A 55,762-nucleotide genomic window follows, 5' to 3' on the forward strand; every position below is an offset into this window, starting at 1 on the left:
GGTGCGCGGGCGTGGGCGCGCTGGCGGGCTTTGAGGAGGCCACGCCCATCTGGGCGTACATCCTCGGGGTTCTCGCGGTCGGCACGCTCCTGCGCTCCGGGTTCCAGCTGCTGACCATCGGCCGCCCCGCGGCCCGTCTGCTGGCCCGGGCCGCGACCGCCCCCGTACCCGTCGTCCGGCGGTACGCCATGCTGCACGACCCGTACGGCGGCGCTCCCGTCCTGGTCGTCTTCCCCACGCACGGCGGGCCGGACGACCGGCCCGAGGGCCTGCTGGTCCTCGCCTCGCCCGGGACGCCGAAGCGCCCCTGGCTCGGGCTGCCGTCGGCGCCCACCGGCTCCGTGGAGCTGCGCGGCTGGCTCGACCGGGCGGACAACGGCCTGCCGATCGTCGTCCCGTGGATCGAGGGGCGGCCGCTCTGGCCGGCGGAGCCGTACCGGGAGGCGGGCGGCTCGGAGTTCGCGGAGCAGTTGGAGCGGCTGGCGCCGCCTCAGGAGGAGGAAGAGGCCTCGCCGCTCTGACCCTCCTTGTGGGCCCGCCAGCGGTCCATGGTCCCCAGCATCTCCGTCTGGAGGAACGCGAAGAACTCGGCGGTCTCGGCGGTGCGCGTGCCCGCCGCCGTGTCCGCGCCGAGCGTCTCCGTGCCGTCCCGGAGGACCTTCTCCCAGCGGGTCAGGACCTGGTCGCGGCGGGTGAAGGTCTCGTACCAGAGCTCGTTGTGGAGGACGTACCGGTCGCGGCGGGTGCCCGGGTCGCGCTCGCGGCTGACCATGCTGACCTGGCTCAGGTAGCGGATGGCGCCGGAGACGGCCGCCGGGCTGATCCGGAGCTGTTCGGCGAGCTCGGCCGAGGTCATGGAGGCCGTCTCGGAGGCGAGGAGCGCCGCGAAGACCCGGGAGGCCATGCGCTGCATGCCGGCCTCCGTCAGCTCGGCGGCGAAGCGCTCCACGAAGCGGGAGACCGCGTCCTCGTCGCGGGGGACCGCGTCGCCGTCGCCGGAGACCACGCCCCGGTCGCCGGAGACCACGCCCCGGTCGCGGGAGACCGCGTCCTCGTTGCCCTCGGTGGTGGTCATGCCCGTCATCGTCTCCCTCGCTCGCCCCGACCCCTCGACTTTATACGCTTCCTTAACTTCACAAGTTTGTGAAAGTACCGTACGTTCAGAAGCATGACGAAGGCAATCAGCGTCGCCGGACTCCACAAGACCTTCGGGCGGACGCACGCGCTGGACGACCTCGACCTCACCGTCGAGACCGGTGAGGTCCACGGCTTCCTCGGCCCCAACGGCGCCGGGAAGTCCACCACCATCCGTGTCCTCCTCGGCCTGCTGCGCCCCGACTCCGGCGCCGCCACGGTCCTCGGCAGGGACCCCTGGAAGGACGCCGTCGAGCTGCACCGCCGCATCGCGTACGTCCCCGGCGACGTCACGCTCTGGCGCAACCTCTCCGGCGGCGAGGTCATCGACCTGTTCGGCCGGCTGCGCGGCGGCGGCCTCGACAGGGCCCGGCGCGCCGAGCTGATCGAGCGGTTCGAGCTCGACCCCACCAAGAAGGGCCGCACCTACTCCAAGGGCAACCGTCAGAAGGTCGCCCTGGTCGCCGCCTTCGCCTCCGACGTCGACCTGCTCGTCCTCGACGAGCCGACCAGCGGCCTCGACCCGCTGATGGAGGAGGTCTTCCAGAGCTGCGTCACCGAGGCGCGGGAGCGCGGCCGGACGGTGCTCCTCTCCTCGCACATCCTCAGCGAGGTCGAGACCCTCTGCGACCGGGTCAGCATCGTCCGCAAGGGCCGGACCGTCGAGACCGGTTCGCTCGCGGAGCTGCGCCACCTGACCCGTACCAGCGTCACCGCCGAACTCGCCGCGCCGCCCAACGGGCTCGCCCACCTCCCCGGCGTCCACGGCCTGTCCGTGCGGGGCCACCGGGTCGCGCTCCAGGTCGACACCGACAAGCTCGACGCCGTCCTGCGGTCCCTGACCGGGTCGGGCGTACGGAGCCTGACCAGCACCCCGCCCACCCTGGAGGAGCTCTTCCTCCGCCACTACGCAGAGGAAGCGGTCACGTCATGAGCGCCGTCCTCACCGGCACCGGGACCCTCACCCGGCTCGCCCTGCGCCGCGACCGGATCATGATCCCGGTCTGGGCCCTCGTCACCGGCGGCCTGGTCGCGAGCGGCGTCGGTTCCCTGGAGGGGCTGTACGGCACGGCCGCCGAACGCGCCGAGGTCGCCGCCTCCATGACCGCCAACAGCTCGATGCGCTCGCTCTACGGGCCGGTCTTCGGCGACTCCCTCGGCGGGCTCGTCGCCTGGCGGTTCGGCACCTTCGCCGCCGTCCTCGCCGCCGTGGCGAGCCTGATGGTCGTCATCCGGCACACCCGCGAGGAGGAGGAGACGGGCCGTCAGGAGATGCTCTCCGCCGGGGCGGTGGGCCGCCGGGCCCCCCTCACCTCCGCCCTCCTCGCCGCGCTCGCCCTCAATACCACCGTCGCCCTCATCGTCACGGCGGGCCTCGCCGGACAGGGCGCGGCCGGTGCCCTCGCCCTCGGTCTGGCCGTCGGCGGCACCGGCATGGTCTTCGCGGCCGTCGCCGCCGTCGCCGCCCAGCTGACGGAGAGCGCCCGCCTCGCCAGGGGCCTGACGGCGGCCGCCCTCGGCCTCGCCTTCGCCCTGCGGGCGGCGGGCGACGCCGGTACGCCCTCCGGGGGCTCCGCCCTGACCTGGCTCTCCCCCGTCGGCTGGGCCGAGAACGTCCGCGCCTTCGCCGGCGAGCGCTGGTGGGTGCTGCTCCTGATCCTCACGGCCGCGCTGCTCCTGACGGCGGTGGCGTACGTGCTGACCGGCCGCCGGGACGTCGGCGCGAGCTTCCTCGCGACCCGGCCCGGCCCGGCGGAGGGACGGCTGGCGTCGGCGGGGGCGCTCGCGTGGCGGCTCCAGCGCGGCTCGCTCCTCGGCTGGTCGCTCGGCTTCCTGCTCGGCGGGCTCGTCTTCGGCGGGATGGTCGAGGGCGCGGCCGACATCGTCGGAGACAACGAGCAGGCCCGCGAGATCTTCGAGCGGATGGGCGGGCAGAGCGGGCTGTCGAACGCCTTCCTCGCCACCATGGTCTCCCTCTTCGGGATGCTCGCGGCGCTGTTTGCGGTCGGGTCGGTGCTGCGGGCGCACGGCGAGGAGACCGCCGGCCGGGCCGAACCGCTCCTCGCGAACGCCCTCGGCCGGCTCCGCTGGGCCACGGGCCACCTGCTGATCGCCTTCGGCGGCTCCGCCCTGATCCTGGCCCTCGCCGGGCTGGGACTCGCCCTCTCCTACGGGCGGGACCTCGGCCCGGTCCTGGGCGCCTCGCTCGTCCAGCTCCCGGCGGTGTGGACCCTCGCCGGCCTCGCGGTCCTCCTCTGGGGCGCCGCCCCGAGGGCCGCGACCGCCGCGTGGGGCGCGGCCGGACTCTGCCTGGCCCTCGGCTGGATCGGCCCGGCGCTCGACCTGCCGCAGGCGGCCCTGGACCTCTCCCCCTTCGGCCACTTGCCGAAGCTCCCCGGCCAGGAGATGGCCTGGACCCCGGTCCTGGCCCTGACCGCCCTGGCGGCGGCCCTGGTCACGGCCGGCCTGGCAGGACTGCGCCGCCGCGACCTGACGACGAGCTGACCGCCGTACGGGCCTGACGACGAGCTGACCGCCGCACGAGGCCTGGCGACGAGCTGACCGCCGCACGAGGCCTGGCGACGAGCTGACCGCTGTACAAGGCCAGGACGAGGTGCCCGCCGGACGAGGCCCGGACGAGCCGACCGCCGTACGGGGCCCATCGGACGACCGGTGGGCCCCGTCCGTGTCTCACACCTCCACCAGCAGCTCCTCGAAGCCCCGGATCACGTACCCCGGCTTCCACACCGGCTCCGCCGCGAGCCGCAGGCCCGGTGCCTGGCGCAGCAACTCTCCGAAGACCGCCTCCAGTTCGAGGCGGGCGAGCGGGGCGCCGAGGCAGTAGTGGATGCCCGCGCCGAAGGTGATGTGCGGGTTGTCGGCGCGGGTGAGGTCGAGCTCGTCGGCCGTCGGGCCGAAGCGGGCCGGGTCGCGGTTGGCGGAGCCGAAGAGGAGGGCGACCTCGGAGCCGCGCGGGATGACCTGGCCGCCGACCTCGATGTCGTCGAGGACCCAGCGCTCGAACATCTGGAGCGGGGTGTCGTACCGCAGAAGTTCTTCCACAGCTGTGGACAACTTTTCGGGATCCGGACGGACGCCCTTCCGGAGGAGCGTCCACCAGCCGTTGACCGTGGTGTTCACGGTGGCCTCGTGGCCCGCGTTCAGGAGCAGCACACAGGTGGAGATCATCTCCTGCTCGGTGAGCTCCTCCACCCCGATGAGCGCCGAGATCAGGTCGTCCCCCGGGCTCTTCCGGCGCCGCGCGATCAGCTCCCGCAGGTAGTCCGAGAACTCGATCGAGGCCGCGACCGCCCGCCGGGCCGTCTCCTCCGAGGGGTTCAGCTCGAACATCCCGCAGATCGCCGCCGACCAGGGCCGCAGCCGCCCCCGCTCCTCGTCCTCCTCCGGGATGCCCAGCATCTCGGCGATCACCGCGACCGGGAGGGGTTCGGCGACCGAGGAGAGCAGGTCGCCGCCGCCCCGCGCGACCAGCTCCCCGACGAGCCCGGCGGCGAGCCGCCGCACCGTCGGCGCCAGGCTCTCCACCGTCCTCGGCGTGAACGCCTTCGACACGAGCCGCCGGATCCGGCTGTGGTCGGCCGCCTCCAGATCGAGCAGCCCGTGGTCGTTGAGCGTGTGGAAGGGCTCGTACGCGGCGGCCGGCGCCTCCCGCCCGAACTCCTCGTGGGTGAACCGGTGCGTGTACGTCCGGCCCAGCCGCCGGTCCCTCAGCAGCGCCGACACGTCCTCGTGGTGCGGGATCAGCCACTGCCGGGTGGGACCGTGCCAGTGCGCCCGGCCGGCGGCTCGCAGCCGGGCGTAGGCGGGGTACGGATCGGCGACGAACTCCGGGGACCAGGGGTCGTACTCAGCGTCAACGTCAACAGCGTCCATGACCGGACGCTACCCCCGAACAGGACCTCAGCCGCCGACGCGCACCAGGCCCGCCTCGTACGCGAAGACCGCCGCCTGCGTCCGGTCGCGCAGCCCCAGCTTCACCAGGATCCGGCTCACATGCGTCTTGATCGTGGACTCGGCGACGACGAGGTGCCCGGCGATCTCGACGTTCGACAGGCCCTGCGCGATCAGCACGAGCACCTCCGTCTCCCGCTCCGTCAGCTCCCCGATCCGCGCCATGGCCGGCGGGCGCGGGGAGCTGCCCGGCGCCTTCGCGAACTCGGTGATCAGCCGCTTGGTGACGGTCGGCGCGAGCAGCGCCTCGCCCGCCGCGACCACCCGCACGCCCTCCGCGAGCTGCCGGGCCGAGGCGTCCTTGAGCAGGAAGCCGGAGGCCCCGGCGCGCAGCGCCTGGTACACGTACTCGTCGAGGTCGAAGGTGGTCAGGACGAGGACCTTGGCGTCCGCGTCGGCGGCGACGATCTCCCTGGTGGCCTCGATGCCGTTCAGCTCCGGCATGCGGATGTCCATGAGGACGACGTCCGGGCGGAGGGCGGCGACCTGGGAGATCGCCTCCCGGCCGTTGACGGCCTCGCCCACGACCTCGATGTCGGGCATCGCGCCGAGCAGCACGGAGAAACCCTCGCGGACCATCATCTGGTCGTCGACGATCAGCACCTTGATGCTCATTCCCCGACCTCCTCACGGACCTCTTCCCGGGCCTCTTTACGGGCCTCTTCCCGGGCCTCTTCACGGCTCACGGGGATGAAGGCCGCCACCTCGTAGCCGCCTTCGGCGGTCACCTCGGCCGTCATCTCCCCGCCCAGCATCGCCACCCGCTCCCGCATGCCCGTGATCCCGTGCCCGGCCCCCGGCGAGGGCTTCACGAGACCGCGCGCGGGGCCGTTGGCGACGCGCAGACCGAGGCCGCCGAGGACGTACGAGACCTCGACCTTCGCCGCCGCGCCCGGCGCGTGCCGCAGCACGTTCGACAGGGCCTCCTGGACGATCCGGTACGCGGAGAGCTCCACGCCCTGCGGCAGCTCCCGCACCGCGCCGGTCACCGTCTTCTCGACGTCGAGCCCGGCCTCGGTGACGTTGCGGACCAGGGAGTCGAGGTCGCCGAGGGTCGGCTGCGGGGCGTCGGGGGCCTCGTAGTCCTCGGCGCGGACGACCCCGAGGATGCGGCGCAGCTCGGTGAGCGCGGCGACCGCGTTCTCGCGGATGGTGAGGAAGGCCTGCTCCAGCTCCGGCGGCGGGTTCTCGACCCGGTAGGGGGCGGCCTCCGCCTGGATGGCGACCACCGACATGTGGTGGGCGACGACGTCGTGGAGCTCGCGGGCGATGGTGGTGCGCTCCTCCAGGACGGTCCGCTTGGAGCGCTCCTCGGCGGTGACCGTCTTGTGGGCGGTGACCTCGCGGTCGGCCTGCCGACGGACCTGGATCATGGAGACGGTGAGCAGGGCGAGGGCCGCGACGAACAGCAGCGGGACCGAGTCGGAGCTGCGCCCCATGCCGAGGAACATCTCGGCGAAGAGGCAGTAGCCGGCCGTCACCAGCCACATCCACACGGCGGTACGGGGCCGGGTGCGGGCGGCGACCACGGCGAGGACCACCAGATGGGCCGCGAAGCAGGCCGGCGGCCAGGGCCAGCCGTCCCCGAAGCCGGCGCTGAACCCGATGAAGGGGGCCGCGCCGAGCGAGGCCCAGAAGGCGAGGACCGGCCGGACCAGGGTGAGCAGCACGATCGCGGCCGGCACGCAGGTGGCCACGAGCGCCGCCGCGCCGAAGGTGTAGTAGATCCGGTCGTACCCCAGGGCGAAGACGATCACGGAGCAGAACGCGACGAAGGCGTGCGGGAGCAACCCCGCGAAGACCCGTATCCGCTTCGGCAGGAAGCGGGTCGGCCCGCTCTCCACGTCCATGCGCGGCAGCGGGCGGTAGGCGAAGGCGTCGTGGAAGAGCTCTTGGCGCAGCCCGCCGAAGGCCACCTGCACCAGGTGGAGCTCGGGGCTGCGGCTCGTATCGGAGGTCCGTGTCTCGGTCACGCATGCCACGGTACGGGCGGCGGGGGACCCGGTCGTCCCGCTCGATGCGGATCCTTCCGGGTCCCCCTTGAGGACTAGAGCAGGCCTCAGGAGACGCTGTTGAACTTGGTTCCCTCGCCGAAGTACAGCAACGTCGCCTGACGGCTGAAGGGCGCGGTGGTGGAGCCCGTCGAGCGGTAGGCGTACGTGCCGCCCGCCCCGTACGCGATCAGGTCGGGGCGCCCGTCGTTGTCGAGGTCGCCGGCGCCGACGAGCTGGGAGAAGGCTCCCCAGCCGCCGCCGATCCGCACGCGGGTGGCGAAGCCGCCGGCACCGTTGCCCTGGTAGAGCCAGAGGACGCCGTAGGTGTCGCGGGCGACCAGGTCCCCGGGGGCCGTACCGGCGATGTTCCCGACGGCGGCGACGTGGTTGTATATCTGCCAGCCCCCGCCGACCCGGACCCGGGGCGCGAACGGCTTCGCGTAGTCGCCGGTGCCCTTGTAGAACCACAGGACGCCCGCGCTGTCCGTGGCCACCAGGTCGGGACGGTTGTCGCGGTCGAGGTCCGAGCCTCCGGTGATCTTGTTGTAGATCTGCCAGCCGGTGCCGACCTGCCGGCGGGGGGCGAACGTGCCGTCGCCCTTGGCCAGGTAGAGCCACTGCACGCCGGAGCCGTCGACCGCGATCAGATCGCCGTGGGCGGCACCGCCGACGTTGCCGACGGCCTCGATCTGCTTGTACACGCCCCAGCCCGAGCCGATGCGGGTGCGCTTGGCGACATTGACCTGGCCGTGGTCCGGGCGGTCCCGCAGGTCGTCGCGCCACAGCACGCCGGAGGAGTCCCGGGCGAGGACGTCGGTGGAGCCGTTGCTGTTGAAGTCGTGCGGGTTGTCCGCGCGGACGAGGTTCATGAACCAGCCCTGGTAGACGGGCTCGCCGCCGTCGAGGGGCGTCACCTCGGCCTCCACGGCGTACTTGCCGTTCGGCGCGTCCTCGTCCCCGGCCGGGTTCTCGATGACGCCGTTCCAGGCGAAGGAGAAGTAGGCGCCCGAGGTGGGCTCGGTGAGGCGCTTCGTGAACTCCTTGCCGGTGGCGATGTGCGTGAGCGTGACGTCCACGGTGGCGTAGGCGTGCGACAGCGTCCAGCCGAGGGTCACCTCGCCGCCGGCCTTGTCGAGTTCCGCCACTTCGGGGACGTGCACCTGCTCGATCGTGAACGGAATCACCACCGTGCCGGTGTCCGCCACCTTGGTGACCGTCGGGGTGCCGTCCTCCGCCGCCGCGACGCGGAACAGGCCGTCGCCGTCGGCGTCCCGGCTGCCGCGCAGCGTCGCGCTGCCGTCGGCCGAGGACGCCGCGGACGACGCCTTGACGCCGAGCTCGCGGATCTCACCGCTGGTCAGGGAGACGGCCCGGGCGGGCGTCTCGGCGTTGCCGTAGACGAGCCACTCGCCCATGAGCGTGCTGTACCACTCGTCGAGGTGGGGGCCGAGGACGGTCCGCTTCTCCACGCCCGTCGTGCGGTCGACGGACGTGATGTAGTCGCCGGTACCGGCCTCGTAGCCGAACCAGGCCACATGCGAGGCGGAGAAGTGCAGGCCGCCGTAACCGAACCCGGACTCGGGCGCGGCGTACGTCGCGGTGGCCGTCCCGGCCGCGACGTCGATCATGGCCCGGCCGCCGGTCCGCGCGTCCTCCGGTCCGGTCTCGTACCCGACGAGGACCTGGCCGTCGTGGCTCTTGGAGCCGAAGTAGTCGGTGGCGTCCCCCGACAGACCGGTGATCTTGCGGGTGGTCGTCGTGGCGCCGTCCTTGGTCACGACGTGCAGTTCGGCCCTGCCGACTTCGTTCATGATCTGCGCGAGCACGCTCGTCGGGCTCAGCACGGCCACGTAGGTGCCGTTCAGCGCGCCGAGGTCGATGTCGACGCCCGGGGCGGTGGGGGCGGCCATGTTCCGCAGGGTGATCGAACGCATGTCGGGCGCCCAGCCGGCGTCGCCGAGGACGACCACGTCGCCGGCCCCGATGCTCCAGCCCTTGGGGTCTCGGAGCGAGGTCGCGGCGCCGCCGTCGTACGGCGTCCACATCAGCTTCCGGGTGGTGTCCGGGGCGAAGTAGTAGGTGAGGAAGCCTGAGGCGCCCACGCCTCCGAAGTTGCTTCCCTCCGGATAGACGGGAAGAGCGGTGGCGGCCTCGTCGGCCGGGGCGGCCGGGGCGGTGGCCGCGAAGGCGGCCGGGGCGGTGGCCGCGAAGGCGGCCGGGGCGGTGGCCAGCGTGCCCGCACCCAGGGCCGTGACGGCGAGAACGGCGGTGACGGCCGAGGCGAGGCGGATGCCGGTGAAGCGGGACTGCAAGGTGAACCCCCACGAGAAGATCGGACACGGGAGTGCCGTGCCCGATCAGACTCGCGATCGCGTCAAACAGTTGTACGGAGATTCGGTGAAACGTTCGACGTCGGAGACGGTCACCAGGCCAGCTGGGCGATCTCCTCCGCGACCACCGCGCACGCGTCCGCCGCCGGGTCGATCAGCGGGAAGTGGCCGACGCCTTCGAGGAGCGTGAGGCCGACCTCCTCGCCGGCCTTCGCCGCCGCCTCCGCGTACGACTCGGAGACGGTGTGCGGGACGACGATGTCCTCGCGGCCCTGGACGACCGTCGTCGCGATGCCGGTCGGGAGGAGCAGCGCCGGGTCCGCGGAGGCCGCCCGCAGCGCGTACCCGTCCTCGCCGCCGAGGAGTTCGGTCACCGCGCCGCCGCACACCCCGAGCTCCACCGCCCGCCCGAAGTGGGCGATCGGGGCGAGGGCGACGACCCCGCGGAGCGCGGGCGGGGCGGGCAGCCGCCACGGGGAGTCCGCAGGCAGCACGTGCCGGGCGGCGGCCCACAGCGCGAGGTGGCCGCCCGCCGAGTGGCCGGTGAGCACGATCCGGCCGGTGTCGGCCTGCGGCAGGTGCGCGGCGGCCAGCTCCGGTACGGCGTCGAGCGCGGCGGCCACGTCGTCGAAGGTCTCCGGCCAGCGCCCGGCCACCGGGTTCGTACCGCCCTGACGGGGGATGTCGCTGCCGCGCCGGTACTCGACGCTGGCCACGGCGAAGCCGCGGCGGGCCAGGAAGTCCACGAACGGGGTCAGGTGCTGCCGGTCGTACGGTGCGCGCCAGGCGCCGCCGTGCAGGGCGACGACGAGCGGGGCCCGGGTGCGGCCGTCACGCGGGGCGTAGAAGTCGACCACCTGGTCCGGGTGGTCGCCGTACGCGGCGGAGGCGTCCGGGGGGACGGCCGGGTGCGAGAAGGCCGACGCCTCTTCGGCGGCATCGCGCGCGGCGGGGTCCGGCATGCTGTTCCAACCTCTCGGATACGCGGCCGAATTGGCCTGACCTGCGGGGACGGTACCAGCACCGGAGCCCCCGCAGATCAGGCGATCATCGGACGGTACGGCTTCAGCCGGAGAGGTCGGTCAGCACGTCCGCGAGGACCCGCGCCGCCCGCTCCGCGTCCGCGAAGCCGACGTACAGCGGCGTGAAGCCGAACCGCAGCACGTCCGGGCGGCGCAGGTCGCCGACGACACCGCGCCGGATCAGCTCCGCCATCACGGCCGGGGCCTCGGCGCAGCGCAGCGCGACCTGGCTGCCGCGCTCGCCGTGCGCCCCGGGCGTCACCGGCTCGACGCGGCCCTCGGGCACGTACGCCCGCACGCACTCCAGGAAGAAGTCCGTCAGCGCGAGGGACTTGGCGCGCACGTCCTCGATCGCGACCCCGTCCCAGACGTCGAGCGCCGCTTCGAGGGCCAGCATGGAGAGGATGTCGGGCGTCCCGACCCGGCCCCGCAGGGCGCCCGCGGCCGCCTCGTACCCGGGGGTCATCGCGAACGGGTCCGTGTGCGAGTTCCAGCCGGGCAGCGGTGAGTCGAAGGCCGCCTGGTGGCGCTCGGCGACGTACAGGTACGCGGGCGAACCGGGGCCGCCGTTCAGGTACTTGTAGGTGCAGCCGACGGCCAGGTCGACCCCGTGGGCGTCCAGGCCGACGGGCAGGGCGCCCGCGCTGTGGCACAGGTCCCAGACGGCGAGCGCGCCCGCCGCGTGGAGCGCGGCGGTGAGGCCCGGCAGGTCCTGGAGCCGGCCCGTGCGGTAGTCGACGTGGTTGACGAGCGCGAGGGCCGTACGGTCGCTCACCGCGTCCGCCATGTCGGCCGGGTCGCACGCCACGATCTCGTGACCCGTCATACGGGCCGCCGACTCCGCGATGTACCCGTCCGTGGGAAAGGTCGTCGCGTCGACGAGTATCTCCTCCCGGTCGTCACCGTTCAGCCGGGCCGCGGCGACGACCGCCTTGAAGACGTTCACGCTCGTCGAGTCGCCGACCACGATCTGGCCGGGGGCGGCGCCGACGATCGGCGCGATCCGGTCGCCGATCCGCTCCGGCGCGGTCCACCAGCCGGACTCGTCCCAGGAGCGGATGCGCAGCTCGCCCCACTCGCGGGTGATCACGTCGGCCATGCGGGCCGGGACGTGCGCGGGGAGCGCGCCGAGCGAGTTGCCGTCGAGGTAGACGGTCCCCTCTTCGAGGGCGAACTTCTCGCGGTGCTTGCCCAGTTCGTCGGCGGCGTCGAGTTCCAGGGCCCTGCCCCTGAGGAGGTCAGACATGGCTGCGGGCCGTCCAGAGCTCCGGGAACACGTTCTTCTGGGCGCGCTTCTCCAGCCAGGCCACGCCGGCCGAGCCGCCGGTGCCGGTCTTCGAGCCCATCGCGCGCCGGGTGGCGACCAGGTGGTCGTTGCGCCAGCGCCAGACCAGTTCGGCGACGTCGCTCAGGGCCTCGCCGAGCCGGACCAGCTCGGTGTTCTGGTCGGCGTCCGCGTAGATCCCGGCCCAGACGGCCTCGACCTCGGGAGAGGGCTCGTACCGCTGCGCCAGATCGCGGCCGAGGACCGACTGCGGCACGGGCAGGCCGCGCCGGGCCAGAAGGCCGAGGACCTCGTCGTACAGGCTCGGCTCCTGGAGCGCCTTCTCCAGCTCGGCGTGGACGCGGGGCGCGCCCCGGTGCGGGACGAGCATCGACGCGGACTTCTCGCCGAGCAGGAACTCCATGCGGCGGTACATCGCCGACTGGAAGCCGGAGCCCTCGCCGAGCGCGGCCCGGTAGGCGTTGAACTGACCGGGGGTGAGCTGGGAGAGCGGCCGCCAGGAGTGGTTGAGGGCCTCCAGCTCGCGCACCGAGCGCTTGAGGGCGTCCATCGCGACCGGGACGCGGTCCTCGCGCAGGGCGCGGCTCGCGGTCTCCCACTCGTGGACGATCACCGTGAACCACAGCTCCATGACCTGGGTGGTGACCAGGAAGACCATCTCGCCCGGGTCGTCCGAGCGGAGGTGCTGGAGGTGGGTGAGGACGTCCGCCTGGACGTAGTCCTCGTACGGCGTGGTACCCGCGAAGTCGAGGTTCGGGTCGACGGCGACCGAACCGGCTCCGGAATCGGGAGAACCGGGAGAACCGGGGAAGGGTGACATTTCTGTCTCCTCGATACGAACTACCGGGTAGCGGTCTGCTCCACCGTGCACGCGTTCTTCCCTGCGGCACGGGAGCCCCGGTCCCCTCGGGACGCGTGCTTCGTCGCACACCGTCCCAAACGCATCATGACACGATCGGCCCCGTGATGTAGCTCCCGTCTTCGTCATACGGAAACGCGTTCGAACGGCAACCGTTCAAGCCCTTGATCTGCTGCATCATCGCGGGCGCGAGCCTGCCCGGACCCGGGCAGCCCATGTGCTGCCGGATGCCGATCTCGTGCCCGACCTCGTGGTTGATGATCAGATGCCGGTACTCGGCCGCCTCCCCCACGAAGGTCGGCGAGCCGAGCATCCACCGCTTGAGGTTCACCACGACGCCGTCGGCGGTCTCGCAGTTCAGCTCGCCGTGGGTGTTGAGGCCCTGCCGGGCGCAGAGGGCGTCGGCCGTGTCCGGGGTGGCGATCCGGATGACGAAGTCGGCGTTCTGCGAGACCAGCTGGAAGCGGCCCCGGCCGTGCGCCGCCCAGCTCCGCGGATGGGCCAGGATCCGCTGGATCTCGGCGGCCGCCCCGTGCGCCGACAGCTCGATGCCGTCCTCGACCTGGACCCGGTAGCGGCGCAGGGAGCCGCCGCTGCCGACCGCCGAGCCGGAGGCCTGCGCGGTGGTGAAGGTCCCGGCACCGGACTGCGGAACGGTCGTCTTCTTCGGGCTCGGTTTCGGCTTCGGCGGCGGCTTCGGCGTCGCCGGCTTCGTCGTCGGATCGGGCTTCGGCTTCGGCTTCGCCGTCGTCGGGCGGGGCGCGGGGGCGTCCGTCGTGGGTGCCCCGGTCACGGTCGTCGTCCCCGGCCCGGGGGCGGCCGAGTCGTCCGTCGCCCTGCCGTTGTAGTGGGCGAGGGCGGCGCCGCCGCCGAGCGCGACGGTCAGCAGGACGAGGGTCGGCAGCGCGAGCCGGCGCACGGGTCCACGTCTGCCTCTGCCCCGTCGGCGGCTCTGCGTTCGTCGCCGTCCTGCGGGTGCGGCACGCTTGCCCACGACAGACTTCTCCCCTGCGTCGGCCGGTGTGGGGGAAGAGGAAACGGGGCCTCGGAAACCGGCGTCTTCGGTCCTGCGGTCCCGGGGATCGTACCGGCCGCTTCGAACGCCATCGAACACGCCGAGAGGTCTGTCCGAATTTCCCCCCGTCCGGCAGAACAGGGGGAAATCGGGACGGACCGGGTCGGGCGGAGGGTCAGCCGAGCGTCTCCGCCGCGGTCTCCGAGGAGTCCCGCAGGAAGGTCGTGCAGCGCTCGTACTCCTCCTTCTCACCGATCGAGCCGGCCGCCCGGGCGAGGGCGTGCAGCGCGCGCAGGAAGCCGCGGTTCGGCTCGTGCTCCCAGGAGAATGGATGAAGATGTACCCGATATGGGGAGGGGATCACGACATGACCGAGCAGGAGTGGCTGGACAACCTCGCGGCCCAGTTGCCGGAGCGGAACCTGGAGTGGGTGTCGGAGCTTGCCAGGATCTGCTCCACGGACTGGGCGGGCGACAAGCCCCCGACAGGGGAGAGCTGCCCGCCCGACGTGGCGACTGTCCCCCTATTGACAGCGACCCCCCTTATTGACAGCGACGCGTCGACGCCGACCGACGAGCCGACGGAGTTCCAGGCTCCCTCGCAAACCGACGAGAGCTGACCCGATGACCTCTTCACCCGAGGTTCGGTCCTGATCACACCTGCCTGTCTGATGTTCGTGCAGGTCAGGGTGGAGCGGAGGCCCATGCGCCACGAGTGGGATCGAACCCGCGCCATAAGCTTGGGAATCACCCTGCACCCAGGCCTTCACGTAGCGCCTGACCTGCGAGAACGTGCTATCTGGTGATCAGCAGGAGGGGTCCGGATCGCCCTTTCGTGACCGCTGTTTACCGTCCTGACTGGCACGTAGTGGCACGCCTCGTTCAGCGCGCTGTGTTCGGGAAGCGCTCACCTCACGATGAGATACCGCGGAGCTTCGTCGCCGACACCTTCAATGCGACGGCGAAGAGGGCTGCCGCCACTAGCCATGCGCCCACGCTTTGGGCCGGGTAGAGGGCGAGAGCCCACCACGTGTGGGATGCGTGGCCACTGGCGTCGTAGGCGCGGCCGAGCATGAGGTTGAGGATGAGGAACAGTAGTCCGGCTGCTGCTGCGGTCGCCTCGTTGGCGAGTCGCCACGTGAGGAGGGCAAGGGCGAGAAGGAGGGTGATGTTGCGGGCGACGTCCAGTCCCACCATCAGCCCCGCTCCGTGTGCGAGCACTGCGGTGAGGATCACGGCGCCCTGGTCGAACCGGTGGATGGGGACCACTGCTGTGCTCTCCGCTGAGAGTAGCCGCCGTTCCAGGCAATACATGACCGCGATGACGATCACAACGGGGGTGAAGTAAGCGACGCGTGCGCCGGCCATGCCGCCGGTGAGACTCGGAACGGGAACCTCGCTTGTCCCCACCGTTCCGCTTACCAACACGAGAAGGACGAGAGCCAGGGGCATGGTCCACCAGCGGCGCACGACGATCACATATCGCTTCATGAGATGTCCTGGGGGCAGCGCCCTCCGCCTACCGCGGTCTTGTTAAACCAGTCGAGCTGAGCCTTGGCAGGATGACGACGGACCTCTTGGAGTGCGGCCCAGTCGGTATCGAGCATCGCCTGATGCATGGCCTGTTCGTCCACACCGATCACCAGGGCGGCCCAAGCAGATGCAACAGCGCTGGGTTGGCGGCAATCGGACCCGCCTGCGAGCGCGGCTGTGCCGACTACTGCCGACTGGGCTAGACCCACTGCGTACTGTCCAGGGTCGGGCTGGGAGTGGGCCGGTGGGAGCGACCAGTACAGCGGCCATGTACCCGGCTTGAGTGGGACCGTGTCCGAGGCGATGCGCAGCTCTTGGGGCGAAGCGACGCCGGCAGCCTTGAGCCGGGAAAGGGGGACCGACGCATCCCGGCGCAGTTGTTCGGCGTACTGCTTGTATTCCGGCGGCACGCACACCCTTGGGGCGGCTCCCGCGCAGGTCATGGCGAAGCTTCGGGGGCTCGTCGGGCGTTGGTAGCCCCAGTCGGCGACCAGGATGCGACCGGTGGCGAACGTGATCGCCAGCACGAGGACACATGCGGCTATGCCCCAGGCGCGCCGGTGCATATGGACGAAGAGCCAGAGGGCAAGGGCCGCTCCGGCGACGACGGCCCACGGCACGGTGTACACGGCGGACGTGCGGACGTCGGTGACGGTCGACGTCCCGTCAATGAAGCCGCCGAGGTGGCGGACCCATGGGTTGGCCAAGGTGTGCGGTATGGAGAGCCAGGCCCAGCAGCCGATTCCGGCGATGGGTGCCGCGATGCTCCTCGGCAACACCATTCCCAGGCACCAACCAATGATCAGCCAACCGAGGGGAAGTACGACCAGATGCGCTACGGCGAGCCACCCGGCATCACTCGGCCACACACCCACCGCCCGGCGGGCCATCACGAGCGCCCCAACAATGAGGACGAGGTGCAGGAACAATACGGGCGTGGCGGCCCGGAAAATCTGTTGAGTCAGGGGCCGTGCGCTGACGGTTCGTACAGCGCCCAGTAGACGATGACGGCCCGCTTCCCATGCGGCGGCCCCGGCCACTGCCGGGGCAATGATCGCCATGCCGTAGGCCGCGAGCTCCCCGGACTCCACCCCGTATTCCGACGGCGCGGTATACGTGACGTCGTCGATGTACAGACCGGCGTAGAACATGGCGGGCAGAGCCAGCCACAGTGCGGCCGAAGGACGGAGGTTTGCCCAGATGATCACTCGGTCGCCTCCAATAGCGAGGCGTAGGCGCTCTCCAGGCGTCGACCCGGGGCGCAGCCGGGTTGGGCTTGCGCGGCGAATTCCTCGACTGCTCCCCTGAACCTTGACTGGCCCGACTCCAGGACGACGACCTCGTCGAATGCCTCATCGAGGTCGCCGATGTCATGAGTGGAGACGATCACGTTGACGGTGCCGCGCAGCGAGATCAGCAAATCCAGGAAACGGCGCCGTTGGTGTGGGTCGAGCCCGACAGTTGGTTCGTCGAGAAGCAACAATTCCGCTTCATGGACGAGTGCTTGAGCAATCGCGATCCGCTGTTGCTGTCCACCAGACAGAGTCTTGACCTTGTTGTTCATCTTGTCTGTGAGGCCGACCCTCTCGATCGCCTCTGGTGCTGCGCGCCAGGCGGCACCCTCTCTCATGCCCTTGAGCCAACCCACATACGCCACGTGCTCCCTGCACGTCAGTCCCGGGAGGAATCCGGGGCGCTGCGGCAACCAGGACACCTTGCGCCGGTAGGTCTGCACATGCCGACGGCTTGCCGGATCGAGCCGTCCGTACCGGACGAATCCCGTCTGAGGTTGCAAGGCGCTGGCGCCGAGAGAAAGCAGAGTGCTCTTGCCTGCGCCATTGGGCCCGAGGAGGACGGTATGTCCGGGGGGAAAATCCAGGTTGATCCGGTCGAGGACGGGACTTGATGCGCGGGGATAACGAAAAGTGCACGACTCGTAATGCAGGGGCATGGATGATACCTCGGCCGGGAATGGGTGCCTTCGGCCTCACGCGCACAGGGCACATGAGGCCGAGAGGCTGGATCGCTAGTACGTGACGGTAATCGCCTTGACCGTCAGTGTGAGGTTCACGCCACCCTCGTTCACGGCGAAGTAGTAATCCCCGGACCCGTGATCGGACCAGGTGCCGGTCGAGGTGGCGGTCGTGCCATTGAAACAGTTCGTGAACACCGCTGTTGCATAGGCCGGGTCGGGCCCAAAAGTGTCCTTGCGGAGCCGGACGTTGGCGCTCTTCCAGGTTCCGCTGTAGCAGTCGGTGAACTTGATCGTCGTAGTGCCGCCGGTGTCGGTCCAGCGCCGGGACTCGTAGCCGGGCATGACTCCCGTCAGGTAGCCAGTCCAGCTCGATGCCTGAGCGGGCGGAGTGAGGATGCCAAGCACGGCGGCGGCACCAAGACCAACGGTACCTATTCGACGGCCTGATTCACGCAAGGCAGTGAGGCGTGTAGATCTCACAGGTTTCCCCCCTTGGGAAGTTGACAATAGCGGGTGCAACCGTAGGTGAGGTAGTGGTGTTCGATGCGCGATCAGTGGCGTTTAGGCCGCTAGTTCGTCACATCAACATGCGGGATGGCTAATATTCCTCCAGGTCTCGCGTTAAGGCGCGGTCATGGGGACGTGGACCTTGGCAAAAGTAGTGATGCCGTCACGATGGGATAATTCGACGCCCAGGGGCGGTAGCGGCGTCGTCGCGCGCCGTGTAGCAGACGGGCGCGACGAAGCGGATGTTGAGGCCGAAGCGGACACCGGTCCCCGTGTTGGAGGCCGAGTTGCGGACGAGGCAACGTCCATCAAGCAGCCGTCGCCGGCACGACGTGTCGGCAGGGACTGGGCGTAGTCCGTGTCGATGCCACCGACGCTAGGGCGCGACCCCTGGCAGCTCCGGCGTCCGGCTCGGTGTCGTACGGCAGGTAGCCGTGCTGCTGGGATCCGGGGATCACGCGGAGGCAGCCGGTGGTCTCGTCCGTGTCGGTGAGGGCCAGCCAGGCGGCGACCGAACGATGGGGGTCGAGTTCGATCCGGTCGTTGATGCCGTCCTGGTGCCAAGGGACTTCGAAGGGCCGGCCGGGCCATTTGATCACCAGGAAGGTGTTCTCCACGGCGATGTCCGGGCTGATGGCCTGGCGGACTGCGTTGAGGAGGGCTGGCGAGCGCACGGCGTGCCGGGCCCACTCGGCGGTCAGGTGCGGGTTGCGGACGACCTCTGTGCGGGCGGCCCGGTGCGTGGCGGCCAGCTGGGCGGCGCGGGCGTGCTCCGCTGCTCGTCGGCCGGGGTGAGCCGACGCAACTGCCGTACGAAGTGGGTGGCGACCATCCAGGGCATCCGGGGGTCGTCGAAGCGCAGCGCCCGTTCGACCGGATTCGCGAGGACCCCCGGTGCCGGGTGAAGCGTTCCGTACACCCCGATGACCTCGGCCTCGGCGGCGAAGAAGGCCCGACAGCCGACCTCCGGCCGGCTCGGGGTGGGTATGGCATGCGGGAGGCACACCGGCGGATCGGTGGTCGTGATCCCCTCGGGCCAGCCGTCCCACGGTCGGTCGTCCGGCGTCCCCGTCGGGAGCGGCAGCAGCCAGAGAACGCCGTCACAGGTCCGCTCGGGCTGCCCCGAGCAAACCCGGCACAACAGCTGTTCCATGGCCGTCCGCTGGGACGCGGTCTCCACGTCGGCCTCTCCGAGGAGCACGCCCTCGACCGTGCGGTCCTCGTGGCGCTCGTCGGCGTAGGTCAGGCCGCGGGGGGTGTGCAGAAGGAGCCGTCGTTCGAGGGGACTGCCCGGGCCTGAGGCGGTGATGTTCGGTGCGAGGAAGGTGGTCATGGGTTCACCGTTCGCGTGTCGGAAGGGGTACGAGGCTGGTCGCCCTCCACCGAGTGGTGCGGGAGCGGTGCGGGGAGGCTCCGGGTCTCCTCGGCGGAGGGCCGTTCAGCGGTCGGCGGCGAGGGACGGCAGATCGACGTCCGGCGCGGCCACGGCAACCCTGCGGTCAGTGACGTCGAGGAGCTGGTCGGCGTGGGTCCACAGGGCCCAGGCCGGCCCGATCAGGCCGGCGAAGGCGAGGAACGTCAGGGTGAACCGACTGCTGCGATCCGCCCGTACGAGGGCGGGAGCGACGTGCTGGCGGTGGCGGGCCCTGCTCATGCGTCGTCACCGAGGGCGTTCTCGTGGATGTCCAGGAGGCGGCTGGTCTGCGTGTACAGCCGTTCCAGCTCGGCTGAGGTGAGGACGAGGGAGCCCTCGCGGGTCGAGCCGTCCTCGAAGTGGAACTCCACGGGCACCGAGCCCTGGCGGGCGCGCTGGTCGTAGACCGCGTCCCGGCCGGGCAGCAGCGTGGCGTGGGTGATCTGCGCCGGCACCGGATGCAGCGTGGAGCCGTCCGCGGGCGCGGACCAGGCGGGTCCGCCACCGGGCGGGCGCAGGTGGTAGGTGGTGGCGGAGTCCTCGCCGGGGAGGGTGACCACGACTCCGATACGGCCGCTGCGGGCGGTGTCGGCGGCGAGATCACCGAGCCGGGGAACGAAGGGAGCCGCCGTGCCTAACTCGGCTCCTTGCGACGGGAGATGGGGAGTGCGTCGTCCGGTCATGCTCCGAAGTTAGGGACGGCTCGGCCCCCGAATATGAGCCGGAGGAATACGACCCTTATCCGTCCAGGTGAAAGCGGTCGGACATGCGCCGCAACTTCTCGCGCGTGGCTGCCCGTTCGGCGTAGACGATGCTGCGGAGCGTCGAGCGGGCGATGGGATGGTTCCGCACGAGCTGGGGCGCGATCCGCTCGGCGGTCTCCAGCTCGCCGAGGGCCTTGTCCCGGTTGCCGTCCCACAGCCAGGCCCGCGCGATGTCCATGTGGTGATGTCCCTGACGGGAATTGGGCAGCGCTCCAACGAGCTCCGGGCTGGTGCGGCGGTTGATCTCCAGGGCCTTGCCCTGCTCGCCCATCTCCAGCGCCACGCTGATCGCGTGGATCTGCACGTTCCCGGAGGAGAACGTCAGTGAGTGCCGGTCGTAGACGGGCGCGCCGGCGTAGGCGTCCATCCGCTCGGCGGCGTCCTTCGCGTACCCGATCCGGTCCCCCGCCTCCGCCGGGCGACCGGCGCGGGCAGCCGAGACCGCCGCCCGGAGCTGGAGCGTGCCCCACGCCCGTACGGCCAGCGGCTCACCGTGCTCGTACGCCTCCTGCACCGACCCGATCGCCTTGTCCGAGAGTGTCAGGGCGTCCGCCCAGTCAGCCGTGGCCCACATGTCCCAGACCCGCATCCAGTCCGCGACCGCGGGCAGCACCGGGTCGCCGGACAGCCGGGCCGACCACGCGGCCCGCTCGCAGGCCATCGCGACCAGCTCGGGGTGGCCGAGGGAGTGGGCAGCGGTGTGGGCGAACTTGCAGCAGACCGCGTAGATCGCGTATGCCTCCTCCTGCTCGTGCCCGTCCGATGCCTCGGCCAGGGCTCGTGCCTCGCGGAACAGGTCCGGCAGGACCCGCAGGATCGCCACGTTGGAGGCGGTGTCGCGAAGCCGGTGCAGGCGCGTCACCTCGCGCCACAACTGCGGTGCCGGCCGCGGCGTCTCTTCGAAGACGGGAGTCAGGTCGTAGCGGCGCAGCTCCCGCAGGATCGACGAGGCGGCGACCTGCCACTGGTTGTCGTCCGGGGAGCTGCTGTACGGGCGCCCGATCAGGTCGTTCGGATGGACGTGCAGCTCGGCGGCGACCTGGTTGAGCAGCCCGACCCGGTCCAGCTCGATCAGGCCCCGCTCCATCTTCGAGACCCAGCCCTGCGACTTCCCCAGGGCCGTCGCCAGGTCGGCCTGCGGCATTCCCAGCCGCAGCCTCGCCCTGCGGACGCGCCGGCCGATCTCCTCGGCTTCCTCCAGCATCAGGACACCTCCCCAACCGCCGGACGTCCGTGCGGGGTGCGCCGGTCCGTCCGTACAGAGTTCGTCTCCAGCACGGTACCCAGGACGCTGCGTGCGTGTGAGGGAGTTGCCGGGCCGGCGGTCCTGGGCTGTCCTCTCTCAACCCAAGGGCCATCTTGTTCAGAAACTGAACAGGGCTTAGCCCGTTCAATTTCTGAACGGGCTGCGCTGTGTTCCCTCACGGAACGAGCCGGGTGTTCCGCGACGGAACGCTTTCGCCGTTCCGTCGCGGAACATGTCGGCTGATCAACGCCGTCGCATGTGCGGCAGTTGCTGCACGACGGACGGTGTGGCTGTCGGCTGGTGGACCGGGGTGGTGGGATGGCGTGTGGTGCTTCGGGCCATGGCTGCCTGGGCGCGGGGGCTGGGTGTGTGGCGTTGGCCGAGGCGGTGGATGCGCCAGGTCAGGGTGCGGGCGGGGTTGCGGGCGTCGTCGAGGGTGCGTTGGCCGAGGGCCTGGTCGATGAGGGTGGCCGCGTTGTGGCCGGCTGTTTCCGCGTCGGCGAGGACGGTGGTAAGGGCGTCCCAGGCGGGGTCTTGCAGGATGCGGTCGGCGTGTTCGGGGGCGGCCTGCTGGAGGTGGTAAGCGTAGCGGTGCTTGGTCTGGATGCCGGGGGTGCGGCGGGCGAGGTCGTCCAGGACGGGAACGGCGACGTGTGCGTAGGCGGTCTGGAGGTGGACGAGGGTCTTTTCGGCTGCCGCTTCCTGCTGGGCGTGCTGGTGCGTGCGGTGCCAGTGCCTCGCGAACGCCACGGCGATGAGGGCGGCGTCCAGCAGCATCGCCAGCCCCGCCCCGTCGCCCGTGGCGGTGGGGGTGCGCAGGATCGTCTGGACACTGCGGCGCAGGACTCGGGCGCTGCCGGCGTCGGCGGTGATGCGGGAGCGGGTGGCGCGCTCAAAGAGGGCGGCGGCCCGTTCGAGTTCGGTCCTCGCCGCGGCTGGTGCGGTGAGTGGCAGCAGGTCGAGGGCTCCGCCGAGTGCGACGAGTTGGCCTTGGGCGATGTGGTCGTGGCTGTGGGTGAGGTGGTCGGGGATGCGTTCGGTGGCGGCGGTGGCTTGGTGCCAGGGGTCGGCCGGCCGGGTGGCGACCGGTTCGGGTCCGGTGGCGGCGAGGCGGTGGCGGATTTTGGGTAGGGAGAGGTCGCCGGCGAGGGTGGAGCCGGAGAACCAGACCGGCTCGCCGTCCTTGTTGAGGTCGCCGGGCAGGGCGACGCTGTAGCCGAGGACGTCGCCGGACGGCCCGGTCCTGGGCCGCACGGTCACGCCGGTCGCCTCAAGGAGTGCGAAGAACTCGGTCTCGCTGGAGGCGGCGGCCACCGCGCGGCGTACGCGCATGCGCAGGATCTCGCGGGTCGTGGTGTCCTGGCCTTGGCGCTTGGCCTTGAAGTGTTCCTTGCTGGTGGGGCGTTTGGCGGCGGTGCCGTCGCCGGGGTTGAGGCGGCGGAGTCCGAGGTCGGCTTCGATCTTGCGGGCTTCGCGTTGTACGGCGCGGATGTCGTGGTCGCGGCGGGGGCGGCGGCCGTCCTGGCGTACGAGGGTGGCGGCGATGTGGATGTGGTCGTCGGCGTGGCGTACCGCCACCCAGCAGCATGCCTCCTCGTCGCCTTCGGGGGCGATGCCGGCGGCGGCCACGATACGGCGGGCGATGTCCGCCCACTGGGCGTCGGTCAGGATCGGGTCCTCGGGCGCGGCGCGGACCGGGCAGTGCCACACCATGGTCGTCGGGGCCTTGTCGCCGAGCATCTTCACGGGCTGGTCGAGCTGCGAGGCGAGCTGGTCCTCGACGTCCCTGGAGTGGCGGTGGGGGCTGCGGCCGGGGTCGGGGGCGAAGTCGTTCCAGGACGCGACCAGGTGCGGGTCGGTGTGTTCGTTGGCGCTGCCGGGGCCGTAGAGGTAGCCGATGAGGCGGCGGGTGGCGCGGGCTCCCTTGCCGAGGATGATCTTCGGGATCACCTGGTCACCGTCCCGAGATCACCTGGGCGACGGCCACGTCCACATCGCCGACCGATGCCTCGATCCGTTCCAGCAGCCGCGCCATCATTTCCGGCGCGGGCCAGACGCCGTCCTTGTTGAGGTGGCGGTTGAGCTGGTTGAGGTTGCGGCCGACTGCGGCGAGCTGCCGGTTGGCGGCCATCAGCGCTTTGACCATGGCGCGGTAGTCGGCAACCGCGGCGGTGGGGTCGTCGGAGCGGGCGGCGGCGAGCGAGGTCTCGGCGACGTATCCGCCGACCGGCATGCGGCTGAGGCGAGCGGCTGTGGCGAGGAGAGTGAACTCGTCGTGGCTGTAGCGCGGGTGGACGCGCTTCTCGCGCAGCGTGGGTTCGCGCAGACGGCGGCGCGGCGCGGGCGGTTGTGCGGCTTCTCCTCGAGTCGGCTCCCCCGGGTCGGCCGACCCCGGCGCCCCCTCGGCGCCGGAAGCCTCCGCCTCCCCCGGGGCGAAGGCCGGGTAAGGACTCCTTACCCGACAACTTGCTGCGCGGTTGTGGTCGGTGATCATCCCCGGCTGGGAGATGCGGAGTTCGTAGTTCGAGTCGTGCATGGATCGGTTCTCCGTGGGGGTGATGGTGCTGGGTGCTTGGTTGTACGCCGCCCCCCGTGTCCCCGTGCTCGGCTGCACGGGGGCACGGGATGAGATGCGCCGGAAGGGCGGGGTCGGTGCCCTTGTAGGCGTCAGGCAGTGCCGGCAGCTTCGTCGAGTCCGTCGAGTCGCCCGACCTCGGAGCCGTCCTCCTCGACGGGCTGGGCCTGCCCGGTCCGCTCGGCCTGCAGTTGGTCGCGCAGGAGTCGGGCGCGTTTTTGGCCGATCCGCAGTTCGCTGCGCAGACGCTCGGCGCTCAGCTGGTCGTCGGGCCAGTCGGCGGTCACGAGTCGGGCCCTGTCGAGGACTTCGGCGGCGGTGCGGGTGCGGTCGGCGGTCGACTTGGCGGCGGTGGGGACCCGACCGGTCGCCCGACGCGGGGCGGCTCCGGTCGACTCCGCCACCGTGGCCGACCGGGGCGGTCGGATGGCGGGGGCCGGTTCGACTCCCTCGGCCGGCCTCGTCACGGGTGCTGCGGTGACCTTCATGGGGGTCGACTCGGTCAGCTGCTCGGGGACCGATTCGGGCCGGTCAGGCGTCGACTGTGGGGCCTGTCGGCCAGCCGACTGGTCGGCTGGCCGACTGGTCGGCTGGCCGACTGGTCGGCTGGCCGACTGACCGACTGGTCAGAGGCCAATTCGGGGGAGTCGGCCGACTCGGGGTTGTGGTGCAACACCTTGGCCACGAGGTCCGACCCGAAGTAGATCGACCCCACCGGGAGCGAGGTCGCCAGCAGCACGAGGGCCCAGTTCGCGAGGTCCACGTCGGTCAGTCGGCCCCACTGGACCGAGTCGGTGTGCAGGGCCGGTACGAGGCCGTGCACGTAGTTCAGCAGGAGGCTGGCGATCGTGTAGGTCGCAAGGACCCGCAGCGCGAACGTCCGGTCGGTGCCGGTCAGCACGAGCGCGGCGACCAGCGCGAGGGCCATCAGACCGTCGACCACGATTGGGTAGAGCAGGGCGGCTGTGGAGTCGGCGCCGATGGCGCGGGCCACGTCGGACAGCGCGTTCCACGACACCCGGAAGGCCATGAGGACGACGGCCACCAGACCGAGGACGAGGATGAAGCGTCCCGCGCGGCTCACGCGACGCCCCCGAGCGGGTGCGGGTGCTCGGTGAGCGTCGTCAGGATCGTCCTTCTGTTTGAGGGTCTCGTCCTCGGCGGTCGAGGTGAGCCGCGCAATGCTGGCGCGGATGCTGCGTATGGCTGTCGGGGCGCCTGGGGCAGGGAAGTGCAAGGGGGCGGTCTCCAGGGTGGGGGAGCGGAGGTTGTGTACGGGGCTGGGTGTGGCCGCCGTGGCCTGGGCGGCTGTGGGTGGTGGGAACTCGTCCCACTCGTCCCGTCGCTGGTCAGGGCAGGTACGGGTGGGGCGGTGATGTCGAGTCGACTCGTTGCGCGTCGGTGACTCGTCCCCGCGCTGACCTGCGCGGGGACGAGTGGGACGAGTCAGGGAGGGTCAGACGCCGGGCTCGACGAGGAGAGTGGAGGCTGCCTCGGGCGGGCAGTAGCGGGTCCAGGCGTCGGTGAACTGGGCGCGGGTGAAGCCCTTGGCCTGGTGGCCGCCGGGGAAGCGGCGGTTGGCCGACTTGATGCCGTAGTCCTGGAGCAGGATCTGCAGGCCGCGCGGGGTGAGCCCGTTTGGGCTGTGCTCGGCCCAGGGCGCCTCGGGGTCGGCGTTGAGAATGTCCAGGAGGCGGCCGGTGCGAAGCGCCGGCTGGTCGCCTTCTGAGGCGAAGGCCCGGCGGATGTCGGCGAGGATGCGGATCTTCAGTCCGCCGTCTTCGTCGCGTCCGGACTCGTAGTCCGTCATGGCCGTGCACGCGGTGCGGGCCAGGACGGGCCAGTGTCCGCCCGCGAGGTCGGCGACGCTGACCAGCGGTGCCCAGGTGTCGGCGGCACGGTCCTCGACCGGCATCTTCGGTTCCAGGGCGAGTGCCTTCTCGCGTACGGAGGCGAGCCAGGCTGCCAGCCGTGTGCGGAGTTCGCGGACCGCGAGGTCGTCGCGGCCGTAGCGCCAGAAGCTGACCTTCTCGGTCTCGGCTCGACGGCGCATCCGGATGACGACCGACCGGTCCATGATCGTGTCGGGGAGGTCTCCGATGCCGGCGAGGGCGGCCATGGCGAAGGTGGGGAACTTGACCACCTCGTGGTTGGGGCCGGACACGCGCAGGGTGGGCCGGTTGCGCTGGTGGCCGGCGTTGAGCAGGCCGCGCATCTCCTCGTTCTTCTCCGCGACCTTCGCGCTGCCGAAGATCGTGTCGACCTCGTCCACGAGGAGCGTGGGCGGGTCGCCCTCGCCGATCGGCCGGAAGATCGCCGCAGCGGACGCGTTGACCGTGATCAGCGGCTCGTGGACCGCCTCGATCAGGACCTCAAGGAGCCGCGACTTCCCGCAGCGCTTGGCCGGACCGACCACCGCCAGGCGAGGCGCGTGCTGCCACACCGTCTGTAGGTGTGTCGCCGCCGCCCACAGCGTGGTCGCGGTCAGCGCTTCGTCACTCGGCATCACGACGTAGCGCCGGATTGCCTCCCGAAGCTGGTCGAGGACCTCTACGCCCTCGGGGTCCGGGGCGGGCGCGGGGATGGCCGGCTGGCCGGGTACGGCGATGGGCGGCCACTCGACGGGAAGCGATGGCGTGTTCGGGGTGTCTTCGTCCATACTGGACATCGAGCTCCTCAATCTGCGGGCCATACGGGACGGCAATCCCGGCCTTGCAGCTAGTCGTTCAGGGATGGGCGGCGTGAGGTTTGCGCTTCGAGCCCCTCGGTGTCTTCAGCACCGGGGGGCTTTTTGCATGCCGGGCCGGGATCACCCGGTCGGCGTGGGATCTCAGGGATCCGGCACATCTACTATTCTGCCATGTGCATAGCTGCTTTGCAAGTAGCAGAATGTGCTGTACTCTTTTAACTGGCCCTGCGGACTGCAGCGGCATGCTGCGACAGGAAGGAGGAATCGATGTCTGACGACGATCACCAGGAAGCGCCGGAAGGTGTCCTGCTCAAGGGCGAGGAGAATGCCGCCAAGCGGATCAAGGTCGAGCGCGACAAGCGCGGCTGGAGCACCACCACGCTCTCCGACCGGCTCAACGAGGCCGGCTATGAGATGAACCCGTCGGGGGTGTGGCGGATCGAGAACGGCAAGCGCCGCATCAACCTCGACGAGGCCATCGGCTTCGCCGAGGTCTTCGGGGTGTCCCTGTCCAACCTCGTCGGCCCGCCCGCCCTGGCCGCCGCCGGCCACGCCATGGAGCTGATCGACACCGTTGTGGCCGCCAACGCGGCCGCCCAGCGCGCCCAGCACACGTACCGCCGGGTCAACGCCGAACTCATCGCCTACCTCGACGAGCACCCGGACATCCGCGAGGAGGCCAACGCGGTGGTCAGCAACGCCATCGCCGAGAGCACCATGAAGATCAATCAGGAGGAGTTCGGCCTGCCGCCCCTGCCGTAGCCCCTTCCTCCAGGCCGCCCCGGACCGCAAACCCCGGGAAGCGGCCAGCCACACGCCCATCCCATCCCTGAACGACACCGGCCCGGCCGGGGTTGCCGCCCCACCAGCCGAGGCCAGAAGAGGACTCACCCCTTGCGCCGACCCGCAGCACCTACGGCCTCCGCACCGACTCCGCACTCGGACGCCGCTCTCCCGCGCCTCCCTCGCCGTGTCCAGCAACCCTGTTCCCGCCCAACCGGCGGCCACAGCGGCGCGGCGCGGGAGGCCGGGCTCTTTGACTGAGGACGAATGGCTGCGCCGCGTGGAAGCTCAGCTCCCTGACCGGGACGAGGAGTGGGTCGAGGACCTGCTCCGCATCTTCGGCATAGACCGGTCTTGAACGAACGAAGCCGGGCCCCCAACTGTGATGGGGGCCCGGCTTCTGTTCGTCACCTGAGCACCGGCTCGATGTCCACCGGGTCGAAGATCGGCCCGTTGGACGAGGGCTTGATGATCACAGCGCGGAAGACCTTGAGGACGGCGGCGCGCTGCTGCTCGATCGTCAGCTTCTCCCACCGCTCCCGGATGTCGACGGGGCCGGCCGCGAACGTCGCGGCCTCGGCGCGGTGCAGGGACCGCTCCCGCTGCAGTTCCGCGATCTGCTTCTCCAGGTCCTCGGTGAGCGCGATATAGCGGGCGGCTGACATGCGCTTCTCCTGCCACGCCTGCTTGAACTCGGCCATGTCCCGTTCCAGGGAGGCCAACTGCTCCTCCTTGGTCCACTCCGGCGCGCGCTCACGGACGTTCGCGAGCGCCTTGTCCGAGCTGAGGAACACGGCCTTCCTGATGAGGCGGTCGACCGGTTCGCCCGCCCTGGCCACTCCCCCGCATCCCCCGTCGTTCTTGCCGGGGCACGCGTACCTGAACTGCGATGACGTCTTCGACTTCCGGTACGACGGGAAGGCCCGCATCTTCGCGCCACACCTTCCGCACCGCGCAATGCCGGAGAGAAGGTACTTGGTGGCGTAGTCCCGTACCTCCCGGCCCTCCGACTCCCGCCGGACCTTCTCCGTAAGCAGGTACCAGTCGTCGGGGGTGATGATCGGCTCCCAGTCGCCGACGACGGGCTCACCGCGTTCGTCCAGGAACAGCTCGCCCTGATGCATCCGGTAGCCGCAGATCCGCGGGTTCATCAGCATGCGCTTGATCTTGGAGTCGTCGAAGAAGCCGCCGCTGTGCGACCTGACCCCCTTGTCCCGCCAGTCACGCGCGATCGACGCCCACCGGATGCCGCCCAGGAAGTCCTTCACCGCCTTGCGGAGGTGCTCGGCCTCTTCCGGGACCAGCGTCCTGCGGTCCTCGCGGTTCCATCCGTACGGTGCCCGGCCGCCGGGGAGCCTGCCCTGCGTCGCCAGCTCCAGGTGCTTGCGCTTCGTACGCCGTGAGGTGTCCGCCGAGGACTTGTTGGCGATGGTGACCTTGATCCGCGCGATGAACCGGCCGTTCTCCGTGGAGAGGTCGATGTCCGACGCGGAGACGGAGTCGAAGACCAGGTGGCGCTTCCCGCGCTCGGCATCCTCGTACTCGTCGATCCACGCCTCCAGTTCGCGCGGCTGGCGCGTGAAGCGGTCGATGTCCCAGGCGACGACCCCGTCGATCCGCCCGGCCTTCAGGTCTTCCAGCATCTGCCGGAACTCGGGGCGTACCGTCTTGCGCTTGTACGCGGAGAGATCGTTGTCCTCGTAGACCTTGGCGACCTCCCATCCCCGGGCGGCGCAGTGCAGTCGGCAGTCCTCCTCCTGCCGCGCGACACCCAGCCCCTCGGCCTCGTCGTCCTTGCTGATCCGGGTGTAGATGCCCACCTGTATGGCCCCGGAGGACCCCCGTCGTGCCGCCATGCGCCGGATCGTCGCATATCGACATCGGATACATCAAGCGCCGTTCTCATCTCCACTTGGGCCACGGCCGATTTTCCTCGTGGGCGTCCCGGATGCCCGTTCACGAGTGGCAGACTGCTTCCATGACGACGCACAAGAACTTGCTTGGCGGCCCCGAGCCGACGTACCTGCCGGAGAACGAAGAGGCGTACCGCCTCCTGGGCGAGGAGTCACGGCCGCCGGCCGAAGTGGTGGCGGCGGATCCCACGTTCTCGCTCGCCTGGGCCCAGCTCGCCGACGACGCCTTCGAGGCGGGGCGAGTGGTCGAGTCGTACGCGTACGCCCGTACGGGCTACCACCGCGGTCTGGACGCGCTGCGTCGGGCCGGGTGGAAGGGACATGGCCCCATCCCCTGGGACCACCAGGCCAATCGCGGGTTCCTGCGCTGCCTCGCCGCCCTCGCTCGCGCCGCCGGCGAGATCGACGAGAAGGACGAGACGGAGCGGTGCTGGCAGTTCCTCAAGGACAGCAGCGCCGAGGCGTACACCGAGCTGAAGCGGTAACGACCACCGCAGTTGAGGCGTCTGTGCCGCCGTCACTCAGGCAGCGGCGGCGGCACGGAACACACGATCACATGTAGCGCCGTTCTCCCACGGCACCGGGCCGTGGCCCTTCCAACCGCTGCGGCGCAGCGCGTCCAGGCCGCGGTGGTAGCCGGTACGGGCGTAGGCGTACGACTCGACGACCCGGCCGCCCTCGAAGGCGTCGTCGGCGAGCTGCGCCCAGGCGAGCGAGGAGGTCGGGTACTGCGCGGCGACGTCCGCCGGCGCGGTGCCGTTCGCGAGCAGCTCGCGCGGACCCGGGTCGTCGGGCAGGTGGGTGGGGGCCGGTCCCCCCAGAAGGTTCTCGTGGATGGCCATGGCCCCCAGTCTGCCCTAGGGCCTGTCCGGCGGATCAGGGCCGGGGCCGCGGCGCCTGGCACGGCACCTCGCCGCGTTGCCGAAACACCCAAATAGCTCCGCTATTAGTGCGCTCCGGCGCCTTGCGATGCACCGCACCAGACACCCCGGCCTATCCGGCCCTGATCCGCCGGACAGGCCCTAGTGAGTGCCTTGTCGATCAGGCCGGACACCCCCTAGGCGGCATCCCCCGGGTCCAGCGGCGGCGACGTCACCCCGCAGTGCACCCGGCACTCCGGATGGCACCCCGCACGCGCCGACGGGGTCCGCATCGTCGTCCACGCGATCACCGCCCCCACCACCAGGATCCCCGCGCACATCGGCATCGCACGCCGGAAGGTCTCCCCGAACTCCGCCGCGGAGAGGTACGACTCCGGGCCCATCCCGGCGAGCAGCGGCAGCGCCGCCACCGCGAGCAGCCCGGCCGCCCGCGCCGCCGCGTTGTTGATCCCGCTCGCGAGCCCCGCCCTGGACACGTCCACCGAGGCCAGGACGGTCGCGGTCAGCGGGGCGACCAGGGCCGTCATGCCGAGCCCGAGCACCAGCATGGCCGGCAGCACGTCCCGTACGTACGAGGCGTCCTCCCCGACCCGCAGCATCAGCAGCATGCCCGCGGCGCACAGCAGCGGCCCCACCGTGAGGGGGATCCGCGGGCCGATCCGCTCCCCCAGCTCCCCGGCCCTCGCCGACAGCAGCAGCATGAGCACGGTCGTCGGCAGCATGGCCGTACCGGCGCCGAGCGCCGAGTAGCCGGAGACCACCTGGAGCTGGAGCGCGGCCAGGAAGAAGAAGCCGCCGAAGGCCGCGTACACGCACAGGGTGACCAGGTTGACCGCCGTGAACATCCGGGACGCGAAGATCGACGGCGGTGCCATCGCCCGCTCCCCGCGCCGCCGCTCCACCACCACGAACCCGGCCCCGAGCACGACCCCGACCGCCCCGGCCCACCAGGCCTCGCCGATCAGCGCGTACGTCACGAGCCCCAGCGCCGCCGCGCCCAGGACCGCGCCCAGCACGTCGAAGCGGCCGTGCGCGGTCTCGTCCCGCGACTCGGGCACATGGCGCAGGGCGACGGGCACGCAGACGGCGGCGAGCGGCACGTTCAGCAGGAACACCCACCGCCAGCCCGGCCCGTCCACCAGCCAGCCGCCGACGAACGGCCCGACCGCCGCGCCCACCCCGCCGAAGCCCGACCACAGACCGACCGCCCGCGCCCGGTCGTCCTCGTGGAAACTGGCCTGGATCAACGCGAGCGAGCCGGGAGTGAGCAGCGCCCCGCCCACGCCCTGGAGGGCGCGGGCCGCGATCAGCACCCCGGCGTTCGGCGCGAGCCCGCACAGCAGCGAGGCGAGCGCGAACCACACCACCCCGATCACGAAGACCCGGCGCCGCCCGTACCGGTCGCCGAGCGCCCCGCCGAGCAGGATCAGCCCGGCGAGGGTCAGCATGTAGGCGTTGACGGTCCACTGGAGCGCGCCGAGGTCGGCGTCCAGGTCCTCGCCGATGTGCGGCAGGGCGACGTTGACGACGGTGGAGTCGAGCAGCACCATCCCGGAGCCGAGGACGGTCGTGAACACGATCCACCGTCCGGTCCCCGAGGCCATCCGCACGTCCCGCTCGCCCATGCCTGCATGGTCCCGCGAAGCCACCGCCGACGCCCGACGAGGCTCGGAGCCACCACCGACGCCCCGCCGAGGCTCGGAGCCACCGCCGACGCCCGACGGCGCCCGTCCACGCCTTCCGGCGGGGGTCAGGCCGTACGGAGCCGGGTCGCCGCCCGGATCAGCGCGTCCACGCCCCGCTCGGCCTTCTTCCGGGGGCAGCCCACGTTCAGCCGGACGAATCCGGGCGTCCCGTACACCCCGCCCGGCATGATCGCGACCTTCTCCACCGCTACCAGCTCCTCCTGGAGCCGGCTCTCCTCGATGCCCAGCGGCCGCAGGTCGATCCAGGCCAGGTAGCCCGCCTGCGGAGGCTCCCAGACGACGCCGGGCAGCCCCGCGGCCAGCCGCTCGCGGAGCAGCTCCATCGTGTCCGCCACATAGCCGCGCAGCTCGTCCAGCCAGGGCGCGCCCTGCCGGTACGCGGCGATGTGGGCGGTCAGCGAGAGGACGGCGGGCGAGGCGAGCCCCTCACCGGTCTCCATCCGCCGGACGAAGGCCTCGCGGGCGTCCGGGTCGCCGACGATCCCGTACGAGCCGGAGAGCGCGGGGAAGTTGAAGGCCTTCGTGCCGGAGGTCACCAGGGCCCAGCGGCGGCCCCGGCCCGGCTCGGCGATCCGGGTCCACGGGACGTGGCGGTGGCCGTCGGTGGTGAGGTCCGCGTGGATCTCGTCGCTGACGACGGCCGCGCCGTGGCGCTCGGCCAGCTCGGCGAAGGCGGAGAGCTCCTCCTCCGTCCACACCCGTCCGGTCGGGTTGTGCGGCGAGCAGAGCAGCAGCATCCGGCTGTCCGGCCGGGCCAGCTCCCGTTCCAGGGCGTCGAGGTCCCCGACCGGCACGCCCCGCAGCTCGCGCCCGAGCCCCGTGACGGCCTTGCGGAATCCGTCGTACGTGGGGGTGTGGACGACCACGCCGTCACCGGGCTCCGTCCACATCCGCAGCAGCTGCGAGAGCTGGTTGAGCACGGAGGGCGCGTACACCAGCGCCCCGGGGTCGATCTCGGTCGCGTACCGGCTCGCGTACCAGTGCCGGATCGCCTCCCGGAAGTCGCCGAGCCGCCAGTCCGTGTAGCCGAAGACCCCGTGGTCGACGCGGTCGCGCAGGGCGGCGAGCACCTCCGGCGGGGAGGCGAAGTCCATGTCGGAGATGGTGAAGGGGAGCAGGTCGGGGACGCCGAAGCGGTCCGATATCCCGTCCCACTGGACCGACCAGGTCCCGTGCCGGTCTATCTCACGGTCGAAGTCGTACGACGTCACGCGCGTCCTCCAGACATGACGAGGGCCCGGCGCCCCACGCCAGGGTGGAGGTGCCGGGCCCGTCGTTCCATGCTTGCTACAGCCGCTTACTTCGGCTGCTTACTTCAGCTTCGTGCCGGTCGAGCGCAGCGCCGCGCACGCCTCGGTCACGCGGACGGCCATGCCGGCCTCGGCCAGCTTGCCCCAGGTGCGCGGGTCGTAGGTGGACTTCTTGCCGACCTCGCCGTCGACCTTCAGGACACCGTCGTAGTTGCGGAACATGTGGTCCACGACCGGACGGGTGAAGGCGTACTGGGTGTCGGTGTCGAGGTTCATCTTCACGACGCCGTTCTCCAGCGCGGTGGCGATCTCCTCGGCCGTCGAGCCCGAGCCGCCGTGGAAGACGAAGTCGAACGGGTCGGCCTTGCCGAACTTCGCGGCGACGCCCGCCTGGAGGTCCTTGAGGAGCTCGGGGCGGAGCACGACGTTGCCCGGCTTGTAGACGCCGTGCACGTTGCCGAAGGACGCGGCCAGCAGGTAGCGGCCCTTCTCACCCAGGCCGAGGGCCTCGGCGGTGCGGATGGCGTCGTCGACGGTGGTGTACAGCTCGTCGTTGATCTCGTGGGTGACGCCGTCCTCCTCGCCACCGGTCGGGGTGATCTCGACCTCAAGGATGATCTTGGCGGCGGCGGCCTTCGCGAGCAGCTCCTGGCCGATGGCCAGGTTGTCGGCGAGGGTCTCGGCGGAGCCGTCCCACATGTGCGACTGGAACAGCGGGTTCACGCCACGGGCGACACGCTCGGCGGAGATGTCGAGCAGCGGACGGACGTAGCTGTCCAGCTTGTCCTTCGGGCAGTGGTCGGTGTGCAGGGCGACCGTGATGTCGTACTTCGCGGCGACGATGTGCGCGAACTCGGCCAGGGCAACGGCGCCCGTGACCATGTCCTTGTTGTACTGACCGCCCAGGAACTCGGCTCCGCCGGTCGAGATCTGGATGATGCCGTCGCTCTCGGCCTCCGCGAAGCCGCGCAGCGCAGCGTGCAGGGTCTGGGTCGAGGTCACATTGATGGCCGGGTAGGCGAACTTGCCTGCCTTCGCCCGGTCGAGCATCTCGGTGTAGACCTCGGGGGTTGCGATGGGCATTCGTCCGCTCCTTGTGATGTGCGGGGTGTGTGCGTTGCTGTCCCTGACCTGGGGGCGACGTCATCGTCGCCCCCATCCTTTCAGACTCTCGTCCGGGCTCCCACGGGCACGGCACACCAAGGGGCGGGGTGTTTCACGTGAAACACCCCGCCCCTTGGCAAAAACGCAGGTCAGGACCGCTATCGCCGGAGCCCGGGACCTAAGTCACGACTTCGCGGCGGTTACGCCAGGTCGAGATCGGCCAGCTGGTAGCCGGTGAGGTACGTCAGACCCGCTCCGGAGATGGCGTCGGCGGCACCCCGGTCCACGATCGTGGCCACGGCGACGACCTCGCCGCCCGCCTCGCGGACGGCCTCGACGGCGGTCAGCGGCGAGCCGCCGGTGGTCGAGGTGTCCTCGACCACGAGGCAGCGGCGGCCCTTCACGTCCGTCCCCTCGATGCGGCGCTGCATGCCGTGCGCCTTCTGCGCCTTCCGTACGACGAAGGCGTCGAGGCGCTGTCCGCGCGCGGCGGAGGCGTGCAGCATCGAGGTCGCGACCGGGTCGGCGCCCAGCGTCAGGCCGCCCACGCAGTCGAAGTCCAGGTCGGCGGTGAGGTCGAGCATGACCTGACCCACCATCGGCGCGGCCTCGCCGTCCAGCGTGATCCGGCGCAGGTCGATGTAGTAGTCGGCTTCCAGACCCGAGGAGAGGGTCACCTTGCCGTGCACCACGGCCTTGTCCTTGATCTGCTGGAGCAGCTCAGCGCGTACGTCAGTCATGCCCCTGAGCTTAAGGGGCGTCCGCCGACGGTCGCCTACAGCCGCCGCCAGCGCCAGACGCTCCCGACCTCCAGGGGGTCGATCGGGGTGACGAGGCGCGGGTGGGTGTTGAGGCCGTTCGGCGGGCCGGACTGCGGCTCGACGCAGACCGCGTCCTCCGGCTCGTCGTAGATCACGACCCACTCGGCGCGGCTGGTGACCTTCAGCTCCAGCTCCTCCGGCCAGGTGAGGGTGATGTCGACGCCGTCGGGCATGCCGAAGCAGTCGTCCCAGGGGCCGGGGAGGGGGGCGATCCGACGGCCGGTGGGGAGGTGGTTCTCGCCGCGCTCCTCCTGCCAGGCGGGGGTGAAGTCGAGCCGTACGTCCTCGCCGCCCTTGCCGAGGTTGCGCAGGAACCAGGGGTGCCAACCGGCCTGGGCCGGGAAGGAGTCGTCGTAGGTCTCGACCCCGAAGGTGAGGGTCAGGGAGTCCTCGGCCAGCTCGAACACCTGGGTGACCCTGCCCTTGTACGGCCAGGGGTCCCCGAGCTCGCAGGTGAAGACCGCTTCCGTCCCGGAGGTGCGGACGGTCTTCCAGGCGAGGTCCCGGACGGTGCCGTGGATGGCGTGCGGGGGTGCGTTGACCGGCAGCTCATGTGCGGTCGCCCCGTTGCGGAAGCGGCCGTTCTCGGTCCGCCCGCACCAGGGCACCATCGGGAAGCTTCCGTACCGCTCGCCCTGGCGCAGCACTTCGGTGCCGCCGATACTCAGGCCCTCGATGCGGCAGCCGTGTTCGGGGTTGATGGTCAACTCGGCGTCGCCCGCCGTCAGTCGCGTCTGCATGCTCACGCCCCGACCCTAAACGTGCCGGGCCGATTCAGCGGCGTCGGCGCAGAGCCCGGCCGACGACGACGGCGGAAGCGATCGCGAGCGCGGCGGCGGGAACGATCCAGCGCAGGGTGGCGCCCGCGCTGCCGGCCTCGGGGGCGGGCACCGGGGCGTACCGGCCGCGCGGCGGGGCGTGGTCGACCTCCTCGGCGCTCCGACCGATCATGGTCCGCCGGGCGTGGGCGGCCTCGGCGGCGGGCTGCGGGGCGGGGAAGTCGATCGGGGTGGAGCCGAAGCCCTCGTCGAGGCGGGGGTCCAGGGAGGGGGGCGGGACGGGCGCGTCGAAGACGGACCCGGGCTCCTCGACCCCGTCGTCCACCCCGTCGTGATCGGAGTCGCGGTCGGAGTCGGAGTCGGACTCGGAGTCGGACTCGGAGTCGGATTCGGGGTCCCTGTCGGCAGCCGCGCTGTCGGCGTCGGCATCGGGCTCGCCATCGGCATCGGCGTCGGGCTCGCCATCGGCGTCGGCGTCGGCGTCGGCGTCGGCGTCGGCATCAGCTTCGGCGGCGAGTCCGGCGGCGGTACGGGCGGCGGTGCCGCCCCCGGACACCGCGTCCTTCGACTCGTCGGACTCGTCGGACTCGTCGGACTCCTCCGTGAGCGCCGCCAGGGCCTCGACGAACTTGTCGAGCAGCCGGATGCCGGCCATTGCCCGCGCCTCCTCCGTCGCCTCGGCCAGCCGGCCGACCGGGGTCAGGGCGCCCGTGAAGCTCAGGCTGGTGCCCTCGCCCACCGGGGTGAGGACGACGGTCAGGGAGAGCTCCGCGGAGCCCTTGCCCCGCGCCTCGGCACCCTGTCCCTCGTAGGTGATGGCGCCGTCCCGCTCGACCACCTTCAGGGCGCCCCGGTAGGTGATGGTGTGGCCGCCGACCCTGACCTTGAGCCGGCCCGCGAGGGGACCCGCCTCCGCGTCGGCGTCCCGCTGGAGGCCGGACACGCAGCGTGCCACCCTCGCGGGGTCCGTGAGCGTCGCGCGCAGGGCCTCGGCCGGTACCGGAACGAACACCTCGTGGTCCATGGAAACCGAGCCTACTCAGGCCGGGGCGCGGCGTCGCCTCTTCGCGCGGGGGCCCGCGCGCCCCAGCCGTCCTCAGCCGCCGTACCGCGGGTGCACCAGGGTCGAGGGCGGCAGCTCGGCGCCCCGGGTCCGCTCCGCGCGGCGGGCGGCGGCCTCCAGGGTGCCCGGGCCGAGGGAGCGCAGCCGGGGCGCGTCGGGCGCGAGGCCCAGCGCGGGCGGGCGGTCGCCCGCGACCGCGAGGAGGAAGCCCCAGTCCCCCGGCCCCCGCTCCGTACCGCCGGCGCGGTCGGCGCGGTCGGGGCCCGCGGCGAAGCCCGGGGTGCGGCCGCTCGCGCTGTAGGGGCGGGTGGCGAACCCGGCGGCGCGCAGGGTGGCGTCCACCGTCCAGTAGGTGTGGGGCCGGTCGGTGACCGATCCGGCGTGGACGGCGAACCGTCCGGAGCCGGTGAGGATCCGGGCCGCGAGCCCGTAGAACTCCTCCGAGTACAACTTGGTGCTGGGGGTGATGCCGGGGTCGGGAAGGTCGGAGATCACCACGTCGTACCGTTCCTGCACATGCTCGGTGGCGCCCCGGAGCCAGTTGAAGGCGTCCGCGTGGACCACCCGGACGCGCCGGTCCCGGAACGCCTGCGCGTTGAGCGTGGCGAGGGCGGGATCGGTACGGGCGAGGCGGACGACCCCGGGGTCGAGCTCGACGACGGTGACGGCGGTGACCCCGGAGTAGCGCAGCACCTCCCGGGCGGCCAGCCCGTCCCCGCCGCCGACGATCAGGACGCGAGAGTGCGGGCCCTTCATCGCGGGGTGGACGAGCGCCTCGTGGTACCGGTGCTCGTCCTGGCCGGCCACCCGGAGCCGGCCGTCGAGGAACAGGTCGGGCGGCCCCTCGCGGCCACCCGTCACCACCACCTCCTGGAGCTCGGTGTGGACGGCGACCCGCACCTGGTCCCCGTACACGGCCCGGCGCGCGGCCTGCTCGAAGTCGTCGACGAGCACGGTGGCCGTGGCGAGGAGCGCCAGGACCGAGACGTTCACGGCGATCAGCAGGGCGCGGGAGCGGGTGGTCAGGTCGTGGCGGAAGACCCAGAGCACGAGCCCGCCGCCCGCGACCACGTTCACCGCGCCGGTGACGAGCGCGCCGGTGAGCTGGCCGAGCCAGGGCAGCAGCAGGAAGGGGAAGGCGAGACCGCCGACGAGCGCGCCGACGTAGTCGGCGGCGAAGAGGTCGGCCACCGTCCCCGCGGCGTCGTCCTGCTCACGGCTCGGGGCCTGCCCCTGCCGCCTCGCCCGCTTCGTGGGCCCCGGCCCGGCGGCCCGCTGTATGAGGGACATGAGGAGCGGGATCTCCGCGCCGATGAGCACCCCGATGGCGAGCGAGAACGCCACGACGACGTACCGCGACTCGCCGAGCCAGGCGAAGGCCGCGTACAGCGCCATGGCCGAGCAGCCGCCGATGAGCGCGAGCCCGGCCTCGACCAGGCCGAAGCCGACGGCGGCGCGGCAGCGCAGCCGCTTGGCGAGGAGCGAGCCCACGCCCATCGCGAAGACCATCACGGAGAGCACGACGGAGGCCTGGGTGACCGAGTCGCCGATCAAGTAGGAGGCGAGGGCGACCAGTTCGAGTTCGTAGACCAGGCCGCAGGCGGCGCAGACGAAGACCACGGCGAGAACCGGGAACCGCACCGCGTCGCCCGACCGCGGCGGCCGGGCCGATCGAGGTGATCGTGGTGATCGGAGTGATCGGGATGATCGGGGTGATCGCGACGGTCGGAGTGATCGGGGGGGCCGGTCGCGCCGCCGCTCGGGCGGTTGACGCACCCTTGTGGGTGGCATGGTCACGGTCGGCTCGATCATGAACGTAACGCTACGTCACGACTTACTCGCTCCTTGTCACCCACACGAGTGCATCTGGAGCTCCGGAGGGGTGTTTCAGAGCGTTGCGGGCATACGTGCGCCGATCCGGGTCCTGGTGACGACCAACTGCCCCTCCTGCGGGTAGGCGTGCCAGGTGCGCCAGCGCACCTGCCCCTCGTGGCGCTGCGCCAGCATCGCCGTGAAGGCGTGCGGGGAGCCGGGGAAGGTCCCCGCGAGCCCGTTGGGGTGATCGGCGACGAGCGCGAGCAGCTCCTGCGCCCGGCCCGCGAAGGAGCCGTGCGAGAGCGTCTCGACGCGCGCCGCGAATTCGTACTCCCATTCGCCGACGCGCTTGGACACGCCGAGGGGGAGCGGGGTGCTGCTGCCGGGCATACAGGCGACGGTCTCCGAGCAGCTGCGCCCGTCCTCCTCCAGGAGTACCTGGTGGGAGGCGCCGAGCAGTCTCAACTGGAGTCTGGCACCGGATAGTTCGAGGTCGAGCACGGCCAGGGCGGGCAGTGGCTCGCGCCCGAGGGCCCAGGCCAGATCGGCCGCGCGCGTATCGGTGTAGGAGGTTTTCAGGGTGGTGAGCATGGGTCGGCTCCGCAAACACGGTTTGACGGGTGGGCCGGGGGCGCCCCGGAGAGGGTCCAACGGGAGTGGGGGATCGCCGGCTCGGTTCCACACACGGTCCGAGGGCTGTCTCTGTCAGGAGCGAGAGAACCACGGACGCCGAGCGACTCGCAGCGTTTTTACCCAACTTGCCGTGGTTTCCAACCCCTTCGGGGACCCCACAGTTCAATTGTTCAATCAGAATCGATCGACAAGATCCGCTGTTTTGCCAACGTCACGTGCCTCCGGAGCCGTTACCCGCTCAGCTGCCGCCGCCGCAGCCACCCCCGCAGCTGGATCCGCAGGAGCTTCCGCCCCCTCCGCAGCCCCCGCTGCCGCTGCCGCCGCCGTCCGCCCAGCTGCGGCCGTTCTTCCGCCCGCCGCGGCGACCGCCGCCGGCGCTGCCGGTGAGGATGCGGACGGCGGCGATCAGGCCGATGAGGACGACCGATCCGATGAAGATGATGACGAGTTCCATCTGTGCTACCCCCGTTCTTCTGTGCGAGGGAGATGCCCTCTGCGGCTCTCCCTCAAAGGCGACTTGAGCGATTCCAGAGCTTCAGCTGCACGAGGACGAGGAGCTGGAGCAGGAGGAAGAGGAACACGACGAGCTCGAACACGACGAGCTCGAACTCGAACAGGACGAGGACGAGGACGACGTCGAACACGAGGAGGACGAGGACGTCGACGAGGTCGACGAATCGGCCCACCAGCTGTCGGCGCCACGGCTGACACGAGCGGTGCCGCGCAGCGACAGCGCGACGACCCACACCACGATCGCGATCACGAACGCGATCCCGAGGACGAACAATGCGATGCTCATGCCAGGGCGATCCCCCCGCCGTGCCCGCGTCAAAGCGCACTTGAGCAAGTCCAGAGCTTCCCCCCAGGATGGCGGTCATGACACGACCGCTGCTCAACCGCCGCCTCGCCGAGTTCGGGACGACGATCTTCGCCGAAATGTCCGCGCTCGCCGCCAGGACCGGGTCGATCAACCTCGGCCAGGGCTTCCCCGACACCGACGGCCCCGAGGAGATCCGCGAGGCCGCGGTCCGCGCGGTGCGGGACGGCCGCGGCAACCAGTACCCGCCCGGCCCCGGCGTCCCCGAACTGCGCCAGGCCGTCGCCGACCACCAGCGGGAGTGGTACGGCCTCGGGTACGACCCCGACACGGAGGTCCTGGTCACCGCCGGCGCCACCGAGGCGATCGCGGCCGCCCTGCTCGCCCTGGTGGAGCCGGGCGACGAGGTGATCGCCCTGGAGCCGTACTACGACTCGTACGCGGCCTGCGTCGCGATGGCCGGCGGCACCCGCGTCCCCGTCACCCTCCGCCCGCACGAGGGCGGCTACGTCCTCGACCTGGACGAGCTGCGGGCCGCCGTCACCGACCGGACCCGGCTGATCCTGCTCAACACCCCGCACAACCCGACCGGCACCGTCCTCACCCGGGCCGAACTGACCGCCGTCGCCGAGCTGGCGATCGAGCGGGACCTGCTCGTCGTCACCGACGAGGTGTACGAGCACCTGGTCTTCGACGGGGCCGAGCACGTGCCGATCGCGAGCCTCCCCGGCATGCGGGAGCGGACCGTCACCATCGGTTCGAGCGGCAAGACGTTCTCACTGACCGGCTGGAAGGTCGGCTGGATCACCGCGAGCCCCGAGCTGACCTCCGCCGTCCGCTCGGCCAAGCAGTTCCTCACCTACGTCTCCTCCGGCCCCTTCCAGTACGCGATCGCCGAGGCGCTCCGCCTCCCGGCCGCCTACTTCGCATCCCTCCGCGCCGACCTCCAGGCCAAGCGGGACCTGCTGAGCGAGGGCCTCGCGCAGGCGGGCTTCGAGGTCTACCGCCCGGCCGGAACCTACTTCGTCACCACCGACATCTGCCCGCTCGGCTCCGACGACGGCTTCGCCTTCTGCCGCGCCCTCCCCGAGCGCGCGGGCGTCGTCGCCATCCCCAACGCCGTCTTCTACGACCACCGCGAGGCCGGCGCGCCCTTCGTCCGCTTCGCCTTCTGCAAGAAGACCGAGGTCCTGGAGGAGGCCGTCTCCCGCCTCAAGCGCCTCGCCTGAGGCCGGCGCCTCCTGCGGCCGTCGAGGCGATCGACCAGGTGGGTGACGGCCTTGTCCACGAGACGCACGCCGATCTGCGGGGTTCGACCGAAACCACGGGGCAGTTCAGTCTCCCCGGTCGCTCTCCGTGGCGTGCAGCCGCCGGTCAAGGTCGCTCACCCACCGCACCGCCCACTCCCGTAGGTCCGTGATGCTCTGCTCGACCAAGCCGTAGGCGGCGAACTCCTCGTCCTCGTACCAGTCCGCGCCGCCGAGACGGTCGCGGAGATCCTGGAGGTGGAACTCGTCACGGCTGTGCCGGGCGCCAAGCGATTCGAGCTCGTGGATCGTGCGGTCGCGAGACGCCGCGTGCACGTCGATCAGGTCTCGGACGGCCCCTCGGTCGGCCAGAGCCCGGACTTTGGTGCCGATGACATCGTCCAGGGCCAGGACCGGGCCGTGCTCGGTCTCGGCCGGCGTGCCCCAGAAGTTCTCCTTGAGGATGTCCACCTCGCACTCCTCCCCGACGGCGGGATCCGCGACGATCAGGCGAGCCGAGAGCGGGTCCGTACTGATCACCGTGACGTGCCAGCCTCTGCAGGCCAGGCCGCGCTCCAGGGTGGCGGCGATGTCGTCCATGGGCGCCGGGTTCTCGGTGGCCACGTCGAGGTCCTGGCTCAGTCTGTCGACCAGGCCATGAGCCTGTACCGCGTATCCCCCGGTGATCACCAACGGATAAGGGGTGCCGATGGCGAGAACGTCTGCCAGGAGGCGGCGGTGCAGGTCGCTCAGGTTCACGCCGCGGCGGACGCCGGTCGCGAGAGGGCGGGGAACGCCTCTTCCCATACCTGGCGGATGTGCCGGCTGATCAGAGTGCGCAGCACCGGCCACTGGGCGAGCAGCAGATCCTCATTGAGCAGGGCGGCGAGATCGTCGTGCTGCCCTTCTGCCAGGACGGTTCGGTACAGGCTCATCCGCAGGCGGGGGCGGTCCAGATCGTACGTACGGAGCCCGGACCACGCGACGTGGAGCGGAAGCTCGACCTGCCCGTGCGCGGGTCCGGTGAGATCCGCGAGCGCGGCAGGAAGCCTGCTCGCGTACCGCGCGCGGAGTACCTCCGCAGCGGGTGGCGAAAAGAGCGTCTGTGCCATGCGCCCGATTATCCCGCGCCGCGCCTGCCTCCGGTACCGCTGGCGCGACATCCACCGCACGCGCCCCTCCGTCTCATGCCGTCATCCCGCATCACAGCGTCGCTCCGCCCTGACTGGACGTACGGCAATCGGGTGAACGGCTGCACGCGGCCGCGAACAGCTCCGCCGACGGCGCCCCCGGACGCGCGAAAGCCCGGCCCGGGGCCGTGATCGCGGGGATCACGGCTCCGGCCGGGCTTCGGCGCGCTGGGGAGAGCGGGGGCGGGAGGCTCAGGCCTCCTCGTCGCCCGACTTCTCCTCGGGGGTCTCCAGACCGAACTGCTCCACGACCCACTTGTCGAACTCGATGGAGGCGCGGACCCAGCTGACCGTGGAGGACACGAAGTGCTCCAGGGCGACGCCGGTGCCGATCAGCATCTGGGCCTCACCGATGAGGCGGAGGGTGGCGGAGCCGTCCTCCTCCTCGTGCAGGTGCGTGTAGACCTTGGGCCACAGGGTGCGGCGGTTCCAGTCGTCGATCGCGTCGAGGACCTTGGCGCGGTCGTCGGCGGAGTGCGGGCGGTCGTAGAACGTCCGCACGGAGAAGACCTGCTGCTCGTCCTCGCCGCGGAACATGAAGTACGTGCGGAACTCCTCCCACGGCGCCGCGAGGTCACCCTCGTCGTCGACGACGTACTTCAGCTCCATCTGCTCGAGGAGCTGCTTGACGAGGTCCTGGTCGGGGACGACGGGGCCCGCCGGTCCTGCGGCCTGAGGCTGGGGCTGGCCCCCGAAATTCGGAATCGAGGACGGGTCGATGCTCACCGTGTATTTCCCTTCGTACGGATGCTCGCCATCCTCCCCCATGTCGGGCGGTTCGTGGCAAGCCCCACATCCCGCGATCCGCTGCGGGCTGACAAGAACGTTGCCGGTTACCGCGCCGCGCCGACGATCAGGCCGTCCTCGAAGCAGTCCACCCTGACCGTGTCGCCGTCCACCACCTCGCCCGCGAGGATCTCCTTCGCGAGCCGGTCGCCGATCGCCGTCTGGATCAGACGGCGCAGTGGCCGGGCGCCGTACGCCGGGTCGTTGCCCTCCTCGGCGAGCCACTCCAGGGCCTCCGGCGTGACCTCCAGGGTAAGCCGCCGGTCGGCGAGCCGCTTCGCGAGCCGGTCGATCTGGAGCCGCGCGATCCGGCCCAGCTCGGCCCGGTCCAGCGCCGAGAAGACCACGAGGTCGTCGAGCCGGTTGAGGAACTCCGGCTTGAAACTCGCCCTGACGACGTCCAGGACCTGCTGCTTCTTCACGTCCTCCGAGGTCAGCGGGTCGACCAGGTACTGGCTGCCCAGGTTCGACGTGAGGATCAGGATGGTGTTGCGGAAATCCACCGTCCGGCCCTGCCCGTCGGTCAGCCGGCCGTCGTCGAGGACCTGGAGCAGGACGTCGAAGACCTCCGGGTGCGCCTTCTCCACCTCGTCGAGCAGGACCACGCTGTACGGGCGGCGGCGGACCGCCTCCGTGAGCTGGCCGCCCTCCTCGTAGCCGACGTAGCCGGGGGGCGCGCCGACGAGCCGGGCGACGGAGTGCTTCTCGCCGTACTCCGACATGTCGATGCGGATCATGGCCCGCTCGTCGTCGAAGAGGAAGTCGGCGAGCGCCTTCGCCAGCTCGGTCTTGCCGACGCCCGTCGGGCCGAGGAAGAGGAAGGAGCCGGTGGGCCGGTCGGGGTCGGCGATCCCGGCGCGCGTGCGGCGCACGGCGTCGGAGACGGCCTGCACGGCCTCGGACTGGCCGATCAGACGCCTGCCGAGCTCGTCCTCCATCCGGAGCAGCTTCTGCGTCTCGCCCTCCAGGAGGCGGCCCGCGGGGATGCCGGTCCAGGCGCCGACGACGTCCGCGATGTCGTCGGGGCCGACCTCCTCCTTGACCATGGTGTCCTTCGACGACTCCTGCTGGGCCTCGGCCTCGGAGGCCTCCGCCAGCTCCCGCTCCAGGGCCGGGATCTCCCCGTACAGCAGCTTGGAGGCGGTGTCGAAGTCGCCGTCGCGCTGGGCGCGCTCGGCCCGTCCCCGGGCCTCGTCCAGGCGCTCCTTGAGCTCGCCGACCCGGTTGAGGGACTGCTTCTCCTTCTCCCAGCGGGCGGTGAGGCCGCGCAGCTCCTCCTCGCGGTCGGCGAGGTCGCGCCGCAGCTTCTCCAGGCGCTGCTTGCTCGCCGCGTCCGTCTCGTTCTTCAGCGCCAGCTCCTCCATGCGGAGCCGGTCGACCGAGCGCTGGAGCTCGTCGATCTCGACGGGCGAGGAGTCGATCTCCATACGGAGCCGGGAGGCGGCCTCGTCGACGAGGTCGATGGCCTTGTCGGGGAGGAAGCGCGAGGTGATGTACCGGTCGGAGAGCGTGGCGGCGGCCACCAGCGCGGAGTCGTTGATCTGCACCTTGTGGTGCGCCTCGTACCGGCCCTTGAGGCCGCGGAGGATGGCGATGGTGTCCTCGACCGTCGGCTCGGCGACCAGGACCTGCTGGAAGCGGCGCTCCAGGGCGGGGTCCTTCTCGATCCGCTCGCGGTACTCGTCGAGGGTGGTCGCGCCGACCATGCGGAGCTCGCCGCGGGCCAGCATGGGCTTGAGCATGTTGCCCGCGTCCATGGCGGAGTCGCCGCCGGCGCCCGCGCCGACGACCGTGTGCAGCTCGTCGATGAAGGTGATGATCTGGCCGTCGCTGGCCTTGATCTCGGAGAGGACGGTCTTCAGCCGCTCCTCGAACTCGCCGCGGTACTTGGCCCCGGCGACCATCGCGCCGAGGTCGAGCGAGACGAGCCGCTTGTTCTTCAGCGACTCGGGTACGTCGCCCTTCACGATCCGCTGGGCGAGGCCCTCGACGACGGCGGTCTTGCCGACGCCGGGCTCACCGATGAGGACCGGGTTGTTCTTGGTGCGGCGGGACAGCACCTGCACCACGCGCCGGATCTCGTGGTCCCGGCCGATGACCGGGTCCAGCTTGCCCTCGCGCGCGGCGGCCGTGAAGTCCGTGCCGAACTTCTCCAGCGCCTTGTACTGCCCTTCCGGGTCGGGTGTGGTCACCCGGCGTCCTCCCCTGCTCTTCTCGAAGGCGTCGAGCAGCTTCGATGCGCTCGCGCCCTGCCGGTCGAGGATCTCACCGGCCTGGCCGCCCTTGGCGGCGAGTCCGATGAGCAGGTGCTCGGTGGAGAGGAAGTCGTCGCCGAGCTCCTTGGCGCGCTTGTCGGCGTCGGCGATGACCGCCAGGAACTCGCGGTTGGGCTGCGGGGGCGCGACCGTGGACCCCGTGATGCTCGGCTGGGCGGCGATCAGCCGCTCCGCGCCGGAGCGCACGACCGCCTGGTCGGCCTCGACGGCGGCGAGCAGGTCGGTGATGTTCTCGTTGTCCTGACCCGCGAGCAGGGCCAGCAGCAGGTGCGCGGGGATCAGATCCGGGTTCCCCTCGGACACGGCGCGGCTCGTGGCCGCGTTGATCGCGTCCCGGCTCCGATTGGTCAGTTCGACGTCCACGTGCGGTGTTCCTCCTCGTTGCTACGACTGGGTGTCTTCTATGACTTCTATGACCCTTCCAACGTACACAAAGTTGAGTCCATTCCGCTCAAGGTATCGACGAGAGCCTTCCCCCGGGTAGTTTCCGGGCATGGCCACAGACCCGAGGAACCCTTCCGACTCGTATCTCAGCTTCTGGCGCGAGTACCACATGTGCACCCTGACGACCCCGCGTCCGGACGGCACCCCGCACGTGGTGGCGGTAGGCGTCACGTACGACCCCGAGGGCGGGTACGCACGGGTGATCACCAACAAGCACAGCCGCAAGGTCGCCAACGTCCTGGCGGCGGGCGCGGACGGCGCGAGGGTGGCGGTCTGCCAGGTGGACAAGGGGCGCTGGGCCACCCTGGAGGGCGTCGCCCGCATCCGCACGGAGGCCGAGGTCGTCGCCGACGCCGTCGACCGCTACGCGGGCCGCTACGGCCGCACGCCGGCCCCGAACCCGGACCGGGTCGTCATCGAGATCGCCCTCACCCGGGCGATGGGCCGCGCCTGAGAAGCGCCTGGGGAGCGCCCGGGAAGCGTCTGAAAAGCGCCCGGGAAGCACCTGAGGAGCCCGAAGGAGCCCCGAAGGAGCCCGCGCGAGTGCGCGGGCGCAGCACAGCGGCGCCATCGCGTTTCAGGTCCGCGATGGCGCCGCTGTGTGGGGGAAGTACCTGAGCGATCTACAACGACGGGGGAATCGCTCAGGCACTGCGGGGGGTGGCGGTGATGGTCTCGGGTTCGATCAGCTGGTGGTCCCGCTGGTCGAGGTTGACGAAGATCATGCCGTACCGGATGGCACAGCGGATGGGCTGCGGCGCGCCGCGGGGACGGCGGAGACAGCGGTAAGCGCGGACGTCCTCGTCCTGCTCACGTGCCACGACGATCGGTTCTCCGAAGAGGGTTACCTTCAGCGAGTCGCCAAGGTGGGGGATGGCCGTGGCGAGATCGACGAAGTGCCAGCCGGAGCGATAGGCCGAGGCCATCTCCCGGCGGAACCTGGGGTCATCGGGTACGTTCATGCGCCCGTCTAGCTCCAGCCGGGATCCTGCGCGGGGGCCACGCTCCAGCCCGGGTCGCCGAGCAGCGCGGGGGCCGTGTGCCAGCCCGGGTCGTTCAGAGCGGCCTGCGCCGCTGCCGGCGCCGTGTGCCAGCCGGGGTCCTGGGTCACTCCCACGGCCCCCACTGTGGCGGCCGCGATGAAGGCGACTCCGGCCACCGCGCGTATGAGCTTCTTCATCATCACCGAGCAACCTCACTTGAAGGCAACGTCTCTTTACCAACCCCCGCGAGTAAGACGATGGCTTACTCTCTGCACCTGCACCACCAAACCCAGGCATCATGTTCCTGAGATGCAGGAGCCTGGGGGTGTACATATGCGGAAAGAAGCGGACGAAACAGGTCACCCTCATTCCCATGCCGAACTCTGCAAAGCCGGCTCCGAGCTGTATGCGGCCGCCCTGCGGAGCGGGCGAATACCCCGGTCAGAGACGGTCGAGGCTCCTTGCCTCCTCGATCTCTCACTGCTCCACCCCGACCCGGACGACGCCCAGTGGCTCCGTCCGGTTCCCCCCTCGGCGGCCCTCGCGCAGCTCCTCCAGCCGATCGAACGGGAAATACTCGACCGCCGCCGGCGCACCGTCGCCCTCTCGGACGCCTTCGAGCCGTTCATGGCGATCAGCGCCCACGACTCCCCCACCACGCACGCCATCACCGTGCTGGAGGGCATCGAACGCATCAACTCGACCCTCGACCGGGTCGTCGCCAACTGCCGCCACGAGCTGCTCACCGTCCAGCCCGGCGGCGGACGCCCCGCGCAGGCCCTCACCGAGGCCCTCGACCGCGTCTCGCCGCTCCTCGGCCGCGGCATCAGCATGCGCACGCTCTACCAGCACACGGCCCGCCACACCGAGCTCACGCTGACCTACCTGGAGCACGTCGGCCCCGAGGTGCAGGTCCGCACGCTCGAGGAGATCATCGACCGGCTGATCATCGTCGACCGCGAGGTCGCCTTCATCCCGGCCCGCAGCGACCGCCAGGTCGCCCTGGAACTGCGCCACCCCGGCCTGGTCGCCTACCTCGGCAACGTCTTCGACCAGTTCTGGCAGCTCGCGGTGCCGATACGGGAGGAGATCCCGTACGACATCAAGACCGACGGCATCGGCGGCGTCCAGCGCTCCATCGCCAGGCTCCTCGTCGAGGGCCTCGTCGACGAGGCCATCGCCCGCCGCCTCGGCATGAACGTGCGGACCTGCCGCGCCCACATCGCCAAGCTCGCCTCCGCCCTCGGCAGCGGCAGCCGGGCCCAGCTCGGCTATCTCATCGCCCAGTCCGGAATCCTCGAACGGGACAACTGACCTCCGTGTACGTACAGATCGACCTCGACGGACCCGCGGGGACCCTCCGGGTCTCCGGCCACGGACTGCCCACCGTGGAGCTCGTACGGGCCCCGGGGACCCGCCCCGACACCCACACCCCCATCGGGACCCGGAAGGCCGCCCTGCTGGCGCTCACCGTCGACGGGGAGCCGGCCCGCCTCAAGCCCGCGCGCGGGCGGCTGCTGCGCTCCTCGTACCGCGTCGACGCCCGGGTCGACGGGGTCCGCTACCGGCTCGTGCCCTGCTCGTACGTGGAGAGCCGGCTCACCCGGAACGGGCGCCGGCTCGGCACCCTGGAGTCCTCCGGGGACGGCCGCGTGGACACCGAGTGGGACCCGGCGGCCGAGCCCACCCCCCGCGACCACGCCGTCGGCACCGCCCTCGCCGCCGCGTTCGGCACCGGCGCCGCGCCCTGGTGGGAGACCGTCGGCGACATCGTGGCCGAGCTGATCCCGTAGGGCCTGTCCGGCGGATCAGGGATAGGCCCTAAGCCTGTCGGGTACGTACGAGGCCCCCTCCACGACCGTGGAGGGGGCCTCATACGTGCTGTGCGGAGCTATTCGCCGCGCTTGGGGCGCCAGACCACCAGCGCGCTCGCCTGCTGCACGTCCTGGTACGGCACCAGGTCGCGCCGGTACGAGGCGTGCACCTGGGCCTCGCGCTGGCGCATCGCCGCCGCCGCGCCGTCGACCGCGGCCGACAGCTCGGCGATCCGGCTCTGCAGCGCCGCGACCTGGTTCTCCAGCTCGATGATGCGCTTGATGCCGGCGAGGTTGATGCCCTCGTCCTGCGACAGCTGCTGCACCTGACGGAGCAGCTCGATGTCACGGGCCGAGTAGCGCCGCCCGCGGCCCGCCGTGCGGTCCGGGGAGACCAGGCCGAGACGGTCGTACTGCCGCAGGGTCTGCGGGTGCAGACCGGAGAGCTGGGCCGCCACCGAGATGACGTACACCGGCGACTCGTCGGTCAGTTCGTACGGATTGCGTCGGCGCCCGTCCACGGGTCACGCTCCCTTCGCGGCCTGGAACAGCTCCGCCCGGGGATCCTCGGAGGCGGTCGCCTCGCGGAAGGTCTCCAGGGCCTCACGTGCCTTGTCGTCCAGCTCCTTGGGCACCGCGACCTCGACGGTGACGAGGAGGTCGCCGCGGGTGCCGTCCTTGCGGACCGCCCCCTTGCCGCGGGCGCGCATGGTCCGGCCGTTCGGAGTGCCCGCGGGCAGTTTGAGCGTGACCGCGGGGCCGCCGAGGGTCGGCACCTTGATCTCGCCGCCGAGCGCCGCCTCCGTGAAGGAGACCGGCACGGTGACGGTGAGGTTGTCGTCCTTGCGGCCGAAGACCGCGTGGTCGTCGACGTGCACGACGACGTACAGGTCGCCGTGGTGCCCGCCGCGCTCGCCCGGCGCGCCCTTGCCGCGGAGCCGGATCCGCTGCCCGTCGGAGACGCCCGCCGGGATGCGGACCTGCATGGTGCGGGAGGACTTGGCCCGCCCGCTGCCCTTGCAGACCTCGCAGGGGTTCTCGGCGATGAGGCCGCGGCCCTTGCAGTCCACGCACGGGTCGGTGAGCGAGAAGCCGCCGCCGCTGCCGCGCGAGACCTGTCCGGTGCCGACGCAGGTCGGGCACACCCGGGGCGTGCCGTTCTTGTCGCCGGTGCCCGAACACGCCGTGCACGGCTGCTGGCTGGACATCCGCAGCGGTACGGTCGCGCCCTCGACGGCCTCGATGAAGCTGAGCGTCACCTCGGACTCGATGTCCTGGCCGCGGCGCGGCTGGGTACGCGCACCCGGGCCCGCCCCGCGGTTGAACAGGCCGCCGAAGACGTCCCCGATGCCTCCGCCGCCGCCGAAGCCGCCGGCTCCGCCGGGGCCGCCCTGGGCGCCTCCGAAGAGGTCGCCCAGGTCGAAGTTGAACGAGCCGCCGCCCGGGCCGCCGGCCCGGAAGCCGCCGTTCCCGAAGAGGGCGCGCGCCTCGTCGTACTCCTTGCGCTTCTTGGGGTCACCGAGGATGTCGTTGGCCTCGGAGATCTCCTTGAAGCGCGCCTCGGCCTTGCTGTCGCCCTTGTTGGCGTCCGGGTGGTTCTCGCGGGCGAGCTTCCGGTACGCCTTCTTGATCTCGGCCTCGGTGGCGTCCTTGGGGACGCCGAGAACCTTGTAGTAGTCCTTCTCGACGAAGTCCTTCGTGCTCATCGACGTCCCTCCTTCCGGACGATCGTTGCGTCACCCCTCGTCGGGGGCAACGCTCTCCTCGTCGGCCTTCTCTTCCTTGGTGCCGGGCGTGGCGCCCGGCTGGGGCTCGGCCACCGCGACCCGGGCGGGCCTGATGGTCCGCTCCCCGATCCGGTACCCCGGCTGCAGGATCGCCACGCAGGTCGTCTCGGTGACGTCCGGCGCGTACGAGTGCATCAGGGCCTCGTGGATCGTCGGGTCGAAGGGCTCGCCCTCCTTGCCGAACTGCTGCAGACCCATCTTGGCGACGACGGTCTCCAGCGATTCGGCCACCGACTTGAACCCGCCCAGGAGCTCGCCGTGGTCCCGGGCCCGGCCGACGTCGTCGAGCACGGGCAGGAGCTCGGACAGGAGGGTCGCGACGGCGATCTCCTTGACCGTGACCCGGTCCCGCTCCACGCGGCGGCGGTAGTTCTGGTATTCGGCCTGGAGCCGCTGGAGGTCCGCGGTGCGCTCGTCGAGCGCGGAGCGCACCTGGTCCAGCTGGGCCGTGAGGCCCGCGGTACCGGCCGACTTCTGGTCGCTCGCGTCCCCGGCCGGGGCCGCCTTCTCCTCCTTGGAGGAGTCGGCGGCCTCGGCGGCGTCGTCAGGCGTGGCGCCGGAGGGGACGTCGGACTTCTCCTCGAAGCCCGGGGTCTCCTCGGTCACGCCTGACCACCCTTCTTGGGCTCGTCGTCGATGATCTCGGCGTCGACGACGTCGTCGTCGGCCTGCGCCTGGCCGGCACCGGCGTCGCCCGCGGCCTGCGCGCCCTGCGCGTCCGCGTAGAGGGCCTGGCCGAGCTTCTGGGAGACGGCCGCGACCTTCTCGGTGGCGGTGCGGATCTCGGCGGTGTCCTCGCCCTTGAGCTTCTCCTTCAGCTCGACGAGCGCGACCTCGACCTCGGCCTTGACGTCACCGGGGACCTTGTCCTCGTTGTCCTTGAGGAACTTCTCCGTCTGGTAGACGAGCTGCTCGCCCTGGTTGCGGGACTCGGCGGCCTCGCGGCGACGGTGGTCCTCGTCCGCGTACTGCTCGGCCTCCTGGCGCATCCGGTCGACCTCGTCCTTCGGCAGCGAGGAGCCGCCGGTGACGGTCATCTTCTGCTCCTTGCCCGTGCCCAGGTCCTTCGCGGTCACGTGCATGATGCCGTTGGCGTCGATGTCGAAGGCGACCTCGATCTGCGGGACGCCACGCGGGGCCGGCGGCAGACCGGTCAGCTCGAACATGCCGAGCTTCTTGTTGTACGCCGCGATCTCGCGCTCGCCCTGGTAGACCTGGATCTGCACGGACGGCTGGTTGTCCTCGGCCGTCGTGAAGATCTCGGACCGCTTGGTCGGGATCGTGGTGTTGCGCTCGATGAGCTTGGTCATGATGCCGCCCTTGGTCTCGATACCGAGGGACAGCGGGGTCACGTCGAGGAGCAGGACGTCCTTGACCTCACCCTTGAGGACACCGGCCTGGAGCGCGGCGCCGATGGCGACGACCTCGTCCGGGTTGACGCCCTTGTTGGCGTCCTGACCGCCGGTCAGCTCCTTGACGAGCTCGGCGACGGCCGGCATACGGGTCGAACCACCGACGAGAACGACGTGGTCGATCTCGGAGAGGTTGATGCCCGCGTCCTTGATGACGTTGTGGAACGGCACCTTGCAGCGGTCGAGCAGGTCCGAGGTCAGCTGCTGGAACTGAGCGCGCGTGAGCTTCTCGTCCAGGTGCAGCGGGCCCTCGGCGGAGGCCGTGATGTACGGCAGGTTGATCGAGGTCTCCGTGGAGGAGGACAGCTCGATCTTCGCCTTCTCGGCGGCCTCGCGCAGGCGCTGGAGCGCCATCTTGTCCTTCGCCAGGTCCACGCCGTGGCCGTTCTGGAACTGCGTCACCAGGTAGTCGACGACGCGCTGGTCCCAGTCGTCACCACCGAGGTGGTTGTCACCGTTGGTGGCCTTCACCTCGACGACGCCGTCGCCGATCTCCAGGAGGGACACGTCGAAGGTGCCGCCACCGAGGTCGAAGACGAGGATCGTCTGGTCGTCCTTGTCGAGGCCGTAGGCCAGGGCGGCCGCGGTCGGCTCGTTGACGATGCGCAGGACGTTGAGGCCCGCGATCTCACCGGCCTCCTTGGTGGCCTGACGCTCGGAGTCGTTGAAGTACGCCGGGACGGTGATGACCGCGTCGACGACCTTCTCGCCCAGGTACGCCTCGGCGTCACGCTTGAGCTTCTGCAGGATGAAGGCGCTCATCTGCTGCGGGTTGAAGTTCTTGCCGTCGATCTCGATCTTCCAGTCGGTGCCCATGTGGCGCTTGACCGACCGGATGGTCCTGTCGACGTTGGTGACGGCCTGACGCTTGGCCACCTCGCCGACGAGCACCTCGCCGTTCTTCGCGAAGGCGACGACGGACGGCGTGGTCCTGGCGCCCTCGGCGTTGGTGATGACGGTGGGCTCGCCGCCTTCCAGAACGCTGACGACGGAGTTAGTCGTGCCCAGGTCGATGCCGACCGCACGTGCCATTTCAATTCCTCCAGCTGACTGACTTGAGTGGATCTGACTCAAGGATGCACGACACCCCTCCACGAGTCAACAGACCTGAGCGGGGTCGACTCAACTCTTCACTCGGTCGCCCGCTCAAAGAAGGGCCGAAGGGGGTCGGAGCGCGTCATTCCCGCTCCGAGCGGGGTGGCCCGTGAGAGAGTCCGGATGCTCCTTGCCGGGCAAAGCAGGCATATCCCACGAATATCCCATGATTCTTGTCGGCTCACTCGGAAGGGTGTGGGGAATGACGGCCAAGCGCACGTTCGACGTCCTGGGCGGGCTGGCCCTGCTGCTCGCGCTCTCCCCGCTCCTCGCCGCCGTCGCCCTCTCGGTCGCGCTCGGCGGCGCGACCCCCGGTCACGGCGTGCTGCGCCGCCGGACGGTGGCGGGCCTGGACGGCCGCACCTTCACGATGCTGACCTTCCGCACGAAGAGCCCGCTGGCCGCGCTGCCGCTGCTGCTGCACGTCGTGGGGGGCCAGATGTCGCTGGTCGGACCGTGCCCCCTGGCCCCGTCCCACCGCGAGTGCGCGGGCGAGGGGCGCCGCCGGCTCTCCGTACGCCCCGGGCTCACCGGGCCCTGGCAGATCAGCGGGCGCTCGGAGCTGCCGTGGGAGGAGCGGGAGCTGCTCGACCTCCACTATGTGGACCACCACTGGCTGGGGATGGATCTGACGATCCTGGCGCGTACGCTTCCAGCTGTCCGCAGGCGTCGCGCGGCAAGGTTTGCCTGAGCGACACAGATCACCGTGAGTGCCGCTACAGCGCGGGGCCGTGACCCGGTAATCTCAGCACGGACTCAATAAGTTACCGCTTAGTAGGCCCGCGAGTAGTAGGCCCGCGAGGCCCGCCCGAGGAGCCCTTCATGCAACTCGCCGCGATCGTCGTGTCGATCGTCATCACGGTGGTGGCCGTCGCGCTGTTCGGCCGTGCCACCGTGCAGATCTACCGCTTCGTGCGGCTCGGTCAGCCCGTACCCGCGGGCACCCGCACCGGCGACCCCACACAGCGCACCATCACGCTGGTCAAGGAGTTCCTCGGCCACACCCGGATGAACCGCTGGGGCATCGTCGGCGTGGCGCACTGGTTCGTCGCGGTGGGCTTCTTCTCGCTGCTCCTCACGATCGTCAACGCCTTCGGCCAGCTGTTCCAGGCCGACTGGCTGATCCCGATCATCGGCGACTGGCTGCCGTACGAGGTCTTCACCGAGTTCCTCGGCCTGATGACGGTCCTCGGCATCGTGACCCTCATCGTGATCCGCCAGCTGAGCAAGCCGACCAGGGCGGGCCGCAAGTCCCGCTTCACGGGCTCCAAGACGGGCCAGGCGTACTTCGTCGAGGCCGTCATCCTGATCGTCGGCGTCTGCATCATGACGCTGCGCGCCCTCGAAGGCGTCCAGCACCACGTGACCAGCTGGGAGCCGGGCTTCTTCGCCTCGTACCCGCTGATCGCGCTGCTCGACGGCCTGAGCCTGAGCACGATCCAGTACCTCACCTACTTCTTCGCGGCGCTCAAGATCGTCACGTCCTTCACCTGGATGATCACGGTCTCGCTCAACACGAACATGGGTGTCGCCTGGCACCGCTTCCTCGGCTTCCCGAACATCTGGTTCAAGCGGAACTCCGACGGCTCCACGGCCCTCGGCGCGCTCCAGCCGATGACGACCGCCGGCAAGGAGATCGACTGGGAGGACCCGGCCGAGGACGCCGTCTTCGGCGTCTCCCAGGTCGAGCAGTTCTCCTGGAAGGGCATCCTCGACTTCTCCACCTGCACCGAGTGCGGCCGCTGCCAGTCGCAGTGCCCCGCCTGGAACACCGGCAAGCCGCTCTCCCCGAAGCTCCTCATCATGTCGCTGCGCGACCACGCGCACGCCAAGGCCCCGTACCTGCTCGCCGGCGGCGGCAAGGACATGGAGGGCAACGAGAAGGCCACGGCGGAGCAGCTCAAGGACGTTCCCGCGTCCGCGATCGCCGAGGCCGAGCGCCCCCTGATCGGCACCGCCGAGGAGAACGGCGTCATCGACCCGGACGTCCTGTGGTCCTGCACCACCTGCGGCGCCTGCGTCGAGCAGTGCCCGGTCGACATCGAGCACATCGACCACATCGTCGACATGCGCCGCTACCAGGTGATGATCGAGTCCGCGTTCCCGTCCGAGGCGGGCACGATGCTCAAGAACCTGGAGAAGAAGGGCAACCCCTGGGGTCTCGCCAAGAAGCAGCGCGTCGAGTGGACCAAGGAGGTCGACTTCGAGGTCCCGATCGTCGGGAAGGACGTCGAGGACCTCTCGGAGTTCGACTACCTGTACTGGGTCGGCTGCGCGGGCGCCCTGGAGGACCGGGCCAAGAAGACCACCAAGGCCTTCGCCGAGCTGCTGAACATCGCGGGCGTCAAGTTCGCGATCATGGGCGGCGACGAGAAGTGCACCGGTGACTCCCCCCGCCGCCTGGGCAACGAGCCGCTGTTCCAGCAGCTCGCCCAGGAGAACGTCGCGATGCTGAACATGGCGTTCGGCGAGGATGACGAGGACGAGTCGACGAAGAAGCCGAAGTCGGCGAAGAAGATCGTCTCGACCTGCCCGCACTGCTTCAACACCATCGCCAACGAGTACCCGCAGCTCGGCGGCGAGTACGAGGTCATCCACCACACCCAGCTGCTCCAGCACCTCATCGACGAGGGCAAGCTGGTCCCGGTGACCCCGGTCGAGGGCCTCATCACCTACCACGACCCGTGCTACCTGGGCCGTCACAACAAGGTCTACACGCCGCCGCGCGAGATCATGTCCGCCGTCCCCGGCCTGCGCCAGCAGGAGATGCACCGCCACAAGGAGCGCGGCTTCTGCTGCGGCGCCGGTGGTGCCCGGATGTGGATGGAGGAGCGGATCGGCAAGCGCATC

The 55,762-nt window shown here is 70.8% G+C and carries 56 protein-coding genes and 2 pseudogenes (2 of these 58 running past the window's edge); 12 read left to right on the forward strand and 46 right to left on the reverse strand.

Going from position 1 to position 55,762, the window contains the following annotated elements; all coding sequences use genetic code 11:
* On the forward strand, positions 1–521 hold the final stretch of the coding sequence (locus tag OG361_RS18735; RefSeq protein WP_405855007.1) for a hypothetical protein. 1,219 nt of this gene lie to the left of the window's left edge; 521 of the gene's 1,740 nt are visible here — the last part of the coding sequence; its start codon lies beyond the left edge, outside the window; the stop codon is at positions 519–521.
* Here OG361_RS18735 and OG361_RS18740 read toward each other — a convergent pair.
* Positions 491–1,075, reverse strand: coding sequence for a GbsR/MarR family transcriptional regulator (locus OG361_RS18740; protein WP_405855009.1), 585 nt, complete (start codon positions 1,073–1,075; stop codon positions 491–493). The two genes, OG361_RS18735 and OG361_RS18740, sit on opposite strands and share 31 nt — an antisense overlap.
* Positions 1,076–1,168: 93 nt before the next feature.
* On the opposite strand from OG361_RS18740, the gene OG361_RS18745 reads away from it, so the two are divergent.
* Both OG361_RS18745 and OG361_RS18750 read left to right on the forward strand, forming a co-directional pair.
* Positions 1,169–2,068 (forward strand): ATP-binding cassette domain-containing protein, encoded by a 900-nt coding sequence (locus OG361_RS18745; protein WP_405855011.1) that lies wholly within the window; start codon positions 1,169–1,171, stop codon positions 2,066–2,068.
* Positions 2,065–3,639, forward strand: a complete 1,575-nt coding sequence (locus OG361_RS18750; RefSeq protein ID WP_405855013.1) for an ABC transporter permease — start codon at positions 2,065–2,067, stop codon at positions 3,637–3,639. The genes OG361_RS18745 and OG361_RS18750 overlap by 4 nt, the downstream gene beginning before the upstream one ends.
* Positions 3,640–3,825: 186 nt before the next feature.
* On the opposite strand, the gene OG361_RS18755 is transcribed toward OG361_RS18750, so the two are convergent.
* The 9 genes and pseudogenes from OG361_RS18755 to OG361_RS18795 all read right to left on the reverse strand — a co-directional run.
* Positions 3,826–5,028, reverse strand: coding sequence for a cytochrome P450 (locus tag OG361_RS18755; RefSeq protein ID WP_405855015.1), 1,203 nt, complete (start codon positions 5,026–5,028; stop codon positions 3,826–3,828).
* Between the two features lie 27 nt (positions 5,029–5,055).
* Positions 5,056–5,721: a response regulator gene (locus OG361_RS18760; RefSeq protein ID WP_405855017.1), complete on the reverse strand. Its 666-nt coding sequence runs from the start codon at positions 5,719–5,721 to the stop codon at positions 5,056–5,058.
* A complete protein-coding gene (locus OG361_RS18765; protein WP_405855019.1) occupies positions 5,718–7,088 on the reverse strand; it encodes a sensor histidine kinase in 1,371 nt (456 codons plus the stop codon). Before OG361_RS18765 ends, OG361_RS18760 begins: the two co-directional genes overlap by 4 nt.
* A gap of 77 nt (positions 7,089–7,165) precedes the next feature.
* The gene (locus OG361_RS18770; protein ID WP_405855021.1) at positions 7,166–9,412 is read right to left on the reverse strand and encodes an FG-GAP repeat domain-containing protein; all 2,247 of its coding nucleotides are present in this window, start codon (positions 9,410–9,412) and stop codon (positions 7,166–7,168) included.
* Positions 9,413–9,522: 110 nt separating this feature from the next.
* Positions 9,523–10,392, reverse strand: a complete 870-nt coding sequence (locus tag OG361_RS18775) for an alpha/beta hydrolase (RefSeq protein WP_405855023.1) — start codon at positions 10,390–10,392, stop codon at positions 9,523–9,525.
* A 103-nt stretch (positions 10,393–10,495) separates the two neighbouring features.
* Positions 10,496–11,698 (reverse strand): kynureninase, encoded by a 1,203-nt coding sequence (gene kynU / locus OG361_RS18780; RefSeq protein ID WP_405855025.1) that lies wholly within the window; start codon positions 11,696–11,698, stop codon positions 10,496–10,498.
* Complete coding sequence (locus OG361_RS18785; protein ID WP_405855027.1) at positions 11,691–12,557, reverse strand: tryptophan 2,3-dioxygenase family protein; 867 nt, start codon at positions 12,555–12,557, stop codon at positions 11,691–11,693. The genes kynU and OG361_RS18785 overlap by 8 nt, the downstream gene beginning before the upstream one ends.
* A 124-nt stretch (positions 12,558–12,681) precedes the next feature.
* Positions 12,682–13,515: a DUF3152 domain-containing protein gene (locus OG361_RS18790; RefSeq protein ID WP_405855029.1), complete on the reverse strand. Its 834-nt coding sequence runs from the start codon at positions 13,513–13,515 to the stop codon at positions 12,682–12,684.
* Between the two features lie 271 nt (positions 13,516–13,786).
* Positions 13,787–13,942, reverse strand: a pseudogene (locus OG361_RS18795) (DUF3151 family protein); the annotation flags it as partial.
* Between the two features lie 36 nt (positions 13,943–13,978).
* Between OG361_RS18795 and OG361_RS18800 the strand changes: the two are divergent.
* A complete protein-coding gene (locus OG361_RS18800) occupies positions 13,979–14,230 on the forward strand; it encodes a hypothetical protein (RefSeq protein WP_405855031.1) in 252 nt (83 codons plus the stop codon).
* 292 nt (positions 14,231–14,522) lie between these two features.
* Here the strand turns inward: OG361_RS18800 and OG361_RS18805 are convergent, their stop codons facing one another.
* From OG361_RS18805 to OG361_RS18870, 14 genes are all read right to left on the reverse strand, one after another.
* The gene (locus tag OG361_RS18805) at positions 14,523–15,101 is read right to left on the reverse strand and encodes a hypothetical protein (protein ID WP_405855033.1); all 579 of its coding nucleotides are present in this window, start codon (positions 15,099–15,101) and stop codon (positions 14,523–14,525) included.
* The gene (locus OG361_RS18810) at positions 15,098–16,351 is read right to left on the reverse strand and encodes a hypothetical protein (RefSeq protein WP_405855035.1); all 1,254 of its coding nucleotides are present in this window, start codon (positions 16,349–16,351) and stop codon (positions 15,098–15,100) included. Before OG361_RS18810 ends, OG361_RS18805 begins: the two co-directional genes overlap by 4 nt.
* Entirely contained in the window at positions 16,348–17,094 is a 747-nt protein-coding gene (locus OG361_RS18815) for an ABC transporter ATP-binding protein (RefSeq protein WP_405855037.1), read from the reverse strand. The genes OG361_RS18810 and OG361_RS18815 overlap by 4 nt, the downstream gene beginning before the upstream one ends.
* Positions 17,095–17,169: 75 nt before the next feature.
* The gene (locus tag OG361_RS18820; RefSeq protein ID WP_405855039.1) at positions 17,170–17,523 is read right to left on the reverse strand and encodes a hypothetical protein; all 354 of its coding nucleotides are present in this window, start codon (positions 17,521–17,523) and stop codon (positions 17,170–17,172) included.
* Positions 17,524–17,933: 410 nt separating this feature from the next.
* The gene (locus OG361_RS18825) at positions 17,934–18,377 is read right to left on the reverse strand and encodes a phytanoyl-CoA dioxygenase family protein (RefSeq protein WP_405862328.1); all 444 of its coding nucleotides are present in this window, start codon (positions 18,375–18,377) and stop codon (positions 17,934–17,936) included.
* The gene (locus tag OG361_RS18830) at positions 18,323–18,958 is read right to left on the reverse strand and encodes a hypothetical protein (protein ID WP_405862734.1); all 636 of its coding nucleotides are present in this window, start codon (positions 18,956–18,958) and stop codon (positions 18,323–18,325) included. Before OG361_RS18830 ends, OG361_RS18825 begins: the two co-directional genes overlap by 55 nt.
* 105 nt (positions 18,959–19,063) lie before the next feature.
* A complete protein-coding gene (locus tag OG361_RS18835; RefSeq protein WP_405855041.1) occupies positions 19,064–19,279 on the reverse strand; it encodes a hypothetical protein in 216 nt (71 codons plus the stop codon).
* Positions 19,276–19,722 (reverse strand): hypothetical protein, encoded by a 447-nt coding sequence (locus tag OG361_RS18840; RefSeq protein ID WP_405855043.1) that lies wholly within the window; start codon positions 19,720–19,722, stop codon positions 19,276–19,278. Before OG361_RS18840 ends, OG361_RS18835 begins: the two co-directional genes overlap by 4 nt.
* 55 nt (positions 19,723–19,777) lie before the next feature.
* Positions 19,778–21,007, reverse strand: a complete 1,230-nt coding sequence (locus tag OG361_RS18845; protein ID WP_405855045.1) for a helix-turn-helix domain-containing protein — start codon at positions 21,005–21,007, stop codon at positions 19,778–19,780.
* Positions 21,008–21,292: 285 nt separating this feature from the next.
* Positions 21,293–22,999 (reverse strand): mobilization protein, encoded by a 1,707-nt coding sequence (locus OG361_RS18850; protein ID WP_405855047.1) that lies wholly within the window; start codon positions 22,997–22,999, stop codon positions 21,293–21,295.
* A 4-nt stretch (positions 23,000–23,003) separates the two neighbouring features.
* Positions 23,004–23,585 carry a plasmid mobilization relaxosome protein MobC gene (locus tag OG361_RS18855; protein ID WP_405855049.1) on the reverse strand — a complete coding sequence of 194 codons (582 nt, stop codon included), beginning with the start codon at positions 23,583–23,585 and terminating at the stop codon, positions 23,004–23,006.
* 131 nt (positions 23,586–23,716) lie between these two features.
* On the reverse strand, positions 23,717–24,091 hold the full coding sequence (locus OG361_RS18860) for a hypothetical protein (RefSeq protein WP_405855051.1): 375 nt from the start codon (positions 24,089–24,091) through the stop codon (positions 23,717–23,719).
* Between the two features lie 35 nt (positions 24,092–24,126).
* Positions 24,127–24,708: a DUF2637 domain-containing protein gene (locus tag OG361_RS18865; RefSeq protein WP_405855053.1), complete on the reverse strand. Its 582-nt coding sequence runs from the start codon at positions 24,706–24,708 to the stop codon at positions 24,127–24,129.
* 372 nt (positions 24,709–25,080) lie between these two features.
* Entirely contained in the window at positions 25,081–26,283 is a 1,203-nt protein-coding gene (locus tag OG361_RS18870; protein ID WP_405855055.1) for a DUF3631 domain-containing protein, read from the reverse strand.
* Between the two features lie 297 nt (positions 26,284–26,580).
* Between OG361_RS18870 and OG361_RS18875 the strand changes: the two genes are divergently transcribed.
* Positions 26,581–27,075 carry a helix-turn-helix domain-containing protein gene (locus OG361_RS18875; RefSeq protein WP_405855057.1) on the forward strand — a complete coding sequence of 165 codons (495 nt, stop codon included), beginning with the start codon at positions 26,581–26,583 and terminating at the stop codon, positions 27,073–27,075.
* A 428-nt stretch (positions 27,076–27,503) separates the two neighbouring features.
* On the opposite strand, the gene OG361_RS18880 is transcribed toward OG361_RS18875, so the two are convergent.
* Complete coding sequence (locus OG361_RS18880) at positions 27,504–28,952, reverse strand: recombinase family protein (RefSeq protein ID WP_405855059.1); 1,449 nt, start codon at positions 28,950–28,952, stop codon at positions 27,504–27,506.
* A gap of 122 nt (positions 28,953–29,074) precedes the next feature.
* Between OG361_RS18880 and OG361_RS18885 the strand changes: the two genes are divergently transcribed.
* Entirely contained in the window at positions 29,075–29,494 is a 420-nt protein-coding gene (locus tag OG361_RS18885) for a DUF3151 domain-containing protein (RefSeq protein ID WP_405855061.1), read from the forward strand.
* Positions 29,495–29,575: 81 nt separating this feature from the next.
* On the opposite strand, the pseudogene OG361_RS18890 reads toward OG361_RS18885, so the two are convergent.
* The 11 genes and pseudogenes from OG361_RS18890 to OG361_RS18940 all read right to left on the reverse strand — a co-directional run.
* Positions 29,576–29,851: pseudogene (locus OG361_RS18890) on the reverse strand (DUF3151 domain-containing protein); the annotation flags it as partial.
* 215 nt (positions 29,852–30,066) lie between these two features.
* Positions 30,067–31,515, reverse strand: coding sequence for an MFS transporter (locus OG361_RS18895; RefSeq protein ID WP_405855063.1), 1,449 nt, complete (start codon positions 31,513–31,515; stop codon positions 30,067–30,069).
* A gap of 125 nt (positions 31,516–31,640) precedes the next feature.
* Positions 31,641–32,807, reverse strand: a complete 1,167-nt coding sequence (locus OG361_RS18900; RefSeq protein WP_405855065.1) for a MalY/PatB family protein — start codon at positions 32,805–32,807, stop codon at positions 31,641–31,643.
* 99 nt (positions 32,808–32,906) lie between these two features.
* A complete protein-coding gene (gene fbaA, locus OG361_RS18905; protein WP_384560449.1) occupies positions 32,907–33,929 on the reverse strand; it encodes a class II fructose-bisphosphate aldolase in 1,023 nt (340 codons plus the stop codon).
* A gap of 221 nt (positions 33,930–34,150) precedes the next feature.
* Positions 34,151–34,690, reverse strand: a complete 540-nt coding sequence (gene pyrE / locus OG361_RS18910) for an orotate phosphoribosyltransferase (protein ID WP_384560451.1) — start codon at positions 34,688–34,690, stop codon at positions 34,151–34,153.
* Between the two features lie 35 nt (positions 34,691–34,725).
* Positions 34,726–35,511, reverse strand: a complete 786-nt coding sequence (locus OG361_RS18915) for an aldose 1-epimerase (protein WP_405862330.1) — start codon at positions 35,509–35,511, stop codon at positions 34,726–34,728.
* A 34-nt stretch (positions 35,512–35,545) separates the two neighbouring features.
* On the reverse strand, positions 35,546–36,574 hold the full coding sequence (locus OG361_RS18920) for an SRPBCC family protein (RefSeq protein WP_405855068.1): 1,029 nt from the start codon (positions 36,572–36,574) through the stop codon (positions 35,546–35,548).
* 72 nt (positions 36,575–36,646) lie between these two features.
* Entirely contained in the window at positions 36,647–38,404 is a 1,758-nt protein-coding gene (locus OG361_RS18925; RefSeq protein ID WP_405862332.1) for a polyamine aminopropyltransferase, read from the reverse strand.
* 96 nt (positions 38,405–38,500) lie between these two features.
* Complete coding sequence (locus tag OG361_RS18930) at positions 38,501–39,019, reverse strand: DUF2617 family protein (RefSeq protein WP_405855070.1); 519 nt, start codon at positions 39,017–39,019, stop codon at positions 38,501–38,503.
* A gap of 280 nt (positions 39,020–39,299) precedes the next feature.
* Positions 39,300–39,515, reverse strand: coding sequence for a hypothetical protein (locus tag OG361_RS18935; RefSeq protein ID WP_405855072.1), 216 nt, complete (start codon positions 39,513–39,515; stop codon positions 39,300–39,302).
* Between the two features lie 52 nt (positions 39,516–39,567).
* The gene (locus OG361_RS18940) at positions 39,568–39,747 is read right to left on the reverse strand and encodes a hypothetical protein (protein WP_405855074.1); all 180 of its coding nucleotides are present in this window, start codon (positions 39,745–39,747) and stop codon (positions 39,568–39,570) included.
* A gap of 181 nt (positions 39,748–39,928) precedes the next feature.
* On the opposite strand from OG361_RS18940, the gene OG361_RS18945 reads away from it, so the two are divergent.
* Entirely contained in the window at positions 39,929–41,107 is a 1,179-nt protein-coding gene (locus OG361_RS18945; protein WP_405855076.1) for a pyridoxal phosphate-dependent aminotransferase, read from the forward strand.
* A 105-nt stretch (positions 41,108–41,212) separates the two neighbouring features.
* Here OG361_RS18945 and OG361_RS18950 read toward each other — a convergent pair whose 3' ends face one another.
* The 4 genes from OG361_RS18950 to clpB all read right to left on the reverse strand — a co-directional run bounded on the left by OG361_RS18950 (position 41,213) and on the right by clpB (position 45,740).
* Positions 41,213–41,884 carry a nucleotidyl transferase AbiEii/AbiGii toxin family protein gene (locus OG361_RS18950; protein ID WP_405855077.1) on the reverse strand — a complete coding sequence of 224 codons (672 nt, stop codon included), beginning with the start codon at positions 41,882–41,884 and terminating at the stop codon, positions 41,213–41,215.
* Complete coding sequence (locus OG361_RS18955) at positions 41,881–42,237, reverse strand: hypothetical protein (RefSeq protein WP_405855079.1); 357 nt, start codon at positions 42,235–42,237, stop codon at positions 41,881–41,883. Before OG361_RS18955 ends, OG361_RS18950 begins: the two co-directional genes overlap by 4 nt.
* Before the next feature lie 270 nt (positions 42,238–42,507).
* A complete protein-coding gene (locus OG361_RS18960; protein WP_384560461.1) occupies positions 42,508–43,041 on the reverse strand; it encodes a YbjN domain-containing protein in 534 nt (177 codons plus the stop codon).
* 107 nt (positions 43,042–43,148) lie between these two features.
* Complete coding sequence (gene clpB / locus OG361_RS18965) at positions 43,149–45,740, reverse strand: ATP-dependent chaperone ClpB (RefSeq protein ID WP_405855081.1); 2,592 nt, start codon at positions 45,738–45,740, stop codon at positions 43,149–43,151.
* A 130-nt stretch (positions 45,741–45,870) separates the two neighbouring features.
* Here clpB and OG361_RS18970 point away from each other — a divergent pair, with 130 nt between their 5' ends.
* Complete coding sequence (locus tag OG361_RS18970; RefSeq protein WP_405855083.1) at positions 45,871–46,275, forward strand: pyridoxamine 5'-phosphate oxidase family protein; 405 nt, start codon at positions 45,871–45,873, stop codon at positions 46,273–46,275.
* 190 nt (positions 46,276–46,465) lie between these two features.
* Here OG361_RS18970 and OG361_RS18975 read toward each other — a convergent pair whose 3' ends face one another.
* Both OG361_RS18975 and OG361_RS18980 read right to left on the reverse strand, forming a co-directional pair.
* Positions 46,466–46,783, reverse strand: a complete 318-nt coding sequence (locus OG361_RS18975; protein ID WP_384560468.1) for a (2Fe-2S)-binding protein — start codon at positions 46,781–46,783, stop codon at positions 46,466–46,468.
* Between the two features lie 8 nt (positions 46,784–46,791).
* The gene (locus OG361_RS18980) at positions 46,792–47,004 is read right to left on the reverse strand and encodes a hypothetical protein (protein ID WP_405855085.1); all 213 of its coding nucleotides are present in this window, start codon (positions 47,002–47,004) and stop codon (positions 46,792–46,794) included.
* Positions 47,005–47,137: 133 nt separating this feature from the next.
* On the opposite strand from OG361_RS18980, the gene OG361_RS18985 reads away from it, so the two are divergent.
* Positions 47,138–48,118, forward strand: coding sequence for a helix-turn-helix transcriptional regulator (locus OG361_RS18985; RefSeq protein WP_405855087.1), 981 nt, complete (start codon positions 47,138–47,140; stop codon positions 48,116–48,118).
* Positions 48,119–48,123: 5 nt separating this feature from the next.
* Entirely contained in the window at positions 48,124–48,597 is a 474-nt protein-coding gene (locus OG361_RS18990; protein WP_405855089.1) for a hypothetical protein, read from the forward strand.
* 98 nt (positions 48,598–48,695) lie between these two features.
* Here the strand turns inward: OG361_RS18990 and OG361_RS18995 are convergent, their stop codons facing one another.
* Genes OG361_RS18995 through dnaK form a run of 4 tightly spaced genes read right to left on the reverse strand, consistent with a single transcriptional unit; the run spans position 48,696 to position 52,849 of the window.
* Positions 48,696–49,139, reverse strand: coding sequence for a heat shock protein transcriptional repressor HspR (locus OG361_RS18995; RefSeq protein WP_015034631.1), 444 nt, complete (start codon positions 49,137–49,139; stop codon positions 48,696–48,698).
* Positions 49,140–49,142: 3 nt separating this feature from the next.
* Positions 49,143–50,324, reverse strand: coding sequence for a molecular chaperone DnaJ (dnaJ, locus tag OG361_RS19000; RefSeq protein WP_405855091.1), 1,182 nt, complete (start codon positions 50,322–50,324; stop codon positions 49,143–49,145).
* Positions 50,325–50,354: 30 nt separating this feature from the next.
* The gene (gene grpE / locus OG361_RS19005) at positions 50,355–51,011 is read right to left on the reverse strand and encodes a nucleotide exchange factor GrpE (RefSeq protein ID WP_405855093.1); all 657 of its coding nucleotides are present in this window, start codon (positions 51,009–51,011) and stop codon (positions 50,355–50,357) included.
* Positions 51,008–52,849: a molecular chaperone DnaK gene (gene dnaK / locus OG361_RS19010; RefSeq protein WP_405855095.1), complete on the reverse strand. Its 1,842-nt coding sequence runs from the start codon at positions 52,847–52,849 to the stop codon at positions 51,008–51,010. The genes grpE and dnaK overlap by 4 nt, the downstream gene beginning before the upstream one ends.
* A gap of 265 nt (positions 52,850–53,114) precedes the next feature.
* Here dnaK and OG361_RS19015 point away from each other — a divergent pair, with 265 nt between their 5' ends.
* A complete protein-coding gene (locus OG361_RS19015; RefSeq protein ID WP_405855097.1) occupies positions 53,115–53,603 on the forward strand; it encodes a sugar transferase in 489 nt (162 codons plus the stop codon).
* A gap of 131 nt (positions 53,604–53,734) precedes the next feature.
* Positions 53,735–55,762, forward strand: the 5' portion of a protein-coding gene (locus OG361_RS19020) for a (Fe-S)-binding protein (protein ID WP_405855099.1). The gene runs 234 nt beyond the window's last position; only the first 2,028 of its 2,262 coding nucleotides appear in the window; the start codon lies at positions 53,735–53,737; the stop codon falls past the right edge of the window.

The organism is Streptomyces sp. NBC_00090, from assembly GCF_045160815.1.
Taxonomy (GTDB): domain Bacteria; phylum Actinomycetota; class Actinomycetes; order Streptomycetales; family Streptomycetaceae; genus Streptomyces.

Bases quoted from the DNA above. Each gene is read 5' to 3' on its own strand.
- OG361_RS18740 (WP_405855009.1), bottom strand. From the start codon at position 1,075: ATGACCACCACCGAGGGCAACGAGGACGCGGTCTCCCGCGACCGGGGC.
- OG361_RS18745 (WP_405855011.1), top strand. From the start codon at position 1,169: ATGACGAAGGCAATCAGCGTCGCCGGACTCCACAAGACCTTCGGGCGG.
- OG361_RS18750 (WP_405855013.1), top strand. From the start codon at position 2,065: ATGAGCGCCGTCCTCACCGGCACCGGGACCCTCACCCGGCTCGCCCTG.
- OG361_RS18755 (WP_405855015.1), bottom strand. From the start codon at position 5,028: ATGGACGCTGTTGACGTTGACGCTGAGTACGACCCCTGGTCCCCGGAG.
- OG361_RS18760 (WP_405855017.1), bottom strand. From the start codon at position 5,721: ATGAGCATCAAGGTGCTGATCGTCGACGACCAGATGATGGTCCGCGAG.
- OG361_RS18775 (WP_405855023.1), bottom strand. From the start codon at position 10,392: ATGCCGGACCCCGCCGCGCGCGATGCCGCCGAAGAGGCGTCGGCCTTC.
- kynU (WP_405855025.1), bottom strand. From the start codon at position 11,698: ATGTCTGACCTCCTCAGGGGCAGGGCCCTGGAACTCGACGCCGCCGAC.
- OG361_RS18785 (WP_405855027.1), bottom strand. From the start codon at position 12,557: ATGTCACCCTTCCCCGGTTCTCCCGGTTCTCCCGATTCCGGAGCCGGT.
- OG361_RS18800 (WP_405855031.1), top strand. From the start codon at position 13,979: ATGACCGAGCAGGAGTGGCTGGACAACCTCGCGGCCCAGTTGCCGGAG.
- OG361_RS18805 (WP_405855033.1), bottom strand. From the start codon at position 15,101: ATGAAGCGATATGTGATCGTCGTGCGCCGCTGGTGGACCATGCCCCTG.
- OG361_RS18815 (WP_405855037.1), bottom strand. From the start codon at position 17,094: ATGCCCCTGCATTACGAGTCGTGCACTTTTCGTTATCCCCGCGCATCA.
- OG361_RS18830 (WP_405862734.1), bottom strand. From the start codon at position 18,958: ATGACCACCTTCCTCGCACCGAACATCACCGCCTCAGGCCCGGGCAGT.
- OG361_RS18835 (WP_405855041.1), bottom strand. From the start codon at position 19,279: ATGAGCAGGGCCCGCCACCGCCAGCACGTCGCTCCCGCCCTCGTACGG.
- OG361_RS18840 (WP_405855043.1), bottom strand. From the start codon at position 19,722: ATGACCGGACGACGCACTCCCCATCTCCCGTCGCAAGGAGCCGAGTTA.
- OG361_RS18845 (WP_405855045.1), bottom strand. From the start codon at position 21,007: ATGCTGGAGGAAGCCGAGGAGATCGGCCGGCGCGTCCGCAGGGCGAGG.
- OG361_RS18855 (WP_405855049.1), bottom strand. From the start codon at position 23,585: ATGCACGACTCGAACTACGAACTCCGCATCTCCCAGCCGGGGATGATC.
- OG361_RS18870 (WP_405855055.1), bottom strand. From the start codon at position 26,283: ATGGACGAAGACACCCCGAACACGCCATCGCTTCCCGTCGAGTGGCCG.
- OG361_RS18875 (WP_405855057.1), top strand. From the start codon at position 26,581: ATGTCTGACGACGATCACCAGGAAGCGCCGGAAGGTGTCCTGCTCAAG.
- OG361_RS18880 (WP_405855059.1), bottom strand. From the start codon at position 28,952: ATGGCGGCACGACGGGGGTCCTCCGGGGCCATACAGGTGGGCATCTAC.
- OG361_RS18885 (WP_405855061.1), top strand. From the start codon at position 29,075: ATGACGACGCACAAGAACTTGCTTGGCGGCCCCGAGCCGACGTACCTG.
- OG361_RS18895 (WP_405855063.1), bottom strand. From the start codon at position 31,515: ATGGGCGAGCGGGACGTGCGGATGGCCTCGGGGACCGGACGGTGGATC.
- fbaA (WP_384560449.1), bottom strand. From the start codon at position 33,929: ATGCCCATCGCAACCCCCGAGGTCTACACCGAGATGCTCGACCGGGCG.
- pyrE (WP_384560451.1), bottom strand. From the start codon at position 34,690: ATGACTGACGTACGCGCTGAGCTGCTCCAGCAGATCAAGGACAAGGCC.
- OG361_RS18915 (WP_405862330.1), bottom strand. From the start codon at position 35,511: ATGCAGACGCGACTGACGGCGGGCGACGCCGAGTTGACCATCAACCCC.
- OG361_RS18920 (WP_405855068.1), bottom strand. From the start codon at position 36,574: ATGGACCACGAGGTGTTCGTTCCGGTACCGGCCGAGGCCCTGCGCGCG.
- OG361_RS18925 (WP_405862332.1), bottom strand. From the start codon at position 38,404: ATGCCACCCACAAGGGTGCGTCAACCGCCCGAGCGGCGGCGCGACCGG.
- OG361_RS18930 (WP_405855070.1), bottom strand. From the start codon at position 39,019: ATGCTCACCACCCTGAAAACCTCCTACACCGATACGCGCGCGGCCGAT.
- OG361_RS18935 (WP_405855072.1), bottom strand. From the start codon at position 39,515: ATGGAACTCGTCATCATCTTCATCGGATCGGTCGTCCTCATCGGCCTG.
- OG361_RS18945 (WP_405855076.1), top strand. From the start codon at position 39,929: ATGGCGGTCATGACACGACCGCTGCTCAACCGCCGCCTCGCCGAGTTC.
- OG361_RS18955 (WP_405855079.1), bottom strand. From the start codon at position 42,237: ATGGCACAGACGCTCTTTTCGCCACCCGCTGCGGAGGTACTCCGCGCG.
- OG361_RS18970 (WP_405855083.1), top strand. From the start codon at position 45,871: ATGGCCACAGACCCGAGGAACCCTTCCGACTCGTATCTCAGCTTCTGG.
- OG361_RS18975 (WP_384560468.1), bottom strand. From the start codon at position 46,783: ATGAACGTACCCGATGACCCCAGGTTCCGCCGGGAGATGGCCTCGGCC.
- OG361_RS18980 (WP_405855085.1), bottom strand. From the start codon at position 47,004: ATGATGAAGAAGCTCATACGCGCGGTGGCCGGAGTCGCCTTCATCGCG.
- OG361_RS18985 (WP_405855087.1), top strand. From the start codon at position 47,138: ATGCGGAAAGAAGCGGACGAAACAGGTCACCCTCATTCCCATGCCGAA.
- dnaJ (WP_405855091.1), bottom strand. From the start codon at position 50,324: ATGAGCACGAAGGACTTCGTCGAGAAGGACTACTACAAGGTTCTCGGC.
- dnaK (WP_405855095.1), bottom strand. From the start codon at position 52,849: ATGGCACGTGCGGTCGGCATCGACCTGGGCACGACTAACTCCGTCGTC.
- OG361_RS19015 (WP_405855097.1), top strand. From the start codon at position 53,115: ATGACGGCCAAGCGCACGTTCGACGTCCTGGGCGGGCTGGCCCTGCTG.